General features: G+C 46.2%; 51 protein-coding genes and 1 riboswitch. Of the genes, 21 read left to right on the top strand and 30 right to left on the bottom strand.

Features of this window, described 5'->3' with window-relative positions:
• Positions 1–43 precede the first annotated feature (43 nt).
• The 3 genes from AC4E8A_RS21370 (at position 44) to AC4E8A_RS21380 (ending at position 3,162) form a co-directional block, all read left to right on the top strand.
• Positions 44–688, top strand: coding sequence for an amino acid ABC transporter permease (locus AC4E8A_RS21370; RefSeq protein ID WP_490195798.1), 645 nt, complete (start codon positions 44–46; stop codon positions 686–688).
• Positions 685–1,413, top strand: a complete 729-nt coding sequence (locus AC4E8A_RS21375; RefSeq protein ID WP_490195799.1) for an amino acid ABC transporter ATP-binding protein — start codon at positions 685–687, stop codon at positions 1,411–1,413. Before AC4E8A_RS21370 ends, AC4E8A_RS21375 begins: the two co-directional genes overlap by 4 nt.
• A gap of 708 nt (positions 1,414–2,121) precedes the next feature.
• Positions 2,122–3,162 (top strand): C40 family peptidase, encoded by a 1,041-nt coding sequence (locus tag AC4E8A_RS21380; protein WP_490195800.1) that lies wholly within the window; start codon positions 2,122–2,124, stop codon positions 3,160–3,162.
• A gap of 331 nt (positions 3,163–3,493) precedes the next feature.
• On the opposite strand, the gene AC4E8A_RS21385 is transcribed toward AC4E8A_RS21380, so the two are convergent.
• The 7 genes from AC4E8A_RS21385 to AC4E8A_RS21415 are packed head-to-tail and all read right to left on the bottom strand — an operon-like array spanning position 3,494 to position 11,451.
• Complete coding sequence (locus tag AC4E8A_RS21385) at positions 3,494–5,515, bottom strand: sigma 54-interacting transcriptional regulator (RefSeq protein WP_490195801.1); 2,022 nt, start codon at positions 5,513–5,515, stop codon at positions 3,494–3,496.
• A 6-nt stretch (positions 5,516–5,521) separates the two neighbouring features.
• The gene (locus tag AC4E8A_RS21390) at positions 5,522–7,012 is read right to left on the bottom strand and encodes a sodium:solute symporter family protein (protein WP_490195802.1); all 1,491 of its coding nucleotides are present in this window, start codon (positions 7,010–7,012) and stop codon (positions 5,522–5,524) included.
• Positions 7,012–7,245 carry a hypothetical protein gene (locus AC4E8A_RS21395; RefSeq protein WP_490195803.1) on the bottom strand — a complete coding sequence of 78 codons (234 nt, stop codon included), beginning with the start codon at positions 7,243–7,245 and terminating at the stop codon, positions 7,012–7,014. The genes AC4E8A_RS21390 and AC4E8A_RS21395 overlap by 1 nt, the downstream gene beginning before the upstream one ends.
• Before the next feature lie 53 nt (positions 7,246–7,298).
• On the bottom strand, positions 7,299–7,910 hold the full coding sequence (leuD, locus tag AC4E8A_RS21400) for a 3-isopropylmalate dehydratase small subunit (RefSeq protein ID WP_490195804.1): 612 nt from the start codon (positions 7,908–7,910) through the stop codon (positions 7,299–7,301).
• Complete coding sequence (gene leuC / locus AC4E8A_RS21405; protein WP_490195805.1) at positions 7,888–9,324, bottom strand: 3-isopropylmalate dehydratase large subunit; 1,437 nt, start codon at positions 9,322–9,324, stop codon at positions 7,888–7,890. Before leuC ends, leuD begins: the two co-directional genes overlap by 23 nt.
• A gap of 14 nt (positions 9,325–9,338) precedes the next feature.
• Positions 9,339–10,244 (bottom strand): hydroxymethylglutaryl-CoA lyase, encoded by a 906-nt coding sequence (locus AC4E8A_RS21410; protein ID WP_490195806.1) that lies wholly within the window; start codon positions 10,242–10,244, stop codon positions 9,339–9,341.
• A gap of 4 nt (positions 10,245–10,248) precedes the next feature.
• Complete coding sequence (locus AC4E8A_RS21415) at positions 10,249–11,451, bottom strand: CaiB/BaiF CoA transferase family protein (protein ID WP_490195807.1); 1,203 nt, start codon at positions 11,449–11,451, stop codon at positions 10,249–10,251.
• Positions 11,452–11,843: 392 nt separating this feature from the next.
• Between AC4E8A_RS21415 and AC4E8A_RS21420 the strand changes: the two genes are divergently transcribed.
• Both AC4E8A_RS21420 and AC4E8A_RS21425 read left to right on the top strand, forming a co-directional pair.
• Positions 11,844–12,440 carry a flavin reductase family protein gene (locus AC4E8A_RS21420; RefSeq protein ID WP_490195808.1) on the top strand — a complete coding sequence of 199 codons (597 nt, stop codon included), beginning with the start codon at positions 11,844–11,846 and terminating at the stop codon, positions 12,438–12,440.
• Positions 12,441–12,689: 249 nt separating this feature from the next.
• Entirely contained in the window at positions 12,690–14,099 is a 1,410-nt protein-coding gene (locus AC4E8A_RS21425) for a glycoside hydrolase family 18 protein (RefSeq protein WP_490195809.1), read from the top strand.
• A gap of 65 nt (positions 14,100–14,164) precedes the next feature.
• Here the strand turns inward: AC4E8A_RS21425 and AC4E8A_RS21430 are convergent, their stop codons facing one another.
• The 14 genes from AC4E8A_RS21430 to AC4E8A_RS21495 all read right to left on the bottom strand — a co-directional run bounded on the left by AC4E8A_RS21430 (position 14,165) and on the right by AC4E8A_RS21495 (position 31,307).
• Complete coding sequence (locus AC4E8A_RS21430; RefSeq protein ID WP_490195193.1) at positions 14,165–15,310, bottom strand: IS4 family transposase; 1,146 nt, start codon at positions 15,308–15,310, stop codon at positions 14,165–14,167.
• A 172-nt stretch (positions 15,311–15,482) separates the two neighbouring features.
• On the bottom strand, positions 15,483–16,436 hold the full coding sequence (locus tag AC4E8A_RS21435) for a GNAT family N-acetyltransferase (RefSeq protein ID WP_490195810.1): 954 nt from the start codon (positions 16,434–16,436) through the stop codon (positions 15,483–15,485).
• A 1,133-nt stretch (positions 16,437–17,569) separates the two neighbouring features.
• Positions 17,570–18,457, bottom strand: coding sequence for a MurR/RpiR family transcriptional regulator (locus AC4E8A_RS21440; protein WP_490195811.1), 888 nt, complete (start codon positions 18,455–18,457; stop codon positions 17,570–17,572).
• 29 nt (positions 18,458–18,486) lie between these two features.
• Positions 18,487–19,434, bottom strand: a complete 948-nt coding sequence (locus AC4E8A_RS21445) for a GNAT family N-acetyltransferase (protein WP_490195812.1) — start codon at positions 19,432–19,434, stop codon at positions 18,487–18,489.
• 4 nt (positions 19,435–19,438) lie between these two features.
• A complete protein-coding gene (gene murQ, locus AC4E8A_RS21450) occupies positions 19,439–20,353 on the bottom strand; it encodes an N-acetylmuramic acid 6-phosphate etherase (protein ID WP_490195814.1) in 915 nt (304 codons plus the stop codon).
• Positions 20,354–20,365: 12 nt separating this feature from the next.
• Complete coding sequence (locus AC4E8A_RS21455; protein WP_490195816.1) at positions 20,366–21,514, bottom strand: exo-beta-N-acetylmuramidase NamZ family protein; 1,149 nt, start codon at positions 21,512–21,514, stop codon at positions 20,366–20,368.
• Positions 21,515–21,543: 29 nt separating this feature from the next.
• Positions 21,544–22,518: a carbohydrate ABC transporter permease gene (locus AC4E8A_RS21460; RefSeq protein WP_490195817.1), complete on the bottom strand. Its 975-nt coding sequence runs from the start codon at positions 22,516–22,518 to the stop codon at positions 21,544–21,546.
• Positions 22,519–22,530: 12 nt separating this feature from the next.
• The gene (locus AC4E8A_RS21465) at positions 22,531–23,457 is read right to left on the bottom strand and encodes a carbohydrate ABC transporter permease (RefSeq protein WP_490195818.1); all 927 of its coding nucleotides are present in this window, start codon (positions 23,455–23,457) and stop codon (positions 22,531–22,533) included.
• A 74-nt stretch (positions 23,458–23,531) separates the two neighbouring features.
• Entirely contained in the window at positions 23,532–24,872 is a 1,341-nt protein-coding gene (locus AC4E8A_RS21470; RefSeq protein WP_490195819.1) for an extracellular solute-binding protein, read from the bottom strand.
• Between the two features lie 471 nt (positions 24,873–25,343).
• Positions 25,344–26,510, bottom strand: coding sequence for an anhydro-N-acetylmuramic acid kinase (locus tag AC4E8A_RS21475; RefSeq protein ID WP_490195820.1), 1,167 nt, complete (start codon positions 26,508–26,510; stop codon positions 25,344–25,346).
• Between the two features lie 4 nt (positions 26,511–26,514).
• The gene (nagZ, locus tag AC4E8A_RS21480) at positions 26,515–28,131 is read right to left on the bottom strand and encodes a beta-N-acetylhexosaminidase (protein ID WP_490195821.1); all 1,617 of its coding nucleotides are present in this window, start codon (positions 28,129–28,131) and stop codon (positions 26,515–26,517) included.
• A complete protein-coding gene (locus AC4E8A_RS21485) occupies positions 28,132–28,869 on the bottom strand; it encodes a PIG-L deacetylase family protein (protein ID WP_490195822.1) in 738 nt (245 codons plus the stop codon). It abuts the gene before it with no gap.
• Between the two features lie 213 nt (positions 28,870–29,082).
• The gene (locus AC4E8A_RS21490; protein ID WP_490195823.1) at positions 29,083–30,132 is read right to left on the bottom strand and encodes a serine hydrolase domain-containing protein; all 1,050 of its coding nucleotides are present in this window, start codon (positions 30,130–30,132) and stop codon (positions 29,083–29,085) included.
• A gap of 188 nt (positions 30,133–30,320) precedes the next feature.
• On the bottom strand, positions 30,321–31,307 hold the full coding sequence (locus AC4E8A_RS21495; protein ID WP_490195824.1) for an N-acetylglucosamine kinase: 987 nt from the start codon (positions 31,305–31,307) through the stop codon (positions 30,321–30,323).
• Positions 31,308–31,456: 149 nt separating this feature from the next.
• On the opposite strand from AC4E8A_RS21495, the gene AC4E8A_RS21500 reads away from it, so the two are divergent.
• The 8 genes from AC4E8A_RS21500 (at position 31,457) to AC4E8A_RS21535 (ending at position 38,564) form a co-directional block, all read left to right on the top strand.
• The gene (locus AC4E8A_RS21500) at positions 31,457–33,019 is read left to right on the top strand and encodes a SpoIID/LytB domain-containing protein (protein ID WP_490195825.1); all 1,563 of its coding nucleotides are present in this window, start codon (positions 31,457–31,459) and stop codon (positions 33,017–33,019) included.
• An 83-nt stretch (positions 33,020–33,102) separates the two neighbouring features.
• Positions 33,103–34,518 (top strand): glycolate oxidase subunit GlcD, encoded by a 1,416-nt coding sequence (gene glcD / locus AC4E8A_RS21505; protein ID WP_490195826.1) that lies wholly within the window; start codon positions 33,103–33,105, stop codon positions 34,516–34,518.
• Positions 34,515–35,861 carry a (Fe-S)-binding protein gene (locus AC4E8A_RS21510; RefSeq protein WP_490195827.1) on the top strand — a complete coding sequence of 449 codons (1,347 nt, stop codon included), beginning with the start codon at positions 34,515–34,517 and terminating at the stop codon, positions 35,859–35,861. Before glcD ends, AC4E8A_RS21510 begins: the two co-directional genes overlap by 4 nt.
• A gap of 300 nt (positions 35,862–36,161) precedes the next feature.
• Positions 36,162–36,482, top strand: coding sequence for a hypothetical protein (locus AC4E8A_RS21515; RefSeq protein ID WP_490195828.1), 321 nt, complete (start codon positions 36,162–36,164; stop codon positions 36,480–36,482).
• A 240-nt stretch (positions 36,483–36,722) separates the two neighbouring features.
• The gene (locus tag AC4E8A_RS21520; protein WP_490195829.1) at positions 36,723–37,142 is read left to right on the top strand and encodes an RNA polymerase sigma factor; all 420 of its coding nucleotides are present in this window, start codon (positions 36,723–36,725) and stop codon (positions 37,140–37,142) included.
• The gene (locus AC4E8A_RS21525) at positions 37,136–37,279 is read left to right on the top strand and encodes a sigma factor-like helix-turn-helix DNA-binding protein (protein WP_490195830.1); all 144 of its coding nucleotides are present in this window, start codon (positions 37,136–37,138) and stop codon (positions 37,277–37,279) included. The genes AC4E8A_RS21520 and AC4E8A_RS21525 overlap by 7 nt, the downstream gene beginning before the upstream one ends.
• Positions 37,276–37,575, top strand: a complete 300-nt coding sequence (locus AC4E8A_RS21530; RefSeq protein ID WP_490195831.1) for a hypothetical protein — start codon at positions 37,276–37,278, stop codon at positions 37,573–37,575. Before AC4E8A_RS21525 ends, AC4E8A_RS21530 begins: the two co-directional genes overlap by 4 nt.
• 152 nt (positions 37,576–37,727) lie before the next feature.
• Positions 37,728–38,564: a hypothetical protein gene (locus AC4E8A_RS21535; RefSeq protein ID WP_490195832.1), complete on the top strand. Its 837-nt coding sequence runs from the start codon at positions 37,728–37,730 to the stop codon at positions 38,562–38,564.
• A 684-nt stretch (positions 38,565–39,248) separates the two neighbouring features.
• On the opposite strand, the gene AC4E8A_RS21540 is transcribed toward AC4E8A_RS21535, so the two are convergent.
• Positions 39,249–39,566 carry an FGGY-family carbohydrate kinase gene (locus AC4E8A_RS21540; protein WP_490195833.1) on the bottom strand — a complete coding sequence of 106 codons (318 nt, stop codon included), beginning with the start codon at positions 39,564–39,566 and terminating at the stop codon, positions 39,249–39,251.
• Positions 39,567–39,902: 336 nt separating this feature from the next.
• Complete coding sequence (locus AC4E8A_RS21545; protein ID WP_490195834.1) at positions 39,903–40,379, bottom strand: CoA transferase; 477 nt, start codon at positions 40,377–40,379, stop codon at positions 39,903–39,905.
• A gap of 157 nt (positions 40,380–40,536) precedes the next feature.
• Here AC4E8A_RS21545 and AC4E8A_RS21550 point away from each other — a divergent pair, with 157 nt between their 5' ends.
• The 5 genes from AC4E8A_RS21550 to AC4E8A_RS21570 all read left to right on the top strand — a co-directional run bounded on the left by AC4E8A_RS21550 (position 40,537) and on the right by AC4E8A_RS21570 (position 44,296).
• Positions 40,537–41,250: a hypothetical protein gene (locus tag AC4E8A_RS21550; protein ID WP_490195835.1), complete on the top strand. Its 714-nt coding sequence runs from the start codon at positions 40,537–40,539 to the stop codon at positions 41,248–41,250.
• Between the two features lie 29 nt (positions 41,251–41,279).
• On the top strand, positions 41,280–41,813 hold the full coding sequence (locus AC4E8A_RS21555) for a helix-turn-helix domain-containing protein (protein WP_490195836.1): 534 nt from the start codon (positions 41,280–41,282) through the stop codon (positions 41,811–41,813).
• A 117-nt stretch (positions 41,814–41,930) separates the two neighbouring features.
• Positions 41,931–42,016: riboswitch (cyclic di-GMP riboswitch) on the top strand.
• 101 nt (positions 42,017–42,117) lie between these two features.
• A complete protein-coding gene (locus tag AC4E8A_RS21560) occupies positions 42,118–42,336 on the top strand; it encodes a hypothetical protein (RefSeq protein ID WP_490195837.1) in 219 nt (72 codons plus the stop codon).
• A gap of 78 nt (positions 42,337–42,414) precedes the next feature.
• The gene (locus tag AC4E8A_RS21565; RefSeq protein ID WP_490195838.1) at positions 42,415–43,242 is read left to right on the top strand and encodes a PIN domain-containing protein; all 828 of its coding nucleotides are present in this window, start codon (positions 42,415–42,417) and stop codon (positions 43,240–43,242) included.
• A gap of 10 nt (positions 43,243–43,252) precedes the next feature.
• Complete coding sequence (locus AC4E8A_RS21570; protein WP_490195839.1) at positions 43,253–44,296, top strand: hypothetical protein; 1,044 nt, start codon at positions 43,253–43,255, stop codon at positions 44,294–44,296.
• Between the two features lie 1,390 nt (positions 44,297–45,686).
• On the opposite strand, the gene AC4E8A_RS21575 is transcribed toward AC4E8A_RS21570, so the two are convergent.
• From AC4E8A_RS21575 to AC4E8A_RS21585, 3 genes are read right to left on the bottom strand one after another with little or no spacing between them, the layout of a single operon-like run.
• Positions 45,687–47,549, bottom strand: coding sequence for an ABC transporter ATP-binding protein (locus AC4E8A_RS21575; RefSeq protein ID WP_490195840.1), 1,863 nt, complete (start codon positions 47,547–47,549; stop codon positions 45,687–45,689).
• Complete coding sequence (locus tag AC4E8A_RS21580; RefSeq protein WP_490195841.1) at positions 47,546–49,270, bottom strand: ABC transporter ATP-binding protein; 1,725 nt, start codon at positions 49,268–49,270, stop codon at positions 47,546–47,548. Before AC4E8A_RS21580 ends, AC4E8A_RS21575 begins: the two co-directional genes overlap by 4 nt.
• Positions 49,267–49,737 carry a MarR family winged helix-turn-helix transcriptional regulator gene (locus tag AC4E8A_RS21585; protein WP_490195842.1) on the bottom strand — a complete coding sequence of 157 codons (471 nt, stop codon included), beginning with the start codon at positions 49,735–49,737 and terminating at the stop codon, positions 49,267–49,269. The genes AC4E8A_RS21580 and AC4E8A_RS21585 overlap by 4 nt, the downstream gene beginning before the upstream one ends.
• 875 nt (positions 49,738–50,612) lie before the next feature.
• Here AC4E8A_RS21585 and AC4E8A_RS21590 point away from each other — a divergent pair.
• From AC4E8A_RS21590 to AC4E8A_RS21600, 3 genes are all read left to right on the top strand, one after another.
• On the top strand, positions 50,613–50,831 hold the full coding sequence (locus tag AC4E8A_RS21590) for a DUF1659 domain-containing protein (RefSeq protein WP_490195843.1): 219 nt from the start codon (positions 50,613–50,615) through the stop codon (positions 50,829–50,831).
• Positions 50,832–50,871: 40 nt separating this feature from the next.
• Positions 50,872–51,087 carry a DUF2922 domain-containing protein gene (locus AC4E8A_RS21595; RefSeq protein ID WP_490195844.1) on the top strand — a complete coding sequence of 72 codons (216 nt, stop codon included), beginning with the start codon at positions 50,872–50,874 and terminating at the stop codon, positions 51,085–51,087.
• Between the two features lie 456 nt (positions 51,088–51,543).
• Positions 51,544–51,693, top strand: coding sequence for a hypothetical protein (locus AC4E8A_RS21600; protein ID WP_490195845.1), 150 nt, complete (start codon positions 51,544–51,546; stop codon positions 51,691–51,693).
• Positions 51,694–51,911: 218 nt separating this feature from the next.
• Here AC4E8A_RS21600 and AC4E8A_RS21605 read toward each other — a convergent pair whose 3' ends face one another.
• From AC4E8A_RS21605 to AC4E8A_RS21620, 4 genes are all read right to left on the bottom strand, one after another.
• Positions 51,912–53,108 (bottom strand): M20 family metallopeptidase, encoded by a 1,197-nt coding sequence (locus AC4E8A_RS21605; protein ID WP_490195846.1) that lies wholly within the window; start codon positions 53,106–53,108, stop codon positions 51,912–51,914.
• A gap of 88 nt (positions 53,109–53,196) precedes the next feature.
• The gene (locus AC4E8A_RS21610; protein ID WP_490195847.1) at positions 53,197–54,405 is read right to left on the bottom strand and encodes a metal-dependent hydrolase family protein; all 1,209 of its coding nucleotides are present in this window, start codon (positions 54,403–54,405) and stop codon (positions 53,197–53,199) included.
• Positions 54,406–54,499: 94 nt separating this feature from the next.
• Positions 54,500–55,705: a hypothetical protein gene (locus tag AC4E8A_RS21615; protein ID WP_490195848.1), complete on the bottom strand. Its 1,206-nt coding sequence runs from the start codon at positions 55,703–55,705 to the stop codon at positions 54,500–54,502.
• A gap of 52 nt (positions 55,706–55,757) precedes the next feature.
• Complete coding sequence (locus AC4E8A_RS21620; protein WP_490195849.1) at positions 55,758–57,014, bottom strand: metal-dependent hydrolase family protein; 1,257 nt, start codon at positions 57,012–57,014, stop codon at positions 55,758–55,760.
• Positions 57,015–57,671 lie beyond the last annotated feature (657 nt).

Here is a 57,671-nt window from a genome sequence, read left to right on the forward strand (position 1 = left end):
CGCGCTGTCTTTTTAAATTTTACAGCATGAAAGGAGCAAAGCCATGGATGTCATAATTGAAATACTCCCAATGTTATGGGATGGATTACAGGTTACTGTTTATATAACAGCTATTGGTCTACTGTTAGGATTCATCCTCGGTTTGATCATAGCGCTTTTCCGCTTGTCTCCGATTGCACCTTTAAAATGGATTGCGATTTGGTTCATTAACTTTGTCCGGGGCACTCCATTCCTTGTTCAATTATTCTTCATTTATTTTGGTTTGAACTCTCTGGATTTTATTTCATTGGATCCCATTCCTGCCGGTATCATTGGAATCACTATCAATGCTGGTGCCTATATCGCCGAAATTATTCGAGCAGGGATTCAATCCATTGATAAGGGACAGACAGAGGCAGCCCGGACATTAGGGCTTTCAAGCGGGCAGACAATGCGTTATGTCGTTTTGCCCCAAGCTTTAAGAAGAATGATGCCAGCCTTTGTAAACCAGGCAATTATTAGTCTAAAAGATACGTCACTTCTTTCTGTCATCAGCGTTGCAGAGCTGACGCAAAGAGGACAGACGGCCGTATCGGCAACCTTTGAAGCTTTTAAGATTTGGGGAGTCGTTGCAATCATGTATTTTATCCTCATCTATCTTCTTACCAAACTAGGCGACTTCGTAGAAAGGAGATATGAATTGCGATGAGTGTCATACAAGTGAAAAATCTTAAGAAATCATTCGGGGACCTGGAAGTCCTTAAAGATATTAGTACCGAAGTAAAAGAACAAGAAGTGGTCTGCGTAGTCGGGCCATCAGGTTCAGGTAAAAGTACGTTCCTGCGATGCCTGAATAAACTGGAAGAAATTACGGACGGACAGGTCATCGTGAACGGAAACGATATCACCCAACCTAAAATCAACATTAACAAAATCCGTCAGGAAACAGGTATGGTGTTCCAGCACTTCAACCTCTTCCCTCACAAAACGGTACTTCAAAATATTACTCTTGCCCCAATGAAAACAAAGGGTGTCGATAAAGAATCCTCCAAACAAAAAGCTTTAGAGCTCCTGCGAAAGGTCGGCCTTGAAGAAAAAGCAGAAAGCTATCCAGGCGAACTTTCCGGCGGGCAGAAGCAGCGTGTCGCCATCGCGAGAGCACTCGCCATGGAGCCGAAGGTCATGCTGTTTGATGAACCAACTTCTGCACTCGACCCTGAAATGATCGGGGAAGTGCTGGAAGTAATGAAAGACCTTGCACGTGAAGGAATGACGATGGTGGTCGTTACTCATGAAATGGGCTTTGCCCGCGAAGTTGGAGATCGCGTCATATTTATGGATGGAGGGTATATTGTGGAAGAAAATATCCCCAGCGAAATCTTCGGCAATCCTCAAAATGCAAGGACCAAGGCGTTTCTTGGGAAAGTATTATAGGAAGAGGGTTCGCTCCACTAAGAAAGCATCTGCCACTAAGGCTGATGCTTTTTTAGTTAGTTATACAATTGTACCTGCACCTAAAATCCAGCATCAAAGTGAAGACGTTACCCCAATATTTCTTAAATATTAGTTCGCAATTTATTACATAAGGAATGAGCACACCGATTACTACTAACCTTTAACGGCAAAAGGCAATTAATTCCATGAACCTCTAGGAAAGTGCCGCACAGAAGGAGCTATTAAAACTGGAAAAGAATTTATATCTAGTTAAAAGCACCCTGATATCCCGGGGAAAATATCTCCACTTTGAAGATCCTTTTCCACAGGAGATTACTATTACCTCACAAAAAATGTGAAGAAGATAGAATACTGATGAATGCCTCCCTTTACCATCAAAACGCTTGTATCCAGGTTCGACCTTATTCTGAACTCATTTAATCCTTTAGTCCCCACAAATCCGAATCTACACAGCCTCAGAATCAAAAGAACTCTTCAGACTTTACGGCACTGCAGGGTTTCTTTAATTAGAAGGAACAGTTCCTCTGTCTTACAACCGCACGGGACTTAAAACCTATCTTCCGCTCCTAAGCTAAAACTTTATTTCTAAAAGAATAGTAGAATATTACATTAAATACGAACTTTTCCAACAGTAAACGTGATAAAATACTTATAAATTCACTATATTATGACAAAAGGGGAAATCATGTGAAAAAAGTGTTGTTTACTGTCGCCACGACTGCTGTTATCTCCACTGCGTATGGTGTTGCTGCAGAGGCAAGTTCCCATACAGTTGCCAGTGGAGATTCACTATGGTCCATTGCCAGCAAGTACGGTACATCAGTTAATAAACTTAAAGAACTAAATAGTTTAACAACCGATGTCATCTATCCAAAACAGGTATTAAAGGTCACTTCCCAAGGGAACGATACCCCGCCACCGGTTCAGGAGAACATTCCGCTTCCAACCATTGATAAGAAGTACACGGTCGTTTCCGGCGATACACTGATCGGCATTGCCAACAAGCATTCTATTACTCTTGCAGAACTAAGGGCGATGAATAATTTGAGTGGCCATCTGATTTTTCCTGGCCATAAACTCATTGTAGGTCAGGGTACAATACGGGCCCCAGCTTCTGTTTCTCCGTCAAAACCGGCTCCTGACAAACCTGCACAGAGCAACCCGGCTCCTCCAAAAGAGAGCGGGACAGAAAAGACTTATACGATCCAGTCCGGTGATACTCTCTCTGTTATCGCACGTTCATTCGGAGTGTCGGTCTCTCAGTTGAAAGAGTGGAACGGATTGAGAAGCGACATGATTTATGCAGGACAGAAATTGAAAGTGAAAGCAGGCAGTGCGGCTGCCCCTCCTGCAACTGGAAAATCATTTAATGCCGCAAAGCTTATCAGCGAAGCGAAATCCCATATGGGCACGCCATATGCCTGGGGAGGGGCTTCTGCCGGAGGGTTCGACTGCAGCGGCTTCATCCACTACGTTTATAACAAAGCAGGCCTGCAGATGAGCAGACTGTCAAGCGGCGGATACTACAACCGCTCGTATTATGTGAACCAGCCTGAAGTCGGTGATCTGGTCTTCTTCGAAAATACATATAAAAAGGGAATCTCTCATCTTGGAATCTACCTAGGCGGAAATCAATTCATCCATGCCGGTGATGATGGCGTAGCCATTTCAAGCCTTGATAACTCCTATTGGAAATCTCATTTTGATGGATTTAAGAGGTTCTATTAACAAGAAACCACTGTTGACTTGGAGTCAACAGTGGTTTCTTGTTAATAGCAACGGTTGTCACATAATTTCAGTGTCAACGGGTATCCTAGACCCTTCCAGTAAACTTTGTTGTGGATTTTATATAAATCCCGACAACACTATCATCTTTTACCAGAAAGGTCTTGAAAAGAAGGAAAAGAGCGCTCTTCCATTCAAATAGAAAAAGCCTGGTACCCAAGGAAAAATCCATCCCTGGGAACTTTTTCCGAAAGTAACATGAAGACCGTCTTATTGTAAAAACTTGTTTTAATGAACGGGAAGTAACACCAGCCTGAGATGTGTCGCCGGACCTCTAAATCTTCTGCAACTTCCGCCAAAGTGTCGACCGGCTGATGCCAAGTTTTTCTGCAGCCTTTTCTTTGCTTCCGCCGACTTCATTTAAGACGGATAGAATGGTTTCCCGTTCAAGCTGTTCCTTCCTGCTTTCTAATGGAGCTGCCGCTATGCCCACTTGATAGTTCTGGCTGACTCTCCACTGTTCAATTATTTCTTCTACCATCGAGACATCCTTCGCATGTGAATAAATGACGGTCATCCGCTCCACCAAATTTTCGAGTTCCCGGATATTCCCTTTCCAAGGCAGATCCCTCAATCTTGCCAGAACGGAAGGATGCTCTTCCATTATCTCGGCGAAGGCGGGAATGCTCTTCGTAATAAAGTGCTTCACCAGCAGCGGGATATCAGCGCATCGTTCCCTTAATGGAGGCAGGATCAAATCCAAGATGTTCAACCGATAATATAAATCTTCACGAAACGCTCGTGAATCGACCATGTTGCGAAGGTCCCGATTTGTGGCACTGATGATCCTGACATCCACCGGGATGACTGATTCCCCGCCGACCCTCATAATTTCTTTTTCTTGCAGCACCCGCAGCAGCCTCGCTTGCAGGCTCTCGCTGATTTCACCGATTTCATCTAAAAAGATCGTTCCTCTGTGGGCAAGTTCAAACAGCCCCCTTTTACCACCCTTTTTTGCACCTGTGAACGCCCCATCGGCATATCCGAACAATTCACTCTCAAGCAGCTGTTCAGGGAGTGCGCTGCAGTTGATCGCCACGAAAGGCTGACTCTTTCTCTGACTTTCGTTATGGATACTCTGGGCAAATAACTCTTTCCCTGTCCCGGTTTCCCCCTGAATTAAAATTGAAGAATCCGTGTTTGCATAAATTTTTGCTTTTTTGATGACGGATCGAACGACTTCAGATTGATGAATAATATCGCTGAAGCGGTACCTGGCAACAAGCCCCTTCTTCGTCAGTTCCTTTCGTATTTTCGATTCAGCGTCACTCACCTTGGACATTTCCTGCAGGAAAAAGACCGAACCTATGATACGATCCTCTACTTTGATTGGAGTGATATTGGCAATGAGTTCCTTTTCCGCAAGGATCAGGTTTTCAACAGAGTATCCACTCTTCAAAACAGGTTCTGTTTCCACTCCCGGAAGAAATTCAGAGATATTTCGCTGCAGAACTTCATTCCCACTCAATTCCAACAGGGCAAAAGCCTGTTGATTTGCAAGTGTCACTTTCCCATCATGATCAGTGGAAAGGACGGCCTGATTGGTACTCGCAATCGCTGCCTGGATCCATTTCAATTTTGCCTGATCCTGCTCTCTTGATTTCACGATTTCCATGGCCTGCTGAATCTGCTCCTTAAGCGTATTCGCTGAATATAAGTAAACAGCGTGCGCCCCGGCTTTCAAAGCTTCCTTATACACGACGGAGGTACCAATAATGGTTTTCACACCTTTACAAACCCACTGCTGCACCTTCTCCGCCGCTTCCCCGGTAGACAGATATCTATCATAATGAATGGTCAAATTAAATAAATGATCATACGGCTGGAACTCTTCAAAAATATTGCCGTATCTCATGATGACGACTTCATTCGATTTTTCTGCCGCCTTATGTAAAGCTACAAGAAAATCTGTGTCTGAGACGTTCACAATCACCAGAGGTGTTTGTTTTAGTTCACCGATAAACTCAGCATGCCCTTTTGGCGATACGATGACAGCCACTTCTTCATCGGCATCCAGTTCTTTGGCCAATGCCTCAGATCCGCCCAATTCAACTTCAACGATCTCTACCGGGATGGAGGTATTCAGTTCCTTCACAACCTTTTGTACCTTCTCCGTTAGATGATAATAGCTGATAAAAACAATCTTCTGCATCACGGTCAACACCCCGTTTCCATTCTCCTTTCCTAATTCGATATATGCCGGTAAATCTCCTCTTTGGGACAGGAGGCCGGATTCTTGTTCTGCATCTCCCTTCCAAAAGAAAAAACCAGCCAAATCGGCCGGCTTTCTCGTCAAGGAAAATTAAAACCCGATAACCTGCTTCGTCTCTGCCTTCTCTTTCACATCGACAGTCAGGACAAAGCTCCCGACTACACAGACCAGCAAGTTAGCAAGAAGTCCCCAGATCCCACTCAATACCCCAAGGAAGTTCATGCCTGTAAAGGTCATTGTTGCGGCAATTATTGTGCCTACAACCATGCCGGCAAATACTGCATTCTTATGAAGCCGATCCCAGTAAAGCCCCAGAATGATCGCCGGTGCGACTTGGACCAGAACTTCAAACTTCAACACAAAGATTTCATACAATGTCGCCGGCGGAAACCAAGCAATCAACAGCAACACTGCAATCGCTGCAATTCCGACCAGTTTCCCTACAAGGATTTGTTTCTTCTCTGGAGCATCAGGGTTGATATAACGGCCATACAAATCCTTTGAAATAATCGATGAAAATGTCAACAGTACGGAATCTGCAGTCGAGATAATCGCCGCGATGATCCCTCCGAACAAAATGACCATTGCCCAATAGAAGAAGGCATTTTTCGCTGCCAGCGCATTAGCCATCATACCGACCAACTGCTCTGACTGACCCACTTCAAGACCAGGAAACGCATTGATCCCGATGATACCAATGACAAACACAAAGCCGGCTGTGATGAACGGCATCCATACCATTCTTGTCAAAGATTTCTTCAGGACTTTTTCGCTGCTCGCGGAAAATATCCTTTGAATGGCGTGAGGATAAATAGCGCCGCCAATCGCAACAATGATTAACAAGCTAAACCATTTGGCAATCCCGGCAGATTCCGGAACGCCAAGCTTTTCAGGTGAATACGCTTCCATATAACTCGTCGCTGAAGGCAGTCCGCCAAAATAAATGATGGAACCAATCAATAAAATAAACACACCTGCAAGCAGGGCAATCCCCTGCATGGTATCCGTATAAGCCACAGAGCGCATGCCTCCGAGCCAGCCATAAATCAACATGATCACAACAAAGAAAACAACGGCTAATTGATAAGGGACCGTCCCGCCTGTAAGGCCGCTGACCCCCTGCCCGATTGCAACAAGCTGTTCAAGCAAATAGTTGCCAAGCCCATACAGCATCAACAAGGAGCCGAAAATTGTAACTGCCTTAGAATTAAACCGCTTATCCAGCCAGTCTGACGGTGTGATGAATGAATATCTCTTGCTAATCGTATATAGCCTTGGGGCGAATAATAAATATCCGACTACAATCAAAATGAAGAAGGTGATCGACTGCAGCCAGCCAAACCCCATCCGGTAGGCATTAGGTGCATAACCGACAATCGTATTCCCGCTGTATTGTGTAGCGAAGAAGGTAAAAAACAATACAAACAGACTCAATTTCCCGCCGCCCAAATAATACTCTTTGTTCGACTGGTGGATCCCCCTATTTTTCAAATACGTAAAAAACCCGATACCAAGCATGATCAGACCATACACAATCATGATAAATACGCCGGACCACCCGCCAAATGCCAACTCTGTCATTACAGATCCCCCTCCGCTTCGTCCTCATCTATCTGCCACTCATGTTTTAATACATAGGTCAAGTAAGCCGACATGGCCAATGAAGCAATCATGACAATCCAGCCCCAGTAAGGAGCCCCTAAAATGATATAGCTGGATCCCACCGGAAGATACCAGGGGACACATAATAATAAAATGCCGATAATGACAGCCCAGACCTTTTTACTTTTGATTGGTTCCTTCCTCTGTTTCACAGTTACTCCCCCTTATTTGAAAAGTCGTTTTATTCTGACTTTTTACATTATAATTATCCCCTTATCGGACTTGCATAGAAAGGGCGTTTTTTCTCAAAATCCCGAATGTCTTCCTCATACTCAAGAACCATTGAGATATCATCCAACCCCTGAAGAAGTTTTTTCCTGATCAAAGGATCAACTGAAAATGCACTCGTCCTTCCTTCGTTGTCAATCAGTTCCTGTTTCTCCAGATCAACCGTCAATTCAAATCCCTTGTGCTCATTACTCCTCTGCATCAGCATCTCGACTTCTGCTTCCGGAAGTTCTACTAAAAGAATACCATTTTTAGAACTGTTGATTTTAAAAATATTCGCAAAGGAAGGAGCGATGATGACACTGAATCCATAATCCTGTAATGCCCAAACTGCATTCTCCCTCGAAGACCCGCAGCCAAAATTCCTCCCTGTCACCAGAATCGAAGCCCCTGCTTTCCCAGGGTCATTCAAAGGGAAATCTTCAACCGGCTCCCCTTCTGAATCATAACGCCAGCTGTACATAAGGAACCGGCCAAATCCATCCCGCTCAAGCCTTTTTAAAAACTGCTGCGGGATGATGATGTCTGTATCAATATCCGATCGATTGATCGAGATGACCTTGCCTTTATGTGTTTGAAATGGTTCCATCGACCTTCACCTCATTTCGGTATTCCCAATCCCGTATATCTGTAAAATGGCCCTTTATCGCAGCCGCCGCAGCCATCACCGGACTCACCAGATGTGTCCTCCCCCCGGCTCCCTGCCGGCCTTCAAAGTTCCGGTTTGACGTCGAGGCTGCCCTCTCACCTCTTTGCAAGATATCCGGATTCATCCCGACACACATGCTGCAGCCGGGTTCTCTCCATTCAAACCCTGCTTCTTCAAAAATTTGATCCAGTCCTTCTTGCTCTGCCTGTTTTTTCACATGGTAGGAACCAGGAACAACCAGGGCCCGGACATCAGGATGGACAGTATACCCTTCTGCCACCTTTGCTGCGGCTCTCAAGTCTTCTATTCTTGAATTGGTACAAGATCCGATGAATACCCGGTCAATGGATACATCCTGCAGCCTGTCACCTGGAGACAAGTCCATGTATCCCAGCACCCGCCGGAAGTTTTCCTTTTCATCCGGGCGATAACTGGCTTCCTCCGGGACTGCTCCTTCGACATCCACAACCTGACCCGGATTGGTCCCCCAGGTGATTTGCGGCCGGATTGATTCGGCCTTGATTTCGATGACCTGGTCATACTTCGCATCTTCATCCGATCTCAGTGCTTTCCAAGCCTCCACTGCGTTCTCCCAATCTTGATCCTTAGGAACGTATTTTTTCCCTTTCAGGTAGGCGAAGGTTTTATCATCCGGCTCAACCAGCCCGGTTTTCGCACCGGCTTCGATAGCCATATTGCATAGGGTCATCCGCTGCTCCATCGACATCTTCTCAATCGCCGATCCGGTGAATTCAATAATGTGATCGACTCCGCCGTTTGTGCCGATTCTCCCGATGATATATAAGATCACATCCTTACTCGTGACGCCCTCCATCAAGTCTCCTTCAATCCGAATCTGCATTTGCCTCGGTTTTGACTGAAGCAGCGTCTGGGTCGCAAGGACATGGGTGATTTCACTTGAGCCGATTCCGAAGGCCAGCGCTCCAAAGGCTCCGTGCGTCGAGGTGTGGCTGTCGCCGCAGACAATGGTTTTCCCCGGAGTTGTCAACCCTGTGTCCGGTGCAATGACGTGGACAATACCGTTGTCGGGATGATCAAGCCCAAAGAATTCAATTCCCTGCTTCTCGCAATTATCGCGCAGGAATTCGATCTGTTTCCTTGCCAGCTCATCTATAATCGGCAGGCTGCGGTCGGACGTCGGCACATTATGATCAGCTGTCGCAAAAGTGAGATCTGGCCGCCTGACCTTCCTGCCCATTTCATCCAGCCTTGAAAAAGCTTGTGGGGAGGTCACTTCATGAATGAGATGAAGATCAATATACAATAGCGGCTGATCCAGATTCGTTTCTATTACATGCTGATCCCATATCTTTTCGAAAATCGTTTTTTCCATTTCCTTTCACCTCCTTAAGCGGAATGCAAATCCGTGATCAATCCAGACTTGATCACCTGTCCAGGCACCTCATGCCCGACTTCCCTCTGTAAAAACTTCGATGCTTCTATGAGTGCAGGCAGATCTGCCCGGACTTCATGGCCGCTGAACTTGAGCATGTGGACCAGGTCCTCCGTACAAATATTCCCTGACGCTCCAGGTGCAAATGGACAGCCGCCCAGTCCCCCGACTGAAGCATCATAGCGGAAGACCCCTGCCCGGATGCCTTCGACCACGTTGGCCAACCCCATCCCTCTCGTATTGTGGAAGTGCAGTATAATCGGAACGTCTGGGTAACCATCCAGCACTTTTGAGCAGAGACTGTACACTTGGTTCGGTACCGCCATTCCGGTCGTGTCGGCCAGTGTGATGCCAGCAGCCCCCATATCAAGGTAGCGTTCGACCAATTCCAACACTCGTTGGGAATCAATGGTTCCTTCAAACGGACAGCCAAATGTGGTCGCGAGCGTCCCGTTTACCGGAATCTGATTGGTGTCTGCCAAACGGATAATCTCTTTAAACCCCTGGAAAGACTCCTCCACCGTTTTCCGGACATTTTTCTGATTATGAGTTTCACTTACTGATGCGACAAGGTTAAGTTCATCCGCTCCGGCAGCAACGGCCCTTTCCGCTCCCTTCAGGTTCGGAACCAGAGCAGTATAGGTGACGCCTTCTTTTCTATGAATCTTGTGAAAAACTTCTTCTGCATCCTTCAAATTGGGGATCGCCTTTGGTGACACAAAAGAAGAAACTTCGATCTTATCCACTCCCGCTTCACTCAGCTGGTTGATCAGTGCAATTTTCTTTTCAGTCGGAAAAAACGCGGTCTCCATCTGCAGGCCGTCTCTTGGTCCAACCTCCTGAATCAGTATTCTTTGCATTTTTTTAAATAGCTCCCTTCTCTTTTAAAGATTGAATTTTTCCAGAATCATAGTGCAGCCACTCCTGCAGCACATTTTCGGTATGTTCACCTAACTCAGGCCCGAGCCATCCGGTATCTCCCGGTGTTTTGCTCATCTTCGGAATGATCCCCGGAATTTTGATATCCTCTTCATCATTTAATGGGAAGGTTTGGATCATCTGCCTTGCCTCATAGTGGGGATCCTTGACGATGTCTTCCATACTGTAAATACCACCTGCCGGAACCTTGGCTTCATCCAGAATGTGCAGGGCTTCATCAAACGGCAGGGTCTGTGTCCATTCTCCTATGGCCTTATCCAGAAGGTCGGCCTGTGCCGCCCTCCCTGAGTTCGTGGCAAACTGCGGATCATTGGCCAGATCCTCACGCCCGATTGCGGTCATCAATCGCTTATAGATGCTGTCGCCATTTCCGCCGATGACGATGTATTTGCCGTCTTTACAAGGATATGTATTGGACGGAGCCACTCCCGGCAGTGATGACCCGGTACGTTCCCGCGTCACGCCGAACTTGTCGTACTCCAGCAGGCTTCCTTCCATCAAGCTGAACACCGCTTCGTATAAAGCGACATCAATCACCTGGCCTTCACCAGTTCCTTTGGCATCACGATGATAGAGGGCCATGAGCGTTCCAATCACAGAGTACAAAGCAGCAAGCGAGTCCCCAATGCTGATACCCACTCGTGTAGGAGCGCGGTCAGGATATCCTGTGATATAGCGAAGGCCGCCTATCGATTCGCCAATGCTCCCAAATCCCGGCTTTTCTTTGTATGGCCCGTCCTGTCCGTAACCCGACACCCGTACCAGAATCAGACCAGGATTGATTTCACTTAACTGCTCGTAACCCAGACCCCATTTCTCAAGGGTGCCCGGTTTGAAATTCTCCACGACCACATCACACTCTCTAACGAGCTCGCGAATGATTTCCTGCCCACCCTCACTTCTCAAATTGACAGTGATGGATTTCTTATTGCGTGATTGGACCCTCCACCATAACGAACTTCCTTTATAGATATGGCGCCAGTCCCTAAGGGGGTCTCCCTTCCCAGGAGGTTCCACCTTTATGACCTCTGCTCCGAATTCTGCTAATAGCCTGGTGGTAAACGGTCCGGCAATCAGCTGGCCCATTTCCAGCACCTTTAAACCTGCTAAGGGTTTTACATTCTCCATAGTCTCATCTCCTTACTGATTTTCCCTTTGTTAAGCAGAGATGCAAGAATTGTGCCAACTTTCAAAAACTTTAATTAAAAAGGTTCACAAAATTTTGGTTCCTATATTTCGTTTCAACAATGAAACATTCGTATTGAAATTGAAACACTTGGTGGAATGGCAGGGGCGGGGAAGAGGCGGCAGGTACTTTGTTCCACTTTCTAATCAAATATGGATTCTATTGAAGGGTTGTGTGCTGATTCTATTAAAAATCTGCCTATCGGGAATGCATCACAGCGGGGAGTTCAAATAATTAGGTTTGACAATCTAACACTCTCGAGTATTAGAATAATAGTGTAATAGGCTGGCTATAACGGTTAAGCCAAAGATGAAATCTGGAAGGAGTTATGATCTTGGAATTCAGTCCATCAGAACTTGAAGTGAAGCAAGTCTACAAATTATTAAGCGGTTCGGTTGTCCCCCGCCCGATCGCATGGGTCTCGACTATTTCAGAAAAAGGCGAATTGAACTTAGCGCCATTCAGCTTCTTTACTGTTGCCTCAAGAAATCCTCCAATGCTTTGTATATCAGTGGGGCCCGGAGTCGGAGAACGGGAAGGAACCGAAAAGGATACACTCGTCAACATCCGCTCGCAAAAGGAATTCGTCATCAATGTCGTCCCGTCATCCCTTGGAAATCACATGCAGAAAAGTGCAGAAAACCTGCCAAGCTCCATCAATGAATTTGAAGAAGCCGGACTCATCCCCATCGACAGTACAATGGTCCTACCTAAAAGAGTCAAGGAAGCTCCAATTCATATGGAATGCCAGCTGGAACAGATCATCAAGCTCGGAAGCGACCATTTAATCATCGGCAGAATGGTCAAATACCATATCGATGAAGAGTACTACTTAGGAAATCACAAAATCAATCTGGAGAAACTGCAGCCACTCGGGAGATTAGCAGGAAACTACAGTGAGAATAAAGAATTTTTCCATCTGCCAAAATAAGGTGTGAGTGACCAAATCTTTTAAACGAAAAGGCATCAGCCTCAATAGCTGCTGCCTTTTATTTTTTCGGACATAGATGCTTTCCTGATGCCGCATGTTCAGTCTTTACCTCGCCATTAATTTTCTCTCGTCTACATAAATAAAAAAGCATGGAATCAGGTTTTGTATATTGGAGATTTCCCCTTGCCCCTGCACCCCCGCCCAGTCCTTTACGTATAGTGCATTAATGAAGAAATCGGGGGGATATATGTGATTATCCATGTTGTCAGCAGCGGCGAAACACTTTGGCAGATTGCCAACCGCTATAAAGTGAATATGAATTCCATTGTCGACGTCAATGAACTGCCGAATCCCGACCAGCTCATCATCGGGCAGGCTTTGGTTATACCAGCACCCGGCACCTCGCATACCATCAAATCCGGCGAGACTTTATGGGCCCTCGCTCAGAGATATGGCGTCTCGGTTCAAGCAATTATCCAGGCAAACCCATTCATTGATCCAAACCTTCTTTATCCCGGCATGCCCATCATCATCCCATCTATCACACATACCATCCAACCAGGTGAAGCATTGTGGCAAATAGCCCAGCGTTATGGAACCACCGTCCAGAACATTGCCGCCGAAAACCAAATCCAAAATCTCAACCTGATCTATCCAGGGCTGCAGCTCATCATTCCCAGGACTAAGCCACTCATCGAGGTCAATGCCTATACGTACCAAACACCCTCTAATGCCAGTCAAACCATTGAGGAATTGCATCCGCTCCTCACCTATATCAGCCCGTTCGCCTACATGATCACAGAGAATGGGAAACTCAGCCCGATCAAGGATGAACAAACAGTCAATACCGCCTTGAATAATAATGTGACACCTATGATGTCCCTCACCAACTTCACGACAACAGAAGCTGGTTCGAACCTTGCCCACACCATTCTGGCAACTGTGGAGTATCGTGAAAACCTGTTGAATGATGCCCTTGGCATAATGGAAACCAAAGGCTATAAAGGAATTAACATTGATTTTGAAAATGTACTGCCGGAGGACCGCGAGCTGTATAACCAATTCCTGCAGCAAGCCATCGATTTTTTCCACCCTAAAGGGTATTTTGTATCGACGGCTCTTGCTCCAAAAACCAGTGCCACACAGGCAGGACTGCTCTATACCGCCCATGATTACGAAGCACATGGCAGGATCGCTGATTTCGTCGTCCTCATGACATATGAGTGGGGATACCGAATGGGGCCGCCGCAAGCCATTTCACCAATCAACCAGATGAGACGGGTCATTGAATACGCCCTCTCCGTCATGCCGCCGAAAAAAATATTCCTGGGCTTTCAAATTTACGCCCGTGATTGGAAGATTCCACATGTCCAAGGCCAGGAAGCGGAAACCTTCAGTCCGCAGGAAGCCGTCCAAAGAGCAGCAAAATACGGGGCAGCCATCCAATATGATACCGCCACCCAATCACCCCACTTCCGCTATACAGACGAGCAGGGACAGCAGCATGAAGTGTGGTTCGAGGACGCCCGCAGTGCACAAGCCAAATTCGATCTGATCAAACAATACAACCTGCGAGGAGTCAGCTACTGGGCACTCGGTTACCCGTACCCGCAAAACTGGGCGCTGCTAGGTGATAATTTCACCATCCAGAAGAGATAAAGTTAATGATAATGCAAACACTTTAGCCCTTTAAAGCAGTCGGGGACAGCACGGGTGTTGATTAGCTATATTTTTCCAGATGATTGAAACAGACTTCCCCTTCTTCCCAACCGTGATTTGATTGCGCAACTTACCTCTACAGGTAGGGTGCGTGCCAGGTAACGGCGAGTAAATTCAATGAAAGTGTAATCATACAAGATGGCCCACTCTTCTTTTGTATCATTATAAATACTGCGTAATATAAAATAACTGATAAGAGTGCCAAATACTTGGCTATAAACAGCGTTGGGGGAAAATCCAAACAGGTTGGAAAGGTCCAGATTTCCTTTTACCCAACGGAAAAATAACTCGATTTGCCAACGAAGCTTATAGATATAAGCAATGTCTTCTGGAGACATCATCATAAGGTTCGTCGCCACTCTTATTTGGTTCCCCTCGTTGTCCGTGAATGTAACTAGTCTGAAGCGATCCTCTGTCTTTCGGGAACCTTTTCCAATAAAGGCTGTCATGTCTTTTTTAATACGGCCTTCAGTTTCAAGTGATACACTGTGTTCCTTCTCTTCCGAGAGGGAGAAGAACTTAGCCACTCTAATGACAAAGTACTGTTCACGGTCATGTAAACACTGAAAGTCACTTGTTCTTGCATATCCTCTGTCAGCGGTGATGATGGAGAGTGGCTCTGGATCTTCATAGAGTTTGGGTGCCACCATGACATCGTGATGCCGTCCAGTTGTCTGGACTACTTGAGTAGGCTGACCTTCCTCCACATCGTATTTTGTATGAAGACGAATAGCGTGGCGGGTACGGGTGTAACCCGCCCAACACATGTCTGGGTGTTGGAAAGTGATCGTGGTGGAGTCAACGGCAAATAGCTTATAGGGTTTAAATAGGGCGCGACGGACTCTTCGTCCTAAGCGCTTAACGATACGGGAGAATAATTCTTGTAGAATTTGATAAGGAACTCTTTGGGCTTTTTTGGCGAGGGTAGAATGATCAACGGAAGGTAAACTTTCTTCCTTTGGCAATTTGGTCTCGGCATCTCGAAATCCTTCCCATTTTTTCGCAGAAGAAATAACAAAAAAATGTATCAAATCGTGGGCAGATAACTTCCTAGCTTTGTCTTCATAGCCCCATTTCTCACAAAGATTTGCCACTTCTTCATCCGTAATAATGGTTTGAAGGATTTCAGAAAGTTTGTTAAAGTTAGTCAATGAAACCACTCCCTTTTTGTGTTGTTAGCGGTAACAATCATTTTAAAAGAGAGTGGTTTTTTTTGTCTAATGAAACCGTTTATTTTACATATTATGGTTAATCAACACCCGTGGTCGGGGACAGTCCCCGACTGCTTTAAAGGGCTAAAGTGCATTTATAACTCACTTCCACTTACAATTCCTTTTCATAAGAAACATACTTCTTCCAAACTTCGAACCCGAGCTTCCCATAGAAGTCGATGAGTCCTGTCCAGTCAATGACAATGGAACGGATCCCTCGCTTCCTCAAGAAAGCAACAGCCGCCTTCACCACCATATGGCCATAACCGTTTTTCCGTTCTGAAGCAGCAACTCCAAGCGGTCCGATTCCGCCCAATTCTCCTTCCACCAGCGGAGACCAATACGTGTTCTGGGCGATGATCGGCGATTCCCAACCATTAATTCGGCAAAACCCTATGATTCTCTCATCTTTTTTCACCAGGACAAATTCCCTTCCAGTCCCGCCCTTCTCAAAATACTGAATGGCTTCATATTCCCAGCGTCCCGGGAATGATTCCTTCAGAAAAGCAAGCAGCTCCTTCTGGTCTTCTTCAGCAGCAAGAGAAGCAGACACATCCCCGGGAACCGTAAAATCACCATTGGAATGCTCATCATACCAGCAAATCAGATCAAACTCCTCCCACTTAGAGGAATATCCCTTCCGCTCAAACCACTCAGCGGCATCCTTGTATTCCACCGGAAGCCCGGGAAAATAATGCCATGTATCCCTTCCCAGAAGGACCCGGTTCACACCTGCGCCCGCCAGTTCTTTTTCTGCATGAGTGAGCAGCCTGCTTCCACACCCCTGATTTCTATACTTCGGGTCAACCAGCAGCACCTGTATCCAGCCAGTTTCTGTTCCAATCCCTACATCAAGTGGATCCTGCCACCTTTTCGCGACAATGTAGCCAACAACCGCCCCTTCGTCATTCAGCAAAATACGAGATGCCCGCCAGTCCGTATTCACATCAAGAAAAGAATTCTGGTCAAACAATTCTTCTCTCATTGGGAATTCGTTCCCCAGCATCCTGTTCCAAAGATTCACCATCTCGCCCAATCGATCACGAGTTACAAACTCCAATTTCATTCTCTCACCCCATAAATTTATACCCTACAAAAATTGGTCCAATCCCACAAAGAATCAACCATATTCCAAGCCGCCCTCACAAAAATTGGTCCAATCCCGCAAAGAATCGACCAAATCCCAAGCCGCCCTCATAAAATTTGGTCCAATCCCGCAAAGAATCGACCAAATCCCAACCCGCCTCCGCAAAAAACGGTCCAATCCCGCAATGAATCAACCAAATCCCAACCCGCCTTCGCAAAATTTGGTCCAATCCTGCAAAGAATCGACCAAATCCCAAGCCGCCTCCGCAAAATTTGGTCCTATCTCGCAAAGAATCGACCAAATCCCAACCCGCCCTCAAAATTTGGTGCAATCCCGCAATGAATCAACCAAACCCCAACCCGCGCCCTCAAAATTTGGTCCACTCCCGCAAAGAATCGACCAAATCCCAACCCGCCCTCACAAAATTTGGTCCAATCTCGCAATGAATCAACCAAATCCCAACCCGCCTTCGCAAAAATTGGTCCTATCCCGCAATGAATCAACCAAATCCCATGCCGCCTCCGCAAAATTTGGTCCAATCCCGCAAAGAATCGACCAAATCCCAAGCCGCCTTCACAAAAATTGGTCCAATCCCGCAATGAATCAACCAAATCCCAACCCGCCTTCGCAAAATTTGGTCCAATCCTGCAAAGAATCGACCAAATCCCAACCCGCCTTCACAAAATTTGGTCCAATCCCGCAATGAATCGACCAAATCCCAACCCGCGCCCTCAAAATTTGGTCTAATCCCGCAAAGAATCGACCAAATTCCAACCCGCCCTCACAAAATTTGGTCCAATCCCGCAAAGAATCAACCAAATCCCAAGCCGCCCTCACAAAAAATGGTCCTATCCCGCAAAGAATCGACCAAATCCCAACCCGCCTTCGCAAAAATTGGTCCTATCCCGCAAAGAATCGACCAAATCCCAACCCGCCCTCACAAAATTTGGTCCTATCCCGCAGAGAATCAACCAAATCCCAAGCAGCCCTCACTAAATTTGGTCCTATCCCGCAAAGAATCAACCATTTTCCAACCAGCAATCAGGATAAAAAAAAGACCGACCCCCGCTGCAGGCAGTGTGAGTCAGTCCTTTGTGTATGAACAGCAGCCATTACATCCCCGTGTCCTTCTTCTGCTTCGGTTTCCTATCCCTCAGGAAATCCACCGCTTCCCTGGTTTCATCAATCGAGGTGATTGTTTCATCATACTGCATGGAGGCCACACACATGAACAAAATATCGATGACTTGCAGCTGGGCGATTCTTGAGGTCGTCGCCCCGCTGCGGAAGGTCGGTTCCTTGGTGGCCGAGGTATAAAGACGGATATCTGCCTGTTCAGACACCGGTGTCGTCCCATACTTCGTTAAGCTGATCGTCGTCACCTTCCGCTTGTTGGCCAGCTCCAGTAATCTGGCTATCTCAAGTGTTTCCCCCGAAAACGAAATCCCGACCAGCACATCCCGTTCATCCGCATTGGCCAAAAGGGTGGCAACCATGTGGATGTCCGTAAAAGCGGTCGCCTGCTTGCTGATCCGGATGAACTTTTGCTGGGCATCCATGGCGATGATGCTGGATGCCCCGACACCGATAAAGTGAATATTCCTTGCATTCCGTATCGCTTCAATCGCTTTCGCCAGCTCTTCTGTATTCAGAAGCTCAGCTGTTTCCCGGATTGTTTCAATGCTATTGTTGGTCATCTTGTCGATAATATAGACCGGTGATTCGTTCGGTTCAATATCGCGCAAGCCCTGGTGCGTCGTTTTCTGCAGATCGCCGGCAATCCGGAGCTTCAAATCCTGGAATCCCTTCAAATCCAGTGACTTGCACAGCCTGATCACTGCTGCACCGCTTGTGGAGCTTTTCCTTCCAAGCTCCTGTGCTGTCAACGAAATGATTTCATGCGGATTTTCCAGAATGTAAGCCGCAATCTTCCTTTCAGAAGGCGGCAGTAATGGCAGCATCTCGGACAGCATGACAAGTCCCCCTGTCATAAATACCATATCATCAACTCTTTCTATCTAAATAAAAATTAGATCTCTTTTTTCATTACGTGGAACTTCCGTGTCACCTGAAAGTCCGTTTTTTGATACAAAAATCCAGCGGAACTCTTTTCGCTTGTCCAAAGGAACCAGGCATTATGAATGCCCTCTCCTTTCATCAAAGACAGGCAGTGGTTCAGGATGATTTTCCCTAAGCCTTTCCCCTGCTGTTCGGGATCGACCCCGAAAGGACCGAACCGTTCAGGGATCCCTTCGTATCCACCATATATACAAAATCCCACAAGCTTTTCATTTTGTCTAGCAATGATAATCCTGTGAAGAGGGAGCCCCTGCAGGATGCCTTCCCTGATCGCTCTTCCCCAATCCGGGTTGAACGTGTCATTGGCGAATTGGATCACCTCATACAAATCGCTGTCCCGTGCCTGCAAAAAGGTATATCCTTCCGCTTCCCTCCTCTGTTTCAACTCAAGGACATCTTCGGAAACCCCGAAGTCCCCAAGATGGCGGTCCATCGCTGCTGGTGAATACAGTTTCGTAAAACCGTTCGATTGGAGAAATTGGTAAGCCTCCGGATATGATTCTTCATCAATGCCAGGCAGGATGTAATTAGGGGCATAGGATGCAAAAAATAATGCTGAACGCCCATGTTCCTTCATAAAGTCAACAGCCGCTTGAAGAAGGGTCGATCCGACACCTGAGCGCCGATAAGAGGGATCGACGAAGAAGAATGGCACCCAGCCATTTTCCGGTTCCAGGTCGGTTCCATGCATCGGCAGGATTCTTCTTACACTGTATACACATCCAACAAGCTTAATTCCATCAAACGCCAGCCTCAGCCCCTCGGGATCGAAATTGGCATCAAGCAAAACCAGGTTCCGGAACCTTGCAGAGTTGAATGGATCTTTAGGAAGGCTCCGGTTCCATAAATTCACAATCTCCTTTTCATCTCCTGACTGGTAATGGCGATAGGTAATCACACGATTAACTCCCTTCATTGAGACTACTGTCTATTGCTTTCCTTACATATCCGTCCGCTTGTGCAAGCAGACGCTTCGCTACTTCAAGAGATACCCCCGCTTTTATCATGACTATCGCCGGTTTAACCTCGAAATCAGTCGCGGCCAATACACTGCCTGCTGCCTCATAGGGGACTCCTGTCACAGTACAAAGGATGCTCTTTGCCCGTTCCTTCAATTTTTGATTGCTCACTTTCAAATCCACCATCAGATTTTCATAGACCTTCCCGACCTTGATCATGGAAGCTGTAGTGATCATATTCAAAATCATCTTCTGTGCCGTAGCCGCTTTCATCCTGGTCGATCCCGTAATCACTTCCGGGCCGGTGACGACCTCCAGGCGAATGTCTGCATACTGGCTGATGATAGAGTTTTCATTGTTGGATAAACTTACGGTACAGGCACCGGCTTCCCTCGCATAGTCAAGGGCACCGGCGACGAATGGCGTCCGGCCGCTGGCTGCTATGCCAATGACGACATCGAGCTCCGTCAGGTTTCTCTTTTTTAAAGACTCTGCACCAAGCCCTGTATCATCCTCGGCACCTTCCACCGCTTTTTCAATGGCTTTATTTCCGCCGGCAATGATGCCTTGAACAAGCTCAGGCGGAGTGCTGTAGGTCGGCGGGCATTCAACGGCATCCAATATCCCGATTCTTCCGCTCGTGCCTGCCCCCACATAGAACAGCCTGCCTCCATTCCTGATTGATTGGCAGACGGCATCGACTACCTTTTCCACCTCAGGCAGCACCTTCTGAACGGCATCGGCTACTTTCCTGTCTTCATTATTAATAATTGTCAATATATCGATCGTACTCTGATTATCTATACTTGCAGAACGTTCATTTCTCTTTTCTGTTGTCAACATGGATAAATTGTTCATTACATTACCGCCCTATTTGTATAAGAGATATGGAGCTCTTTGATTTCGGAATCTCTCCACCTGATCCTTGCATGCTTCAAAATAATCATCTGCCTTTCCTTCAAGTATCAATTCTCTAAGTGTTTCATTTCCCGCTAACAAGTCAAAAAAGTAGCGATTATTTTTCACATGCCGAATGAATTCAAAGTCTTCGGGAAAAAGTCCCGCTATCAATTCAAGCAGTTTCACCCCGGCCTGGAAGGAGTTGAGTTCCTTCCTGTCTGAGACATGCAATTGGACTCCTTCACAAGGTTGGTCTTTATATTTCTGCAAAGCCGGCGTGAACGAAACCGGTCGGGCAATGACGCCTTCCAGGTTCAATGCATTGAAGGCACGCGCAAGTTCACTTCCATCGATGAAAGGGGCACCGGCATACTCAAATGGCTTGGTGGTCCCCCTGCCTTCCGAGATATTCGTACCCTCCAAGAGACAGGTTCCCGGATACAAAACAGTCATATCGATCGTGGTCGTATTGGGAGACGGAGGGACCCAAAGAAGGTTTGTATCTTCAAAATAAAACCTTCTTTCCCAGCCTTCCATGGGAATGACCGTCAAATCACACATGACCCCAAACTCATGTTTAAACAGCCGGGCCAGTTCCCCGACCGTCATCCCATGGCGGTTGGGAATCGGATAAAGCCCGACGAACGAGCGGAAGCCCTCTTCTGCCAGGTTTCCTTCGATCCCGATTCCGCCAATCGGGTTCGGCCGGTCCAATACGACAAATTCCTTATTGTATTCACCGCAAGCTTCCATCATATAGGCCATCGTGTAAATGTACGTATAATACCTCGAACCGATATCTTGAAGATCGAATACAATGACATCCACTTCTTCCAGGCTCTTTTTGCTTGGCTTCTTGGATGAACCGTACAGACTGTAGACGGGACGTTTCGTCTTTGGATCGGTGAATGTTTCGATCATCTCGCCTTCCCGGGCACTGCCCCGTATTCCATGCTCAGGGGCGTATAAAGCCGTCAGTTGTATATCCGGATGCTCATGAAAGAGATCAATGGCCGGCATCAGCTTCTGGTTGACTCCTGTCATATTGGTGACAAGTCCAATCCGTTTTCCTTTGAATCTCCCTGTTTCCTCGAGGAATACATCCAATCCCAGCTTCAATTGCTTTCCCCCCTTTTTTCAAAACCTGTTTATTCTTTAACTCCGCCTAATGTCAGGCCTTTCACGAAGTGCTTCTGGAACATGATGAACACGATGATCATCGGAACCGCCGCTATTGCAGCACCGCTCATCAGTAATTTAAAGTTGGCCAGATTGGCATCCTGCAGGGTCTTCAAGCCGACAGGAAGTGTGTACAGGTCCGCGTTATTCAAGGCAATGATCGGCCATAGGAAAGAGTTCCAGACATTCATGAAAGTAAAGATCCCCAAAGCGGCAAGACCTGGTCTCGCCAAAGGAAGGACAATCTTCCAATAGGTCTTCCACTCGCTGGCTCCGTCAATTTTGGCTGCATCGATTAGTTCATCCGGCACGGAGAACATGAACTGCCTCATCAGGAATACCCCGAATACCATTGACAATTCTGGAAAAATCAGCGCCCAGTGAGTATCCATGATCCCCAGTTCCCTGACCATGATGAACATCGGCACCAGTGTGACCTGGCCGGGTATCATCATCGTCGAAATGATGAGCCAGAAGATGGCATTCCGTCCCGGAAACCGTTTCTTGGCGAGCACATACCCTGCCATGGAGTCGAAGAGCAGGATACCCACGGTCACCAGCACGGAGAGATAAAGACTGTTGAAGAACCATTTGCCGACATTATTTTTTGTGAAAAGGGTCTTGAATCCTGAAAACGAATTCTCGATGATATAACTCATCTGTTCTCTGTGGTATTCCTCTTGCTCTAAATTGCCAGCCGACTCCGCACTTCTTGCTTTTCCCCAGTGCTCAAAGTACTCCGGAATCCCCATCGGATACATCTTCGGAGGGTTGGAGTCAACATAGGATACTTGCCGTTCCATTTCTTCATCCTGATAGCTGCTCAGCTGCAAGGATGTACTGAAAATCCAATAGAGCGGCAGCAACGAAACGATCGAGAAGGCAATTAGAAGAATATAAATGATGGTTTTGTTCAGCTTTTGAATGGCTAAGTGATTATTCACACTACTGCCTCCCTATTCGTCATGCCGCAGCACACGGAATTGTATGATTGAAAATAGTAAGATGATGAAGAACAACACAACGGATTGAGCTGCTGCCAATCCAAATTCAAAATCCCGGAAACCTGTTTTATAAATCAGGTGGACCAGCGTTTCTGTCGCATTCCCCGGTCCCCCTCCGGTCATCATGATGATCTGGGTGAAAACCTGGAATGAACCGATGGTGCTCAACAGGACCAAATAAAGGGTCGCCGGTTTTAAAAGCGGGATGGTGATCTTGATCCATTTCTGGAAAGCACTCGCCCCGTCAATGGTCGCTGCCTCGTACAATGAGTCGGAAATTGAACTCATGGATGCGAGATAGAGAATGATCCCCACTCCGAATGGAATCAGGCACTGCATGATGATGATTGCCCATAAGGCGCTGTTTGATTGGCCCAGCCAATTGATTGGATCCATCCCGAACCAGCCGAGGACATAATTGAACAGACCGAAGTCATAGTTATACATCCATCTCCATACCATGGCGATAATGACCATGGACGCGACAGTCGGCAGATAAAAAGCGGCCCGGAAAAAGCTTTGCGCAACCCGGCCCAGCGAAAAGGTCAAGGTCGCGATGACCAATGCACTGATGACATTGAACGGGACCGTCACAGCCGTGTAGATCAACGTGTTCAGCAACGCTTTTCGAAAAGCTTCACTTTGGAATACTTGCGTATAGTTGCTCAATCCGACCCATTCACTCCCGAATACTCCATATTTTTGGAATGACAGGACGAATGCCCAGATTACAGGGATGACGATGAATATGAAGAAAAGAACCAGTTTGGGAAATAAAAATAGATAAGCGGCATAATTTTTCTTTACACTCTTTAAAGTGCCATTGGTTTTCGGTGCGGTTTTGATTTTAGTAGAGGATGTTTCATGTACTGGTTGCATCGAGTCCCCCCCTTTTCGTTTATGTAGGGCGGCAGATTCCGAACCGGAACCCGCCGCATCAGTTATTGCTTGGACTACTCCAGCAGTCCTTGTGATTCGACTTCTGCCTGGGCATCCTTCATTGCCTGTTCGGCTTTTTTCTCTCCATTGAAGACCAGCTGCAGCTGACTCTGGATGATTTCGTCTATTTTCTTCCATTCGTCATGGCGCGGAAGCATCTGCACTTGAGTTGACATGTCCTGTGCCCTTGCCATTTCTGGATTGTCTGCAAACGGCTCCTTGTCTGCCGAACTGATACGTGCAGGGAAGATACCGTATGATTTGGACATTGTGTACTGCTCATCTGTAGAAGAAATGTACTTCATGAACTCAGCGACCATTTCCTTCTTGCCTTCATTTTCTTGATGGAACATGGTCCAGCCGCCGATTCCACCGATTGTGACAGGTTCACCAGTGGAGCCTGTCGGATAGTTGGCCACCATGAAGTTAGTCGGATAAGCTGATTGTGTAGATGTGATCGCCCAAGTAGCCCATGGCTCCATGGCAACCGTTCTTTGTTCTTCGTTGGCCCAGGCCTGGAAAGTACCTCCAACATCTGCTCCACCCATGGAAACAGGTGCCGTTTCTTTTTCCAGCTTCATGTCGGCAAGCCTTTGAATCGCTTTAACCGCTTCCGGCTCATCAAATGTGAAGTCGGAAAGATCTTCACTCAACGGACGTCCACCATCGGCATAGAAGAACGGCCATGCTTCATAATAACCAGGCAGGATATACGTAGAGAATCCGTAAACATCGTCTTTTCCGTCATTATCGCGGTCGAATGTCAGCTTCTCGGCCGCGTCAGCGAATTCATCCCAAGTCCACTCGCCATTTTCAGGAGGCGTCACACCGCGCTCTTCAAACAGGTCCAGGTTGAGAAGCATGCTGTGGACCGTCATGGAATTCGGGATGCCATAAAGACTGTCTTTAAACGTATACGCATCGAGTGCATTAGGATAAAAGTCCTTCAATTCTTCTTCAGTGAAAAAGTCATCCAGACTCTCGATGACACCTTGCTCAATCTGCTCCATGCTTACCGCACTTCCGCTGATATCAACAGGGGCAATATCCGGCCATGCCTTACCGGCAATCGAAACGGAAAGCTTATCTGGAAGCTCTGCCCAAGGGACCTGAACCAATTCTATTTCAACACCTTCGTGTTCTTTTTCAAATTCAGCAATCTTGTCTTCAATCCAGAAATACTTGTTTTCATCTTCGTCCCCTTCTTCCACCCATCTTGGGCCATCCCAGATCGTAATTTTCCCCGTCCAGTCTTCCCCATCCTTGGTTGCGGCTTCGTTGTCACTGCACGCGGCTAATAAACTGAAAATAAGAACGGTAATCAGCATCAATAAAAGTGACTTCTTCTTCATCATCCATTTCCCCCTTGTTTTTAAAGGCTCTTTCCTTATACATTTTTGCTTATAAGCATTATTAATTGATCTCCGCTGCAGCTGTGCGACTCCGCGGGGCAGGCCGTGAGCCTCCTCATCTTCGCTTGCCTATAAAGCGGAAGCGGCCGTTCAGCGACGTACAGATTGGAGGGCTCTCGTATGAGATAAAGGAAACACGACGACCTGGATTTAGTCGATGTTGACTTATCGCAAGAAGAGAGACCGACATCTGCTAGTCGCTGGCCGCTGAAGCTGGACTCCGGGGTCTCACCTGACCCGCTAATCCCGCAGGAGATCGCACAGCTTCCGCTCCAATCAACCCGCTTACAGAAATCCGTCTGCAAGCAAAACAACAAAAATCTTTCAAGTAGCAGCCTTTTTAAATGACTTGAGCAAGATATGAGACTTCCATCAATCGCTTCTCCGGTTATCAACCCCTTCCAGTGTCTCAAACTACCAGGCGATTTTGCCCATGACGACCTGACGGCTGGCGCCAGTTGCGGCGGGCAGGTTATTGACCTTCTGGTAATAGCACAGATACCCGAGGAGAGCGAACACCATCGATTCCTTCGCATCCACCGGCATCCCGTAAGGATCAGTTGTCGTGCAGATGATGCCTTCAGACAAGTGGAAATCCAGGCGTGACATCAGCGTGCCGTTCCAGGCCCCTCCTCCGCTTACCAGGACTTCGTTGATCCTGCTTGCTTTCCCCGCTTTATTGATCTCCGCTGCAATCGTGACAGCTGTCAATTCCGTGATGGTTGCGACTTTATCATAAGGACCGACCCCTAACTTATCTGCTTCCTCCCATAATGTGTGTGCGTACTCACGGCCGAACATTTCCCTCCCTGTACTTTTAGGAGCTTCCGCTGAAAAATAGTCATGCTGCAAAAGCTGCCGGAGCCACTCAGCGTTCACTTCCCCTTTGGCAGCAAGTCTTCCATCATGGTCATAGCCGTTTTCTCCATTCGTCGCCAAAGATACGAATTCGTCCATCATCATATTTCCCGGTCCGGTATCGTAAGCAAGGACTTCCTGCGGCTCGCAGCCTGCCGGCAAGACAGTGATATTGGCAATGCCTCCGATATTGACGAGTACACGCCCGATCTCTTGTTCTTTAAATAAATCGTAATCAGCAAACGGGACAAGCGGTGCCCCCTGCCCGCCTGCCGCCATATCCCTCGGCCGGAAATCTCCCGCCACTGGGATTCCCGTCTTTTCAGCGATGACACTGATATCCCCTATTTGCAACGTGGAGGTGATCATCCTGCCTTCAATTCTCTGCGGGACCGGCTGATGGAAGATGGTCTGCCCATGCGAGCCGATCAACAGAATTTCGTCCCTTTTGACATCCGCTTCATCGATGACTTGCAGGGCTGCCTCCGCGAACATTTCCCCGAGCAGGACATTCATCATCGAGATATCCTCCACTGTCACCTCGTTCGGATCACATAGTGTTAAAAGACGCGTCTTCAAGCTCTTGCTGAATGGGAGCTGAATGCTGTGCACCAGGTCCACTTTCTCCCCTGAAGGCGAACCGGATATTTTCACCAGTGCGGCATCAATGCCGTCAAGGGAAGTCCCTGACATCAAACCGACCACATAGCTTTCATTGTTCATCGAATCACCTTTCCTTCACTAGCTTTGGAAGTGTGACCGGCAATTTCCCTTTCACCGAAACCCTGCCGAAAATGGCAGCGGCTACTGTCGTAAGTGCAGGATAAGTGAATTCGTAGGCGGCAATAGATGCTTTTACTTCAGGGAAATAAGCCAAATCATATGGACTTCTGGTAGCCACGACAACAACATTTTCATTCACCTGGAGCAGCTTATGAATCAAGTCGGCTTGTTTTTCATCCTGGGAAGCACTTAGCGTTCCCGCGATGATGGTGTTGAAATTTCCGGCAATCTGGAGCAAGTCTTCCTGTTCCTGTTCTGTCGGCGGATTGGATAATGGCTTCACCACTGCCTCCGGTTGAAATTCCTGAACGGCTTCGCCAAGCTTGAAGGTAGAATATTTTTTATCCTCTACTTGCATCACCGAGCTATTATCAATGGATACAACCAGGACGCTGTGGTCATTGGAAACCGGTACAGGAAGATACCCTTCCTTATTCCCGGCGAGCGTCACTCCCTGTCTATACACTTCCTTCGCTTCAAACTCATGCTTTTTTGAACCGACGAGCTGAGGCACGTTTACAGATGGTAGGTCCGTATTGATATCCGACCAATCCAGATACTTCTTTTTCAATTTCATGACCCTCCCATACGCCTGATCGATGGTGTCCATCGAAATATATCCGTCTTTCACTGCTTCCTCCACAGCGTTCAACGTTTCCAAATGGCGAGTGTGCAAATGAGAAACCATGACAAGGTCGATTCCTGCTTTTATGGCCTCGACACCTCCCTGTGCAGTGCCTACTGTCTCGGAAATCGCGTTCATCTCCATGCAGTCCGTTGTCACGACCCCATCGAATCCAAGCGTTTCCCTTAAAAGGCCGGTGATGACTTTTTCAGAGAGTGTAGCCGGAACGTTTTCCGCAGGTTCAATCGCCGGAAAATAAACATGGGCCGACATGATGGTATCCGCCCCCTGATCGATACAGGTCTTGAACGGCACCAATTCCACTTCATTCAAGCGGTCGATGTCATGAGAGATGACGGGAAGGTCCAAATGTGAATCCACTGCCGTATCTCCGTGGCCCGGAAAATGCTTCAAGGTCGTAATGATGCCTGCATCCTGCATCCCTTTCATGGATTCCATCGCAAATCTTGTTACACTATCCACATCTTCACCGAAGGAACGGACACCGATGACCGGATTATCTGGATTGTTATTGACATCGACAACAGGAGCCAGGTTCCAATTGATGCCCAAGGCCTTTAATTCACGTGCAGATGCCGCCCCGATCATATAGGCATTGGCCGGGTTCCCCGTTGCGCCCATCAGCATGGCACCTGGAAAGACTGTCGTTCCCTGCCCAAGCCTTCTGACGACTCCGTTTTCCTGGTCAATGCAGATGAGAAGCGGCTGTTCATGGCCCGCCTTCTTCGCCTCAAGCTGCAGCTCTGTCGTCAGCTTCAGCACCTCTTCAGGAGAGCCGATATTTCGGCCGAATAAAATGATGCCCCCAACATGATGCTCCCTGATCAATTTTTTGATTTCCGGAGAGGCTGTAGTACCCTGGAAGCCGAATACCATCAACTGGCCTATCTTTTCTCGTAATTGGTTATTTTCCATTCATCTGCCTCCTTGGCTTTCGATTGGAAACCCGGGGATTTCCCCGCCTTTTCGGACATTGGCGCCTGTCTGGTATTTCAAGGTTTGTGCATAAACTGTCCTCGCCAGGCATCCCCTCATCGTTCCCAGCGCCTGATAATAGTCGTAATAGCGGAAATCAGAAGAGTTCATGATGAACCAGTACTGTGACAGCGCTTTCAAATACGTTTCGAATTCTTCCGTGACATCCACATATACATCCGGGATGTACTCCTCCATGTCCTCCCAATTTTCACTGTGGAATACCTTGGTCAGGGAGTGCGGTTCCAATCCATCAAGGTCGAAGCCCGGCAAAGCTGCTTTGTACCAGGCTGCCTGGACAATCTCCGGGCAGAGCGCATGATCGGGATGCATGCTTTTTTTCCAATGGGTGATGACAATATCCGGTTTCAAGCGGCGAAACAGTTTGGCCACGGTTGTGATGGTCCCGTCATTCAGTTCCAGCTCTGCATCCTTGTAATCAAGGGTGATGCTCCGGCCTCCGAGAATCTCTGCTGCTTTCTCCGCTTCCCCGATCTTCTGTTTCCGATATTCTTCCACTGTCATTCCTGTCGGAGCCCCCTTCTCCCCGGCTGTCAGATGCAGGAAAGTGACCTGATGGCCGTTCCTCGCATACTTATGGGCAATCGCGCCTGCCTGAATTTCGGCATCCCCGCAATGGGCACCGACAATCATGAGATGCGGTTTTCGTTTCGACATATAAAAACCCCCTGTCATTTAATAAAGCTGTTTTCGCATATTGTTGCTTCCGGAAAAATCCCAAAATCCGGATTCCCCCCCCTGCATACTAAGGTTTTCGCTCTGAACGAAGGAGAAGCCCTTTTCTCTCTTGCTAAACAGGGGGTTTTCCGGTTCCTACTCCACTATCTTTCGGAATTATTATCAATAGCAACAAAGGTTACGAAAAAGCCTTTAATAAAAATATTTACGGATGATGTTATGTAATCTCGGACGAAGCCTGATGATTGGATCGTTTCTGCCGAAGTGCACCCGATTGGTCAGCAGGATCACCCGGAGCCCTGCTGCCGGATCAAACCACAGGCTGGTACCCGTGAAACCGGTATGGCCGTAAGATAGAGGTGAAAATAAGTCCCCGCAGGTGGATGCCCCAGGTCCCTTAAGAATCCAGCCCAGCCCGCGGTATTCGTCATCATGCTGTGTGTAGTTCTGCCTTGAGAGCCGGAAGGATGCCGGGGAAAGGATCTGCTTTCCTTTGAACGATCCCTCATTCTCGACCATCTCCGCAAAATGAGAGACATCCTTGAGCGTGGAAAATAAACCTGCATGACCGCTGATGCCGCCCATCATCTCTGTATTATCATCGTGGACAATTCCATGCTTGTAATCCTTCAAAGATTCACTATACTCAGTGGCGGCATAACGGTCCCTTTCAAAGGAAGGGACGAACCCTGTGTCTTTCATCCCAAGCGGCATGAACAACTCTCTGTCTATGAAACCAGGAAACTCTTCCTTTGCGGCCTGCTCGATGATCCGATACAGCAGGATGAAACCGAGGTCACTGTAGATGACCTTTGTTCCTGGCGGATGAAGCAGTTCTTCCTGAAAGATGCTTTCCAATACTTCTTCTGTTGAATTCAATTCCAAAAAATAGTTTCTGTGGGCTCGTAATCCTGATGTGTGGGTCAATAGATGGCGGATGGTCACATCTTCCTTCCCCTTCACCTTGAAGGATGGAAAGAAATTTGCCACCGGATCATCCAGCCTGATCTCTCCATACTCGATAAGTTTCAAGATGGCTGGGAGGGTGGCGATGACTTTTGTTAGAGAAGCTAAGTCGAAGACAGTATCCAGTGCCATCGGCTTCCTCTCAGGAAACATTTCCCGATAGCCGATTGCCTCCTGGAGTACTGTTTGATCATGATGAGAAACCTGAATGACTGCTCCCGGGATGTGCAAGGAATCAATCTCCTTCTGGAGAAAAGCCATTATTTCTTGTTTCATATTGTCCCTCCTCGAAAGATTTGGGCCCATTTTTTCATTTGGCCGGGCTAGACATATGTTCAGTCAGGTTGAAATAAAATTTTAGTGTGATGCCTATTTATTTAAAGTAGATGGTTAAATTTATGTTCATTATATTTGAAATAGTAGCAATTGTAAAATAATTTTTTAATTATTATTAATATTTTATGTTAATTCATTTCAAAGCCTGCTTGATTAAGAGTTTCCTTGAAATGATCAACAAAATCTGAATCTGCTTGAATCCCTTTCTTTTTACAAGCTGCTAAAACAGCTCCAGCAACCGGCGGGAGCTCGGGAATGACAAGCTTCGCACACACCTTTCTTTCTCCCAGGGAACGGTGGATGGACGGGGTGAATAAGTCATGGCGGTTGAACACACCGCCTGCCAGTACAACCGGAACAACTTGATCGGCCACAAACAATTTCTCTTTCACGGCAGCGATACAGACAGCCTGCTCTTCTGCCGCCCTATTGACGATTGCCAGCGCGGCCTCATCCCCCAGGTCGGCTGCCTCTGTCACCAAACGGCTGACCCCGGCAATCCTTTCTCTCGCCTGCTCCTGATAAATGCTGGATATGAGATCAGGCACTGTCCCAACCTGGAAATGCTTTAGGACCAAAGGTGTCAGCTCCGTAGGATTTCCGGTTCCATCATGTGCCCGGAAGACCGCTGCAAGCCCTTCTCTGCCAAGAGAATATCCGCTGCCTTCATCACTGATTAAATACCCCCAGCCCCCGGCGCGTCCCCTGTTTCCCTCATCGTTTTCCGCAAACGTGATCGACCCGGTCCCGGCAATCTGGACAATCCCGGGTTCTCCCCATGTACCGGAATACAAAGCGATAACTGCATCAGTATCGACCAAGATCTCGACTGCACCCCCAGCAACCCCCTGAATATATGCAGCTATCTCCTGCCTCCTCTCGATTTGTTCAACACCGGACAATCCGGCAAACACGATAGAGACCTGTTCAAACATTTCAGGTTCCTGATTCCTCAGGGCGTCAAGAAGTTCTCTCAGCCGTTCCAGCGTCTTTAGCTTGCCGACACTATTCATATTGGTGGCTCCGGTCACCGCATGAGCGAAAATCTGTCCGGTTTGATCTGCTATCACCCCAAGGGTCTTCGTTCCTCCCCCATCGATTCCTATGAAATACATGGCACTCTCTCCTTTTATCTCTTGTACCTACTATACTCCTCCTTCTGAAATAAAATTTCAATATTTTCACCAAAAAATAAAAGGAATTTTTAAAATGAGGTTGAATAGGTTGAAATGTACCCATAAAAAAAACAATAAGGAGGAAGAGGATGGTACGAAGAACAGGAAAGGTTCTGATGGCGGTCTTGTTTGTAAGCGCTTTATTCTTAGCTGGGATGCCCAATGCCCTGGCGGAGACAACAGGAGATGATCCAGGCATAAGAGTCGGCGTCATTCCGGAAACTGAATCGATCACAGTAGGAAGCGAAGGGGATTTCACCATCAAGGATAAACATTCCGGTGAGGTCATTGCTGAAGGCATAAATAGTGAAGCCCTCGTCGAGTTGAACTCGAGCTCTGAAGTCAATACTCATTACCGTCTCCAAACTTCTTGGACGACGAGCGAACTTTTCGTCGATGACTGGGTGGACAGAGCAGAGCTCGCAGGGTATCCGACATATGTGGAGCCATATAATGGCGGCTACCGCCTTTATATCGGTGAATTCGCTTCAGATGCTTCCTGGGGCGACCGCAATAATTTCAGGAACAGAATGATCAGCGAAGGATTTGCAGGTTCTGATTCCTTCTGGAAGGTTGTTACCTTTACGGATGGAGAATCGCAAATCGCTGTCACCTATCAGGGACAGGAGACCATCTTAACGAATGCTGTCATCGTAGAATCTTCCACTGAATTGGTCACCCTTAACGGCAAGAACTACCGCGGACTAGGGGAAGTCGGCTTCAACAGCAAAGGAACATTGGCCGGCATCAATGATCTTCCTCTTGAACAATACTTGTATGGCGTCGTTCCTCATGAACTGCCGCCTAATCCGTATGGAGAAATCGAGGCACAGAAATCCCAAGCAGTGGCTGCACGTACATATGCCCTCTCGAACCTTGGGAAGCGGAGCAGCGATGGATACGATTTACTGCCGACTACCTCCGATCAGGTATACGGCGGATATGAAAGTGAACACCCTGTCTCCACTCAGGCAGTCCAGGAAACAACAGGTCTGGCTGCCACATATGAAGGAAAACTGATCACTGCGGTGTACAGCTCAACAACCGGCGGGTTCACAGCCAATAATGAAGACGTCTGGGATACAGAGCCTGTCCCTTACCTCCGCGGAGTCCCGGATGCACAGCGCGGGAAAGCCCTGCAAAAGGTGCCTGATATCTCTGTTTTCAAAAACAACAGCAACTCCAAATCACTCCGCGGAGCAAAAAACGGCGCCTTTGAATCCAATTGGTCCAAATACCACCGCTGGAACTTCGAATGGACTCCAGAGGAAATCAGCGATGTATTAAGCAGCTACTACAGTACTGAAGTAGGAGAAGTCCATGAAATCAATGTCCTGGACCGCTCCGATTCCGGACGGGTGCTGGAAATCGAATTTGTAACAGAAAATGGCACCTTCTATGAAAAGAAAGACCGCATCCGCTGGGCGCTTAAATATATCAATGCCAGCGGAGGACAAAGCGTACTGCTGAGCACCTTGTTCCATATAGAACCCATCAAGAAAACCGGCGGCTTCAAGGTCTATGGCGGCGGCTGGGGCCATGGTGTCGGACTTTCCCAGACAGGCGCAATGGGTATGGCTGTCAAGGGCTTCACAGCAGAAGAAATCCTGAAGCACTACTACCAGGGAATCGATTTAGAAAAAAGATATTAATAGTCACCCAGGTGAATAAGGGGGCTTCCGGGCTCTCTTTTTACCTGGTACATATACACATCACACGAAGGAGGCATCACTCTATGCTGCCTATTGAAATAAAAGACAAACTGATCGAGATTGTTGGAAAGGAGAATTACCAGGATTCCAACGCAAGCAAACTGGTCTATTCTTTCGATGCCACCCCGCAGTTCCAATCCATGCCAGATGCCATCGTCTCCCCCGGCAATACCAGTGAAATTTCCCAAATAGCAAAACTGTGCAACCATCACGGAATTCCCATTGTCCCGCGAGGTTCCGGGACGAACTTAAGTGCAGGCACCACTCCGTTGGAAGGCGGGATTGTCCTATTATTCAAACGTTTGATTAACATCCTTGAAATCGATGAAGAGAACCTCACGATTACGACACAGCCCGGCGTCAATACCCAGCACCTGATAGAGACCGTTCAAGAAAAGGGGTTATTTTACCCGCCCGACCCGAGCTCCATGAAGATTTCCCAGATCGGCGGCAACATCAATGAAAACTCCGGGGGTTTAAGAGGACTCAAGTATGGCGTGACACGGGACTATGTATTGGGACTGGAAGTCGTCCTTCCCAACGGTGATATCATCCGGACAGGCGGAAAGCTCGCCAAGGATGTGGCCGGGTACGACCTGACAAGGCTGTTTGTCGGTTCGGAAGGAACCCTCGGGATCATCACCGAAGCAACACTGAAACTACTGCCGATGCCGGAAACCAAGAAAACCATCCTTGCCCTTTATGAAGATTTGGATGCCGCTGCCGAAACAGTTTCGGCCATCATTGCCAACCGGATCATCCCGGCCACACTGGAATTCCTGGATCAGCCGACACTGCAGGTCGTGGAGGATTTTTCAAATATCGGCCTCCCTACCCATGTACAGGCTGTCCTCTTGATTGAACAGGACGGCGATCCTCAGACCGTCGAGCGGGATATCGAGAAAATCGCGGAAATTTGCAGGGAAAATCATGCGGTCGAGGTATCGGTTGCAGGGTCCGAAGCAGAAGCCGAAGCACTTCGGACAGCAAGGCGCTCCGCTCTTTCGGCACTTGCGAGACTGAAGCCGACAACCATTCTGGAGGATGCGACCGTCCCCCGTTCCGAAGTTGCCAATATGGTCAAAGCCATCAACCGGATAGCCAAAAAATATGGCATCTCGATCTGTACCTTTGGCCATGCCGGGGACGGAAACCTGCACCCGACCTGTATGACGGATGCAAGAGATGAAGAAGAAATGAAACGGGTCGAGAATGCACTGGAAGAAATATTCGAGCATGCGGTCGCAATGGGAGGAACGATCACAGGAGAACACGGAGTCGGTGCCATGAAGGCTCCCTACCTGCACCTGAAGCTTGGGGAAGCGGGCATTGAAGCCATGCGCGGCATTAAACAAGCCTTCGATCCTAACAATATCATGAATCCTGGTAAAATTTTCGCCAAATCCGACCGCAAGAGAATCGTGGTGAGCCAAAGATGAAGCAAGCAGAGAAAACCCGGATTCAGCAAGAGTTCAAAGACAAAATGGATTACGATGAATTATTGAATTGCATGCGCTGCGGCTTCTGTCTGCCAAGCTGCCCGACCTATATTGAATCAGGATACGATGAAACCCACTCCCCCCGCGGCAGGATTGCCCTGATGAAAGCGGTCGTCGACGGAGACATCGAACCCGACGAAGAGGTCAAACGTTCACTGGATATGTGTCTTGGCTGCAGAGCCTGCGAACCGGTCTGTCCATCCGGGGTCAATTATGGGCACTTACTCGAACAGGCACGGGATATCATCTATCAGAATAAAAAACTGCCCCTGCATGTCAAAGCTGTCCGGAACCTGATGTTCAAGGAAGTCTTTCCTTATCAAAACCGGATGATCGGCCTCACCGGGCTCCTGGGCTTCTATCAGCGTTCCGGGCTACAGTCGCTGGCCAGAAAGATGAGAGTGATGAAGTTATTCCCGGAGCATCTGCAACTGATGGAACGGATCCTCCCGGAAGTCCCTGCCAAGAAAAGCATGAAAAACAGGCCGGTATATCTGAAGCCCGCTGCACTGAAGAAGAAGAAAGTCGCCTTCTTCTCAGGCTGCCTGATGGATACCATGTTCCTGCCGACCAACGATGCCACAACCAAGCTCCTGCAATTGGCTGGGTGTGAAATCGTCATCCCGAAAAAGCAGACATGCTGCGGCGCTCTCCATGCCCACAGCGGCGAAAAAAAGGACGCCAAGGAACTTGCCAAGAAAAACATCGAGGCTTTCGAGGAAGAAGAGGTCGATTACATCATCACCAATGCCGGCGGATGCGGAGCCCTTTTGACAGAATACAACCACCTTCTGGGTGATGAACCTCATTGGAAAGACCGCGCCATCAAGTTCTCAGCAAAAATAAAAGACCTTTCCAGCATACTCATAGAATTGGCGTTTCATAAACAGAACTTGAAGCTCGATGACCAAATCATCACCTACCAGGACTCGTGCCACCTGAAAAATGTCCAGAAGACATTCTTACAGCCGCGGATGCTGCTGGAATCCATAGAAGGCGCCGACTACAAGGAAATGAAAGATGCCGGGCGCTGCTGCGGCTCGGCCGGAATCTATAATATCGTCGAACCCGAGATGTCGATGAAAATCCTTGATTACAAGATGGGGCAAGTGAAAGTCACGAAAGCCAAGACGATTGTGACCGCGAACCCCGGATGCCTGCTGCAGATGAAGCTGGGAATTGAGAAAGAAGGATTGTCCGGGGAAGTGCGTGCCGTTCATATTGCGGATTTGCTGGTGGAGGCTTGGAACGGTGGGAACAACCCCGTTTCGAAGCTGCTTTAGTACATTAACGCATCCGGGGACAGTCCCCTGTTACGCTAAAGTAACAGGGGACTGTCCCCGGAAAAAAATTTTACTAGCTGGTGGAGTAGCCAGTATACTTCCTTCGTCTGATCAAAAATCCGAGACGAGTGCCCGTTCCTTGTACCAATTGGGCTTCACCTCCCTTCCCTTTCCTCTCAATCACCTTCACTACTATTTAGTCTCATCCCACCAGCACAAAATTCATATATTTAGAGACAAGACAACATCCGCATTATGCTATAATGGAGGAAAATACTAGAAATAAGAGGAGGGTTTACTTTGTCCACATCCAGAATTTTAAAGTGGGTTACAGGTGCACTGGAAGCAGTTTTAGGAATTCCTATCCTTGGTGGAGCTATCATTATTAGTTTCTTATGGACGCCTTTGATCCTAATGCTGGTCCTGCATATTGTTACGTTAGTTCTGACGGCAAAAGAGGAAGGATCCAAGACCGGCAGCATTTTGGGAATTGTCACCTCCTGCATTGGCTGGATCCCTTTCGTGGGAATGATCATGCATATCCTCACGGCTGTTATCCTGATGATTGATGCGTCGAAAACAGATACAGCTTCAAAAACGAATCCACAGGTGGTCAAGTGAATTTAATCTGGGCAGAGGGGACGTTCCCTTTCTCTCCAAAAAAGTATCAGCCCGAAATAGCTGATACTTTTTTGTTTGGAGAACCCTTTGTATTAAGCCTCTCCACGCGGGATACGAACTGTCCTCAAGTCCAACGCCTTCGTACTGAACTGAATTGTTTCCATAATCGAAAAAACATTGAGACAGAAGACATACTTTGAACGTCTAAGATTCAAAAAAAAGAAAATAAGGGGTTTTGTGATGGAGGGGAACGTAAAAAAAGAGTTTGCCGATAGCGAACACGGAGAAATAGGGATGGAATACTTTGAAGGACTTATCCTCACAAATGAGAAAGCAATTGTTCAATTTGCATACACCTACGTTAAAGATTGGTCAGTTGCTGAGGATATTTCTCAAGAAGTGTTTATTAAAGTTTACAAAAACATCTCATCCTTTAACCAACGCTCTACGCTAAAAACCTGGCTGTTCAGCATCACGGCCAATGAGTGTAAAGATTACCTGCGGAAAACAAAGAGAAGAATGAAATGGTGGAATCACATTCTTCAAAGCAACACAAAACAAGATGTCGATACACCTGAAACCATCGTTCTTCAAGATGAAGAGAAAGTTTCCATCGGTAAGCCTTGCTTGGTCTTCCGGTCAAGTATCGGGAAGTGTTGATTCTGTATTACTATGAAGATCTTTCTTCAGAAGAAATAAGTCAGTTATTAGGCGTAAATTCGTCAACAGTCAGGTCAAGACTTGACCGGGGACGCAAGCATCTCAAAAATTTGAAAGAAGGAGGCCGGTGGTCATGAAGAACATTGAAGAACAACAGGAAATTAAGCAATCGTTAGATGAAGATGTTTTTTCCCAATATCATTTTAAATCACAAAAAGATAGAATAATTAAAAAGCCACTGCATTTTCAGACATCCCCAAAAGAAAAAATCACTACTTATATGGCTTATCTGGAGTTACAGTCCTGCTGTTTTCAATCGTTGCCTTATCATATTTCTTTTCAACCGACACATCCTATGACCCCGCTTCTCCTGACAAACACGATGAACAAACGGAAACCGAAAACCCTGTTGTCAATCATAATGAGTACTTAGCAGAACCAGACCTTCCATTGTCTCCCCACAAGCCGGTTAATTCAATTCCAGATGAAGAAAAGGGGGAACCCGCCCAAGTACAAAAAACCGAAGAAGAGTGGAAGGCATATTTCCAAAATTTATACCAAGAGCAGCAGACAGACATTAAAAGAATGAAATTGATATACGAATACGTTGATTCTGGCAGCAAAGCTATATTAGAAATTACTTCTAAATTTGAGGGCAATCATTTCATAGAAAGAGAAAATCAAAAGGATTTTGAAAATGAAGTAATGACAATGGATCATTCCTATATCGCAACTGATGAAGAGTATATTTTCCTTGATCATCTAAGAAAAATTTATGACCGACAATCAATACCAGAAACTGAAGTAGAACAGAACATTGAAGAAAATTGGGTAACATTTGAGTTAGTTAAAACAAATCCACAAGTCTTCTTATTCGAAAGAAGTCTCATTAAAATTGAATATGATTCCGGAGTTGTGCTCGAAAGAAAAGAATACAATGGGGAAGAATTCGTCTCCTACTTTAAGCTTATAGAATTAAAATTGAATGATGAACTACCCGATTTACTAATTGAAAAATCCATTCCTGAAGACTATGCGGATTTGCAAGTGGTCAAGTCTCAGCAGGAACAACCACAGCTCCACGAAGATCTATTCATTCAAGCGAAAGATAATGTAATGAAAAATAATGAAAAAATTCAAGATGTGAATTACACCGGTGAAGACGGCAGCCTGCACTTTATCCTTTATATGACGGTGGGAACGACCCCCACAGAAGGCAAGGAGGCAGGTCAAGAACTTTTCGAGCAATTCACAGAAATCACAAAGTCATACGAACCGCTTCAAGAAAGAAATACGACCATCTGGGCTGAAGGACAGTTTACATTTTCAATAAGAGTTGAAATCCCCGAAACCGCTTTTCTATTCGGAGAATTTAAAGACCCCCAAATTCATTGGGAACAGAAATCATATGGCGGATATTGATGGTATGCATCTTGTATTCTTGAATCTGCAAACGGGGATTTCACTCGGGTAGCAGCGAATAGACACTCTCTCAATCTTAACCCTTAGTGATCCACTGATTCTCAATTTTAGCTGCCAGGGCATCTATTGCATTCTTAATAGGTGCCCTTTTTGTGTTTAAGCCTGCCTTTTATGAATCTGATCCTGCCCAATATTGGAGCTGTCTTTATGGTTGTCGATGAGATAAAGTCTATCCAGTACCATAAACGAACTATCTATAATAGTGGGGAGATATGTGGTTTGGAACTTGATAAATTGCACCAATTTTTTTGAGAGCAGCCTGTTTTTTGGTCTATTCCTCGTTGGATTGCACCATTTTTTATGGGAGCGCCCGGATATTTGGTCTATTCCTCGATAGATTGCACCATTTTTTATGGGAGCGCCCGGATATTTGGTCTATTCCTCGATGGACCGCACCAATTTGTATGGGAGCGCCATGATATTTGGTCTATTCCTCGATGGATTACACTAAATCTTATTAGAGTGCCCGGTTTTTTGGTCTATTTCTTGTTAGGGAGTACACCAAATCTCACATCGTCAGGTGGCGCTTACCTATGCCTGCAGCAGACTTCCTTTCCTAATCAACTCTGAAACCCGACAAAAAAGAGGAGCAGCTGCCCCTCTGTCTTCCAATCACCCAAGATGCTATTCCCGGAAAGATTTAAGCCCTTCATTAAGGGACTTGGTATGTTGGTATACTTGTTTATAAAGAGTGTACAAGTCTTTATATTTCTTAACGTTTTCTTCGATAGGAGTATAAGTTTCTACGATTTTTGTAAAAGCTTGTGAACATTCTCTCAGTGTAGGATACCAGTCGGCTCCGACAGCAGCAAGCATAGCCGCCCCAAGTCCTGGACCTTGTTCACTTGCAAGCTTATGGACGTCTGCATTGAATATGTCTGCCTGGATTTGCAGCCATTCAGCGTTCTTGGCCCCACCGCCGATAGAAATAATGGAATTCATTGGGACAGGTCCCAACATCTCTCATATAAGATCGTATGCTTTAACTCAGGGATGGAAAGCCAAGTCCCGCTCCCCCAAACCACTACTAACTATAACAATTTCCGATGCTCCAGAGTATCTCCAGGACCTCTGCTAGCGAGGATATAAACCCACTTTCATCCTCATAATTCCTTTTAAATGAAAAAACAATCCTTACTTTATTACTTTCAGAAAAATCCTGTACTTATACTCTGGATAATTGTTCGTTATAAAAAAGATATGTTTTAATACTTACTCAGGGACAAGAATACTGTCACTCCTTCCCCAATTATATAATATTATCATTCCTTAATTCTTCTAATTCTGTATCAGTGAAATTAAGCATTCCTTTATAGATTTCATTATTATGCTGACCTTTTTATGACCAGATGACTTAACTTCTCCTGGTGTTTTTGAAAACTTAGCAAATACATTGGGCACATGTATTTCGCCTAGGTCTTCGTCTTCTAGATTAACTAATGATTGCCGGTATTTGAAATGCGGATCCTCAAATATTTGTTGCATATTATACATAGGGCCTTTAACTGCACCACAGCTATTAAATGGTTCTACTACTTCATTAAGCTCTCTTTCACGAATCCATTCGCCAATTATTTCATCGAGCTCCTGGGAGTGCTTCAGTCGGTTCTCATTATTCGTAAATCGGTCATCATGAATTAATTCTTCTCTGCCGATAGCTATAAACCTGCCACTAATCAAACGTTTGATTAATAAACCAAGAGATAGAACAATAGCGAAGTCTTCTTTGTTACAACACAAAACCCTTCCTTTCATGGCCCCCAAAACTTAAGTTTGACTTATGCAACAACCTTAACTTATTTACCCACTTCTTAGTACTTCCTGTGCAATTTTATAAAAATATTTCCTTTACTAGTGACATATTTTATTTGTTGGATTATAATGGTAATAATAAAAATAAGAGGTGATGTATATGTACTTATTCATTCTTAAAGGATTAATTGGGATTGGGCTGATTTTCTCAATGCTGTTTTTGTTTATCGTGTTTAGAGAAAAGCTGCTCTCTTCAAAATGGATGAAGAAAAGACGATTAAAGCAACTCATTAAGTACAAGAAAATTGATAAAATCCATTTCTTTGAAGAAGAACCGGCACCGGGATTTGAATTCCCTTTGTCGCTTAAGGAAGTTGAGGGATTTGTAGAAAAAGTTCAAAAAAATCGTCCAACTGCTGTGCAAGGAATAGCCTCTATCGGATTGAAAAATCGTCCGGAATCCCTTCGTTTAAGTATTTTTGGTGCCTATCATCGATATGAAACTCATCGTTCACCAGAAGGTTCCACTATTGATTTGTACCCTATGAAAACAGAAGGAGATTCTTACCGGCTATATCTTTATTCTGACGAAATCGATGAAGGGATGCCCATTGAAAATGATATGCATGACAGGCCTTATATTCTTTTTACGAAGGAACAAGCAAGACAAGAGTTGCTCCATACTTTGGGACATGAGCTCGGGCACAGTTTAATCTTCAATCTTGAAAAAAGACTGCACGATGATGGAATTGAAGACCTCTGTGATACCTGGGGAGTACAGTTTGGAGGTAATCCGATTACCTATGAGGAGTTAAAAAGTTGCAGTGTTTATAAAAGGGGAAGGGAAATAGGAACATTCGAGGAAGTGCTATAACCCAGAATCGATATGAGGAGGAATTTAGAATGTCAGCATCCTTTGTTATTTACATGAAGTTGCAGGAAAAAATGGAGGGCTATAAAAAATGGCCGGTAATGCTTTTTAACCTTCAGGCAAACAACTTTAATCAACTTACTTCCCTTGCCGAAGTGAAGGATTGGTTAAAGGAGAATAATAAAGTCTACTATCTTTCTGCTTTACAAGAGACCTCCTTCCAAACAATCCTTGCATCCCAGATCCTTACCATTATTGGGCCTGTTGGTATAGAGGATCGACAGTCCCTTCCCATTCACGACGTCTATACTTTAAAAGAAGCGGCAGCACGTTGGGGATTAAGTGACGGCAGTACCATTCGCAAAGCCATTGAAAGGAAAAAATTCCTCCTTCATGAAGTAAGAAAATCTGAATCGACCTGGCTCATTACTTCAGACGCAATGACAAGGGTATATGGGCCAGAAGACGAAGAATCTCTCCCTCGCCTTATTGTCAATCAGATTTATTATGATAAAGAAACAGGCATATTTCAGACCAGACGCACCTTACAAAAAAAGACAATATAATACAATGAAAATACAAATCAAAAATTTTTTTGTGAAAAATTATCTAAAATGAAAGGATTTATTTTCCACTTTATAGTACGATACTAATAGGTATTTACATCCAGTAACCAGTATTCATAAAAAAACAGGCAAACTTATCGAAAGGTAAGGACGCAAAACCACGAGTCTAAAATCATGAGGATTATGATAGTCGGGTTGCATCAATTTTACGAATTGTTAGTTGAAGCTGCCCTTCCATAAAAGAGGGCAGTTTTTTCATTACAAAAGGTAAGCACATTAAAATATGTAAGAGAGGAGGATACATATGGGCTTGATCTCACTATTATTCATTATTAGTATCGGATTGATTGCCTTTTCTTTCATTGCTGAAAGGGTCTTATCTTCGGCAAAGGCGTCCACCAATAATGTTTTTCCGCATATCGATAGCTGGACAGCCAGAATCGGTAAGCTGCGAGATAACCACCGTCAATTTTCGGATTTAAGTAGAATGTCCAAGAAAACGTACAGAGATGAATATAAGTAAGAATCATTTCTGAAATAATTGCAGAAAAACAGAAAACATTTTATCACTCACTAAAACAGAGAGCAAGGAGGAAAGGGTTTGCTATTATTCATTCTATATTTATATTTGTCTAAAAGCGGCGATGCGAGTGAGATTGCACTTATAATCTTGAGCTGCCTATTAGCATTGGGATTGTTCAATTCCGTAAGAATATCCCCTCATGTTGTCATTAACGGCAGATTAGCCACGCTTCTTAATTTTATTTTGCCAGGACTTGGCCAGGTGTATATGAAACAGGTGAAGCTTGGAAGCCTCTTGGCAGTCCTATTTATGGTTGGATTTGCATTTCATCAAAAATTCATTTACATATTCGGAACGGAGAACCCCATCCATCTCTACCTTACATTGGGACTGGCTCTTGCCCTCCAATATATATTGCTTCCTTCTGCTAAAGAAAAAGCAGCAGCCAAAAGGAATCATCAACTGGGAATGATGAAATACACAAGACTTAAACCTGTTATTGAGCGTGGCACCATTTTATGCTTGGATACAAACATATTACTTCATGAGCAGATGTTCCTCATTGCCCTGCACAGGGATAGTGATGCTCACATTTTTGTCAGCAAACAGGTATACCGCGAATTGGACGGCTTGAAAAAAAATAAGAAGCCTGATGTACGCAATCGAGCCCAATTGGCTTTTGACCTAATAGAATTGTTCCAAGGGGATAAGCGGCTGACAATGCTTGATGTCCCTCCACATACCTATTTACGCAAAAAGAACTTAGCCAGTTCTCCTGACGAGATGATTATTGGTACCTATCTCTTTGAACAAAATCGCGTAAGTAATCCCCTTGTCTTTTTATCAAACGATAAAGGAGCAAGAATATTGGCAGTCAACGCCCAGTTTAATACTGTCACAATCTAGGAGGTGTCCAATGAACAAAACAATGCCTGATGCCGGAATCATGAAGAATCAATTGGAAGAGATTAAGCTCAAAAACCCGCAGAATGTATATATCTGCAAAGTTGTCCTTGACCGGCTGCATACCGAAACCTCTTCCAGCAATCTATCTGTAAGGAAACAGGCACAGCAGGCAATAGAATATATACATTCCGCAAAGCTGACGATCATTCCTGACCCTGCAGAGGAAACCCTAATTATGTTAGGCTTGGATAATCATCATGAAGATGATTTGCTTGTCGGTGCATATTTTGAAACATGGATAGAAGAAAACGGAAATATCCGTCTATACGTGTCAAATGAAAGAATCGCAGTTAAAGCCAGGCACTCAGAGGAAGAGTTTAAGAGATTTCAAAATGGTGATTTCTCCAATCTTGAAAATGCCAGGAAGAAGTATCAATCGAATAGATTAAGAAAGAAAAGAGCTATATCAAGCGGGAGTACGGATCTTGCCAAAACGGAAGAAGTAAAACAGAGACTTGCTTCCCAAAAAGAAAAACCATTCTCGAGGGTTAACATAAAAGACACAATCAAGCGCGTATTCATCAGTGTGGCTGCTTTAACTGGCCTACTCCTGTTCTTTGGCTTGACGTCCCCATCAGAACAAGAAGCATCCGCAACTCCTAAAGCATCCTATGAAATTAATCAACTTGCATTTGATAATATCGAAGTTTCGTTAAAAGAAGTATCTGAACGTGGGGAAATCACATTCATAACATATGAAATGATCAACCGTAATAAAGACCCCATTGTGTTTGGCTACTATAACGAGGAAAATCCCATCGATGGAAAAAAAGAAAAGAAGTCACTTATTAAAGCAGGAGGTCCCTCTTATAAAATTCGCTTTAAGGATAATATAGTCGACTACGAATATGGTCAAAAAACGCTTGAACCGAATCAAATCACCAAGGTCCGCCTCACCATTGAAGGGCCGCTGGAAAATTTCCTTGGGTATGATACTTATATTCAGAACGAGACAACTGGGGAAGTAAGGGAATGGAGCTACAACATTCCCTAACAATCAATGGCGTAAATCACAAGATAGATTGAGCCGACTTTTTAGAGGATAGCGTTGCTGCTATCCTCTTTATAGTTCCTGCTAATGCTCAATTTCCACTTGTATAATCATGGTTTTTAATCCGTATTCTCTGGCACAGCCTATTCCGGCAGTCAGGCTATTTTTCCGTATCATCCTGCCATCCTCTAAAAAGGAATATCAAGTTGACTGATCTCCCCGGCATGCTTTAAGAAGAGTAAGTAATGTCCTCTATCATTGAATTTAATATTTCCGTCCCATTAACCAGAGGATTATTTTCGAAAGCCCTTATTACCTCCCTCCTTATTAACAAGGACAGGAGTATCCGGATAATTTCGCAATAGACCACCCTAAGGAGAATCCAGTACCCTGAAAATGCTATCCATCCACAATCAAGTCATAACCTGCCTGATTAGAGATCTCGGGAAAAGAAACATCGCGCCTCCACTTCCCCTGTAACTCCAGTGCCACTAGTTATTCTGCGGTATAGCCTTTCTTGCATTATTAAAAATAAAACCCCACGAAAAAAACTGGAACGAGAAAAAGTCACCCAGATCTTCACTCTTTGCTCAGCTTCAAGAACTTCAGGACTTACCAGCAAATAGTCATAAATGATTGCAATAAGAGAGTCCTATACGGAAGCAAAAACTGTGCTTTCATTCCTGAATAAGGAGTCTAATTACGTTCGCCCCTCCACGGTTTCTACTCGCCAATGGAATTCCGACTGCCTCTTTATATCACCCTAAGTCCCATAAACGTCTGAATATTTCCCCTTCTGCTTATCCATTTACACGCTCACCCATGGCGGCTGAAGATCCTGATCCAGCCAGCATAATCTGCATTAAAACAACCGGTACTTGATTAATCTGCCACTGCCCAAATACCAGATTAGCAATGACAGACAGCTAATCATTTTTGGGTGCGTTGTACCCGCCCCAACCTCTAATATCCAGGCACGGAGACAAGTATCCTAATTCAAAACACCGGCTTGTAAAAAACAAAAAAACTACCTGCCACTAAATGGTGTCAGGTAGTTTTTCTGTTTACTAAGATATGAACCGGCGGTAAAGCACACGAGACCAAACACGGGGAAGACGCTAAAAGAAAGGTCCTTTTCCCTGCAGTGCAAAGTCTCAAATCCCCGACACCATCCGCTTGATGTTCTTGGTATGTCTGCAGCTTACAGGGTGAAATGAGGATCTTGACAAGAAGCCGGTGCTGTCAAGACTGCAGCCAGCGCACTTCTATCCAGGCAACCATAAAAATCAACCCCTGCTAATGCTGACGCTAAAAACATAGGCATAATATCGTTGATCCGGTTCAGGATGCTGTAAGCTGGCGGGCGGGACACGGAACCTGTCCCTCTCTGTCTTTACCCAGCCGCACCTCGGGAAAATTGGCTGTTGTATAGATCCGCATAAAAACCGTTCTTTGTGAGCAGTTCAGCATGTGATCCTTGTTCGATGACAGACCCCTGGTCCATGACGAGAATCAGATCTGCGTCTTTGATGGTCGACAGACGATGGGCGATGACGAAGCTTGTCCGCTCTTCCATTAATCGGTTCATGGCCTGTTGGATCAGCAGCTCTGTCCGGGTATCGACACTTGAAGTGGCTTCATCCAGGATCATGATGGGAGGGTCGGCCAGGATCGCCCGTGCGATGGTCAAAAGCTGTTTCTGCCCTTGTGAGATATTGGAGGCTTCTTCGTTTAGAACGGTTTCATAGCCGTCGGGCAGCGTACGGATGAAATGATCGGCATAGGCCATTTCGGATGCCCGCATGATGTCTTCCTCTGTTGCCCCCGGTTTCCCATAGGCAATATTTTCTTTGATCGTTCCCTTAAAGAGCCATGTATCCTGCAGCACCATTCCAAAGCTTTTTCTCAGCTCGTTTCGGGGCACGGACCTCGTGTCGATACCGTCTATCTTGATTTTTCCGTCATTCAGCTCATAAAATCTCATCAAAAGATTGATCAGAGTCGTCTTTCCGGCCCCCGTCGGCCCTACTATGGCAACGGTCTGTCCGGGCTGAACATCGATGTTCATGTCGTTGATCAACAGGTGTTCCCCATACCCAAAGTCGACATGCTCAAAGGCAACGGCGCCATTAGGGCGTGATAAATGTTCGACCGTCTTTTCTTTCGTTTCTTCTTCTTCATCCAGCAGTTCAAATACCCGCTCGGCTGCTGCCACGGTCGATTGGATGACATTTGCGATGTTAGCCGTTTGAGTGATGGGCTGGGTGAACTGACGGGTATAGGTGATAAAGGCTTGGATATCCCCGATGGAAATTGCCCGATTCGTGACGAGAATCCCGCCGACAACACTGATCAGCACATAGCTGATGTTTCCTATGAACATCATGATCGGCATGATAATTCCTGAGATATACTGCGCTTTGCTTCCCGCTTCATACAGTTCATCATTCACTTCATCGAATTGGACGCCTGCCTTTTTTTCGTGTCCATAGGCTTTTACGACTTGATGGCCGGTGTACATTTCTTCAATATGTCCATTCAAATGACCGAGAGTCCGTTGTTGATCAGCAAAATGCTTTTGAGATCGCTTCAAAATCGGTCGAATCGCAAACATGGAAACCGGTAAGCTGACAATCGAAATGAGCGTCAATAAAGGACTGATCGATAGCATCATAATGATAATCCCCACAATGGTGACGATCGACGTGATGAACTGAGTCAAACTTTGTTGAAGCGTACTGCTGATTGTATCGATATCATTGGTCATCCGGCTCAGGGTTTCCCCATTCGGACGACTGTCATAATAGTTAAGGGGAAGCTTCTCAATCTTTTGATTCACATCTTCCCTCAAGTCATACGCCGTCAGCTGGGCAACGCTTGACATGATATATTGCTGGATAAAGTTGAACACGCTGCTCAACACATATAACCCGGCCAGCATCAACAGGATTTGCCCGATTTTTTCAAAGTCAATCCCGGCACCGGGTACTCCTTGGAACTTGCTATACGCTCCTTCAAATAATTCCGTGATCGCCGTACCCATGATTTTCGGACCGACGATGGCAAAGACCGTACTTAGGATGGCGGCGAACAAAACAGCCACCAATCGGATTCGGCGAGGCTTTAAGTAGCCAATTAAACGCTTCAAGGTGGCTTTGAAATTCTTGGGCTTCTGCCCCATCATCATCATGTTTCCGCCGCCTGGCCCAAATCCTCCTTGACCACCGCCTCTTTGAGGTTTCCGTTGTTTACTCATGCCGTTTCCTCCTCTGAAAGCTGTGATGCGACAATTTCCTGATACACCACATTGGTTTCAAGCAGCTCTTGGTGTGTCCCAATTCCAGCCACCTTTCCTTTATCCAACACGATAATTCTGTCGGCAGAGATGACCGTGCTGACTCGCTGGGCAACGATGAGCACCGTAGCTTTTCCCGTCTCATTTTTTAGTGCGGCACGAAGCTCTGCGTCCGTTTTGTAATCAAGTGCTGAGAAGCTATCGTCAAACAGGTAAATATCCGGTTTACGAACCAAGGCCCTTGCAATGGACAATCGCTGTTTCTGCCCTCCTGAAAGATTGGAGCCGCCTTGTTCTATTTCTGCCTGGAATCCCCCGTCCATTCTGTTGATGAATTCTTCTGCCTGGGCAGTCCGGGCAGCCGCTTCTACCTCTTCGTCACTTGCCTCTTCTTTTCCGAAACGGATATTCTCGGCAATCGGTCCAGTAAAGAGAGTCGCTTTCTGCGGAACAAGTCCAAGTTTGGACCTGATTTCATCCTGGGAAGCCTCTCTTATATCCACGCCATTGACACGGATGGTTCCGCTCGACACTTCATAAAATCGGGGAATCAGATTGATGAGCGTGGTTTTCCCAGAGCCTGTTCCCCCAATGATGGCTGTGGTTTCACCCGGATTCGCGGTGAAACTGAGGTCAGATAAAGCAGGCTCTTCCGCACCAGGATAATGAAAGGTGACAGATTCAAATTCCAACGTCCCTTGCTGAACATCCGCCTTTTTCGAACCTGTATCTTCAAAAGCAGGCTTCATTTCGAGGACCTTGTTGATTCGTTTAGCCGATACATCGGCACGGGGCACCATAACAAACATCATGGACGCCATCACTAATGCAAACATGATCTGCATGACATATTGAATGAACGCCATTAAATCCCCGATTTGCATGCCGCCGTTATCGATCCTGATGCCGCCGAACCAAATGACGGCAACGACGGTCATGTTCATGACGAGCATCATGACCGGCATCATAAAGGCCATGATTTTGTTCACTTTGATCGAAACATCTGTCAGTTCCTGGTTCGTATGCTTAAGGCGCTCCTTCTCTTCCGGTTCACGGTTGAAGGCGCGGATGACCCGAATGCCGGTCAGGTTTTCCCGCAGCACAAGATTCAATTGATCCAGCTTTTTCTGGACGGCTTTGAACAACGGAATGCCTTTATACAGAATCAGAAGGATGGCTCCAACCAATACCGGCATGGTGAGGATAATGACCAAGGATAATTTCGCATCCATCAAAACAGCCATAATGATCCCGCCAACTAACATAATCGGTGCACTGATAATCATCCGAAGCATCATGATCACGACTTGTTGAACTTGAGTGATGTCGTTGGTGGTTCTCGTAATCAGAGAAGCCGTTCCCACTTCATTGAATTCCTGCAGTGAGAATCTCTCAACATGATAAAAGAGCTTCCGGCGGACATCGCGTCCCAGACCCATCGCTGCTTTGGAAGAATAATAACTGGCAATGATCGAAGCCGCTGCACCAAATGCCGACACCACCAGCATGAAGCCGCCAATCTTCCAGATATAAGGGATATCCCCAACGACGACTCCCTTGTCAATAATGTCAGACATCAGGGTCGGTAAATAGAGAGTTGACATGGATTGGATGAAGATCAACGCAACGATCCCCACCACCATCCATTTATAGGCAGATAAATGTTTCAAGAGCTTGATCATTTAGAATCCTCCCTCCTCTCCGCACACTCATCAAAGAAGTCGGCAATCTGCTTATGAACCTGTAAGAGTCCTGCAAACTGCTCTTCAGTCAAAGTCTCTACAGCCCTTCCCGTAAGCTGATGAATGCTGCCTTCCTGCTGCTGAATTCCTCTTAACATCGACTCCCCTTGGCTGCTGAGGGAAAGAAGTATTTCCCTGCGGTTGTCTTCCACTTGCTGCCGGCGGAGGAATCCTGCCTGTACAAGCCCATCGACGGCTTGGCTCAACGTGCTTTTCGGAAGGAATGTCTTCTCCCCTATCGCCTTTTGAGTCATCTCTTTCACAGGGGCAATGGTCACTAAAATCGTATATTGTGTAACAGATAATCCATTGTCTGCAGCTGTTTTCTGGACGAACCGCATCATGGTGTTATTCACTCTTGAAAAAGAACGCAATAATTGCAATGCAGGAGTAAGCTGAATTTCCATCAATATGCCCTCACTTCTTAATTGTTTATAAATGAACAGTTCACAATGGAACCATTCCAGTCTATTCCTTGTTTGAAAGATAGTCAAGAAAACAGCCGCACCCTATTCACCAGTGGTGGATACAGTCCGCTTCTATCCTTAAAAAACAAAAGAACAACTGTAAAACGACAGGAGAACAACACTAAACTGGAGCGAGTACGGAGAGTGTACAACAAGAAGAATGTAAGAGAAGATTAAGAGAGGGAGTGGGACGGAGGGACAGGTCCTCCGTCCCAAGAGTCAGGATCAGAAAAAACCATGTCGTGATGACTAATGGGTTCAGTTCTGAAGTACAAACTTCTGATTTGCAATGATTGAGTTATTTGCAGCCGAGGGATCAATGTTTATTGAATTGCACTCCAGGGGGTGCGGTGAACTTCATCGGCTTTGCTTTTGGGGTTTCACCTGTCACGCTAGTCCCGCAGGAGATCACACACCTTCCGTTCCAATCTGATTCATTGTCGATTTTAAAATAGTAATCTCCTCTCATTCCCTTAATTTTGGTGAATTAAGGTGATTGCATTTTGTATTAATATTGAAAAGTCTTAGCGAAAAAAACACCGTAACTTTAAGGAAAAAGGAGTGATCAAATCGATGCGATCTGGCACTCCTTTGATGTAAGAATTTTCAGTGTTGCACTTAAAAACCGAACCCGATACATGATGACATGTATTTTGGCAGGAACAGACGATAAACCATCAACCCATCTCCGCAGTATATATTGCATTACGCTCTAACTGTAAAAATTTTGTCCCTCTGTCCTACAAAAAAACAACATTCAAGGTGTCCTTTTCCACCCCTCCTCTCTATATAGAAGGCGAAAGGAGGTGAGGCAAATGGCAACGTCGGATTTAAAAAGTATCAAACTCAGAATGGTTTTTGATAACGGCATGGACGAAAACGGCAAGCCGAAGTACTCCAACAAGACTTACGCCAACATCAACTACTCTTCGACACCAGACGACATCCACCAGGCTGCCCAGGCTCTAGCCGGACTCAGCAGTAAACCGCTTGTGAACATCGAGAAGAATGACAGTTACGACATTAACGAATAAGCAGGAGTCCGAAAAACGTAAAGAAAGGTGGTGAACAGAAATGGCTAAAGCACTTGAACTGCAATTCCTTACCCAGTTTGGAAAAACGGCCCGGATTTCAATTGATGAACCGGTTGAACCTGTAGATACAGAACAAGTGAAACAGGTAATGGACACATTGATCGCAACAAATGTCATCCAAAGCAACAGCGGCGCTCTTGTAGCTGTTGAGGGAGCACGTGTGATCGAGCGAAATGTCACGGAATACGAAGTGTAATGAATGAAAAGGTGCCCCTCGGCTTTGCTGAAGGGCACCTTGTTTTTTAAAAAGGCTGTTTTCGCATATATTGTTGCTTTCGGAAAAATCCCAAGTGCCGGATTTTTCCCCTGTATTCATAGGGTTTTACTCTCGAAAAAGAACGGGCAGCTCTTTTCTTCCCTGCTCACCGCGGTTTTAACGACGATTTACCAGGATATTAGTTGAAATTTATATTGAATAGCAACAAAGTTTACGAAAAGAGCCTTTAAAAAAGAAGGAGATGAGCCAGTTGGAACAAGGAATTTCGTTCATCTCGGAGGCAGGGTTTTGATTGTCGTAACAATGTATCTGCTTTATCGAATTGAAACGAAGCTTGAAGCATCATTGGCTCTATCAAACTGCTGCCCCAGGAGATGAAGAATCGATATAGAGAGCACTTATGTGATGATTTTGGGTCAATAAGTGCTTTTTTGTTTGATTCAACATCCCCTTGCCTTTGATTCCAGTTATAGCAGCTGTTTGGAAGGCTATGAAAGGATGAAAGTGATCAGCATACTGACAGGAGTGGAAGTGAAAACCTCTTTTTTTCAGCGGATCAACAATGACGAGCAGGCTCTTTATTGAGGTAACGCGCTGAATTTGAGCGGTTACGCACCGAAATCTGGGAGTTATGCGTCTGATGAAAGTTATGCACCAAAAACAGTTACTTTTGCGTCTAACATCACTGATATGCGTCAAAGCAGCTTTAGAATCCTTGTCACTGTTTGGTGAAAGGAGAAATTGTTCTTCACAAAAGAAACCGGCCTGGAAAAAGAGTATCCCGGCCGGCCTTTACTGACATCTTATTGCTCCACAAGAACCTGAGAATGGTTTTCCGCATATTCGATCACAGCTTTGCCCATTGTTTTGGCTGCTACCAACATGGCTTTTTCACTGATTTTAAACTTAGGATGGTGGTGCGGATATGTTTCTTTCCAATCCGGGTCGCCTGCTCCCGTAAAGAAGAATGTTCCTTTTACGTGCTGCAAATAATAGGAGAAATCTTCGCCGCCCATTTGCGGAGCTGGTTCATATACATTTGTCACCCCTGGAACGGATCCAGCAATCTCAGCTGCGAACTCGGTTTCTTCCGGATGATTGACACAGGCAGGATACCCTTTGACAAACTGGTATGTATAATCCGCATCAGCAGAAAGGCACGCCCCTTTTACGACACGCTCGATTTCTCTTTCCACTAACTCACGTACCTCTTCTTTGAACGTCCTTACTGTTCCTGTCAGCTCCACGGTATCAGCAATGACGTTAAACGCATTTTTTGCAACAAAATTGCCGACGGATACAACGGCCGATTCAAGCGGATCAACACGGCGAGCAACAATCTGCTGCAGGCTCGTCACGACCTGGGATGCGACCACAACAGAGTCTTTGGTCAGATGAGGCTGAGCCCCGTGTCCGCCTTTTCCTTGAATCGTGATATGAAACCGATCGGCTGCAGCCATGACTGGGCCGGAACGGAAACCTACTTCCCCAACATGGGCATTGGCCCATAAGTGAGTACCGAAGATTACATCTACCCCTTCAAGACAGCCGTCTTCGATCATGGCAATCGCACCACCGGGCTGGTATTCTTCTGCGTGTTGATGGATGAATACAATCGTCCCTTGAAGATCGTCCTTCATTTTGTTAAGCGCTTTTGCCAGGACCAGCAGTTCCGCAGTATGGCCGTCGTGTCCGCATGCATGCATCACACCATTCACTTTGGACTTATGGGGAAGATCGGTTTCTTCCTGGATCGGCAAGGCATCAAAGTCAGCACGTAACGCGATCGTCGGTCCCGGCTTTCCACCTTTAAGCTTGGCCACAACACCGCGTCCTCCTACGCCGGTTCGAACCTCATGCCCCAGCTGAGTATGGTAATCCGCAATAAATTTAGGCGTTTCCACTTCTTCAAAGGAAAGTTCAGGATGCATATGAAGGTGGCGGAAAACCTCCACCATTTCATCGTATAATTGATCGAGCTGCTGATATAATTTTTCCATTACATAACACCATCCTCTTTTATTTTTGGAGGGACAGAGGGACAGGTCCGTTGTCCCCGGGACGCGGAACCTGTCCCCTTGTCCCGCTTCAGATGACTACAGCTTTTTTCTTTACCTCTTTGGAAAAATAGCATTCGCCCTCTTTGAACACTTTGACGACCTTACGCAACGCTGAAATGTTTTCTAATGGATTCCCCTGGACGAGCAGCAGGTCAGCCGCCTTTCCTACTTCCACTGTGCCTGTCTTGTCATCAATCTTCATCGCTTCTGAAGCGATTTTCGTCGCAGAATGCAGGACGTCTTCAGGCTTCATTCCGTTCTTCACCATCAGCTCCAGCTCGGTCACAAAGTCACCGTGCCTGTTAAACGGCGTCCCGGCGTCTGTACCGGCCGCAATTTTCACTCCTTTTTGATAAGCTTGGTAAAAGCTCTTTTGGTGGTCTTCCATGACACTCTCTGCTTTTTGCACCGCATGTTTCGGAATCCCGGCTTCGAGTCCGTACTCCACAATATTAAATGGTGCGGCAAGTGTCGGAACGAGGAACGTTCCCCGCTCCAGCATCATGTCGATCGCCTCATCATCCAGGTAAATCCCATGTTCCACCGTTGTGATGCCGGCACGGATTGCATTTTTGATCCCTTGCATGCCCTGTGCGTGTGCTGCCGTTGTTTTTCCTGCATTGGTTGCTTCTGTACAGGCGCACCGCAGCTCATCTTCACCAAGCTGCGGGGAGTTTGGATCGACACCCGGTGTCATAACGCCGCCGGTTGCCATCAGTTTAAGAAGGTCTGCCCCTTTCTTCAACTGGGTACGGGCTGCTTTCCGAACCTCATCGACACCATCCGCTTCTATCGCCATTGTATGTCCATGGCCGCCTGTCATGACGATCGGTTCCCCGGAAGCAACGATCCTGGGTCCTTTGACGACCCCTTTCTCGATTGCATTCCGGAGCGCAATATCGACATTGTCTTTGGACCCGACGTTACGAACCGTCACAACACCGCTTTCGATTTGCTTTTGAGCATTGCGATAGGCTTTATACGCATCGTCCGCTTCGGTATTTCCGAGGCTGTCAACAAAAGGATCTGCATTTCCGTCCATTGTGAGATGGACGTGGCAGTCGATCAAACCGGGCACACAGGTTAAGCCTTCTCCATCGAAAACCTGGTCTGCATCGGCCTCTTTTGCCAGATCACCGATTGCAAGGATCGTTTTTTCATCAAATAGAATCGTCGTTTTGGTTAATGCAGCATTTTCTCCATCAAATAGTTGGATGTTGGTTATTTTCGTTTTCATATTCTCCTCCATTAGATTAAGAGTTTTAGATAGTAGTGGGACATGGGGACAGGTTCATTGTCCCTGGGACACGGGACCTGTCCCCTTGTCCCACCTATGACAGGGTCCCCATCAGGACGCTTGCAATGACAATGGAAGCGATCGTAACGGTCGTGAATCCACCGACAAGCATCGGGGAGAGGATTTCATTGAAAATATACTCCTGCTCTTCTTTGGTTTCCCCGACACTCCGGCTGACTTCCTCGCATACAAGGTAATCGCCGGGGAATCCGTACATCGCTGTTAATGCGACTGGAATCCCCTTAGTAACATCCCATTTTACTAGTTTTGCTCCAAGGAACCCTCCAAGGATGATGCCTGCGGAACCGATCACCAGAATAGTAACGACAGCCGGCAGGTTCTGTAAAAACAATCCGAATGTTACTTGATTCATAGAAGGAATGATCACAAAGATGACACCGACCATCCCTACACCGAAGGAATTGGCCCGCTCCATCATTTTGTCACGATAGAAACCGCTCAACGTTCCAGCCAAACCAATGACAAGCGCCCAGATGCTGTAGTGAATTCCGGTAAGGTTTCCGGCTACAACCGCAAGCGATCCACCCAAAAACAATTGAAACAGCAGAATAGAAGAAGTTGCGTAACGATCAGGAATCCAGCTTTTCTTCACAGGCTCTTCTTCCACCTCTTCTGCTTTGCCAATCGATTGGTGTTGAACAGCAGCTTCACTCGCTGCAGCCACATACAGCTTACTTCCCATTTGCGCTTTCACTTTTACTGCATAGCGACGCAGGAAGAACGTCGTCAACGGAAGTCCGATCAAGCTTTGAAGAGAAAGGACAAGGACAGGGATCGTGATAAGAGCTGTTAAACCTAAGGCCTGTAATTTTTCAGATGTAACAACAAAGGCGATGATCCCCCCGGTAAGCGGTCCCGTTCCTGCCGCCGCGGTATTGTAGCCAAAGATCGGGGACACCGTCAGCAGGATGGTGCCTGCCGCAATAACGATTCCGAGCAAAGCGATGATGACCGACTTGTACTGCTGCCTGATGATTTTCATAGGGATCAGTGTACCCATATGGACGATCAATGGAGCGATCAACACAGCCCCGACCGTTGAAAAGGTGGAGTTCGCAACAAGGTCTTTCGGAATGACACCGACCCACATTAAGACAAGATAGCCCAGCAGCACAACTAGCAGCATCGGCACCCTCGCCCTGGTCTTAATGGAGATGACTTCCCCTACCGCAATCAAAGCTAGGATGAGCATCGTGGCTACAACCGGTTCATTTAACAATTAAATCCCCTCCATTAAATTTAGTTGGTTCGTCATTCCTTCTGGGTACATTTTAGACTAGTTCTACTTCTTTCGTTACGGACACACTGTTCTTGTATCGTTTGCCGCCTACATATACCTGTTTAATGTTGTTTGTGTTTAACAGAACGGCGATATCTTCCGCCGGGTTGCCTTCGACCACAATCAAATCGGCAAGCTTCCCTGTTTCAATCTTCCCAATTTCCCCGCCGAGGCCTATTGCTTCTGCAGAAATCTTGGTTCCTGAAACGATTGCCTCCATCGGCGTCAGCCCAACATCATTAACAAGCAGCTCAAGTTCTAATGCATTTCCGCCATGGTCAACAGGATCACAGCCAGCAAAATCAGTACCGGCGGCAATCTTTACTCCGGCGGCATAAGCTTTTTTCATATTTTGGATGTGAAGGTCATAATACGTTTTGGCTTTCTGCAGCCCAAATTCGGGAACACCGTGCTGCGCACCTTCATCAACGATTCTTTTCACGATGGCTAACGTTGGGACAAGGTAAGCCTCATTTTGAAGCATCATTTCGATTCCTTCATCATCAATGAGGATTCCATGTTCAATCGTTTTCACTCCTGCTTTCAGGGCGTTTTTGATTCCCTGGGTGCTCTGTGCGTGTGAAGCAACGTAAGATCCCACAGCTTCAGCTTCGTAAACGATCGCTGCGATTTCTTCAACGGTCAACTGAGGTGAACGCGGGTCATCTTTTTCGGAAAGGACTCCTCCGGAAGAACAGATCTTGATGAAATCCGCTCCGGCACGGAACTGTTCACGTGCTGCTTTGCGGCAATCATCCACCCCATCACACGTGCGGTTGGTATTGAATTCCGGCGGGAGCATATGTATGTCTCCGTGACCGCCAGTCTGCCCTAGGATCTTGTAGGAAGTCTTGACTCTGGGACCTTCATAGACACCGTCGTTGATCAAATTTCTTATGTGAAGCGCGATGGGACTTCCCACATCACGGACTGCGGTTACGCCCGCATCAATTAGCTTTGGCAAATCTTTCAAAGCTCGTCCCATCTGAACTTCTGTCGGTTCAAAGGCTGCCAGCATCAGGTTCAGGTCCTTCACTCCGACAAGGTGGACATGGGCATCGATCAATCCCGGCATGATCACCTTACCGTTCAATTCGACTACTTCAGCATCCTCAGGAACAGCAATTGCATCTGCAGGGCCAACGGCAGCAATCTTTTCCCCGTCAATTAACACCCCTGCATCTTCTATAACTCCTCCGCCATTCCCATCAATCAACAAACCGCCTTTTAAGAAAATCTGTTTCGCCATCCAATCCCTTCTTTCTGAATTATTTAAATTGTTTGTAATCTTATCCTATTCCGATAGTGCCGGTCAATGGTTTTTTGTTAAAAAATGATTGAAATTAAAAATTATATTATGAAAGCGTTTTCTTGCAGAGAAAGGGACAGAGGGACAGGTACATTGTCCCGGCAAGATGAAAAAATCCAAGAAAACTGTCGAAACAGTCCTTTCGATTCATGTAGGTTTTACCTATGCAAATGCGGGTGGAGGGAAAGGTTTAGCCCTGTAAAAAAAACCTTAAACAGTATAAATACTCTACATTCAATACATAGGCTGCTAACATTTTTACTATTTTAAAATAGTAATATCGAGGTTGAAATGTTTATGGACATGGCGTATGAAGACATAGAAGAGGTATGGAAGCAGGTAGAAAAACGGAGACAAATTTTATAGCGGGACGAAGGGACAGGTCCCTTGTCCCGCTTTGCGATGACAAATCTCTTTTGCATGAGAGAAAGTTGGTACCAATGGATGGATGAATAGGTTTCCAGCCCTGGTAGTAGATAAAGACTTCAGCTGTGAATAGTTAGGGTGGGTCGAGGAACCTGTCCCTATGTCCCAAAGAGGTAGAAGAAATTTCAAAAGAAAATCAAACGAGACTTCAATACTTTTCGGTTCCATAAA

The sequence above is a fragment of the Bacillus sp. SRL337 genome, from assembly GCF_984799155.1.

Excerpts from the sequence above, each read along its gene's own strand:
- AC4E8A_RS21370 (WP_490195798.1), top strand. The coding sequence starts at position 44 with ATGGATGTCATAATTGAAATACTCCCAATGTTATGGGATGGATTACAG.
- AC4E8A_RS21375 (WP_490195799.1), top strand. The coding sequence starts at position 685 with ATGAGTGTCATACAAGTGAAAAATCTTAAGAAATCATTCGGGGACCTG.
- AC4E8A_RS21390 (WP_490195802.1), bottom strand. The coding sequence starts at position 7,012 with ATGACAGAGTTGGCATTTGGCGGGTGGTCCGGCGTATTTATCATGATT.
- leuD (WP_490195804.1), bottom strand. The coding sequence starts at position 7,910 with ATGGAACCATTTCAAACACATAAAGGCAAGGTCATCTCGATCAATCGA.
- leuC (WP_490195805.1), bottom strand. The coding sequence starts at position 9,324 with ATGGAAAAAACGATTTTCGAAAAGATATGGGATCAGCATGTAATAGAA.
- AC4E8A_RS21410 (WP_490195806.1), bottom strand. The coding sequence starts at position 10,244 with ATGCAAAGAATACTGATTCAGGAGGTTGGACCAAGAGACGGCCTGCAG.
- AC4E8A_RS21415 (WP_490195807.1), bottom strand. The coding sequence starts at position 11,451 with ATGGAGAATGTAAAACCCTTAGCAGGTTTAAAGGTGCTGGAAATGGGC.
- AC4E8A_RS21435 (WP_490195810.1), bottom strand. The coding sequence starts at position 16,436 with ATGAAATTGGAGTTTGTAACTCGTGATCGATTGGGCGAGATGGTGAAT.
- AC4E8A_RS21440 (WP_490195811.1), bottom strand. The coding sequence starts at position 18,457 with ATGGTATTTATGACAGGGGGACTTGTCATGCTGTCCGAGATGCTGCCA.
- murQ (WP_490195814.1), bottom strand. The coding sequence starts at position 20,353 with ATGAACAATTTATCCATGTTGACAACAGAAAAGAGAAATGAACGTTCT.
- AC4E8A_RS21465 (WP_490195818.1), bottom strand. The coding sequence starts at position 23,457 with ATGCAACCAGTACATGAAACATCCTCTACTAAAATCAAAACCGCACCG.
- AC4E8A_RS21470 (WP_490195819.1), bottom strand. The coding sequence starts at position 24,872 with ATGATGAAGAAGAAGTCACTTTTATTGATGCTGATTACCGTTCTTATT.
- AC4E8A_RS21475 (WP_490195820.1), bottom strand. The coding sequence starts at position 26,510 with ATGAACAATGAAAGCTATGTGGTCGGTTTGATGTCAGGGACTTCCCTT.
- nagZ (WP_490195821.1), bottom strand. The coding sequence starts at position 28,131 with ATGGAAAATAACCAATTACGAGAAAAGATAGGCCAGTTGATGGTATTC.
- AC4E8A_RS21485 (WP_490195822.1), bottom strand. The coding sequence starts at position 28,869 with ATGTCGAAACGAAAACCGCATCTCATGATTGTCGGTGCCCATTGCGGG.
- AC4E8A_RS21490 (WP_490195823.1), bottom strand. The coding sequence starts at position 30,132 with ATGAAACAAGAAATAATGGCTTTTCTCCAGAAGGAGATTGATTCCTTG.
- AC4E8A_RS21495 (WP_490195824.1), bottom strand. The coding sequence starts at position 31,307 with ATGTATTTCATAGGAATCGATGGGGGAGGAACGAAGACCCTTGGGGTG.
- AC4E8A_RS21500 (WP_490195825.1), top strand. The coding sequence starts at position 31,457 with ATGGTACGAAGAACAGGAAAGGTTCTGATGGCGGTCTTGTTTGTAAGC.
- glcD (WP_490195826.1), top strand. The coding sequence starts at position 33,103 with ATGCTGCCTATTGAAATAAAAGACAAACTGATCGAGATTGTTGGAAAG.
- AC4E8A_RS21510 (WP_490195827.1), top strand. The coding sequence starts at position 34,515 with ATGAAGCAAGCAGAGAAAACCCGGATTCAGCAAGAGTTCAAAGACAAA.
- AC4E8A_RS21520 (WP_490195829.1), top strand. The coding sequence starts at position 36,723 with ATGGAGGGGAACGTAAAAAAAGAGTTTGCCGATAGCGAACACGGAGAA.
- AC4E8A_RS21530 (WP_490195831.1), top strand. The coding sequence starts at position 37,276 with ATGAAGAACATTGAAGAACAACAGGAAATTAAGCAATCGTTAGATGAA.
- AC4E8A_RS21535 (WP_490195832.1), top strand. The coding sequence starts at position 37,728 with ATGAAATTGATATACGAATACGTTGATTCTGGCAGCAAAGCTATATTA.
- AC4E8A_RS21540 (WP_490195833.1), bottom strand. The coding sequence starts at position 39,566 with ATGAATTCCATTATTTCTATCGGCGGTGGGGCCAAGAACGCTGAATGG.
- AC4E8A_RS21545 (WP_490195834.1), bottom strand. The coding sequence starts at position 40,379 with ATGAAAGGAAGGGTTTTGTGTTGTAACAAAGAAGACTTCGCTATTGTT.
- AC4E8A_RS21550 (WP_490195835.1), top strand. The coding sequence starts at position 40,537 with ATGTACTTATTCATTCTTAAAGGATTAATTGGGATTGGGCTGATTTTC.
- AC4E8A_RS21555 (WP_490195836.1), top strand. The coding sequence starts at position 41,280 with ATGTCAGCATCCTTTGTTATTTACATGAAGTTGCAGGAAAAAATGGAG.
- AC4E8A_RS21560 (WP_490195837.1), top strand. The coding sequence starts at position 42,118 with ATGGGCTTGATCTCACTATTATTCATTATTAGTATCGGATTGATTGCC.
- AC4E8A_RS21570 (WP_490195839.1), top strand. The coding sequence starts at position 43,253 with ATGAACAAAACAATGCCTGATGCCGGAATCATGAAGAATCAATTGGAA.
- AC4E8A_RS21575 (WP_490195840.1), bottom strand. The coding sequence starts at position 47,549 with ATGAGTAAACAACGGAAACCTCAAAGAGGCGGTGGTCAAGGAGGATTT.
- AC4E8A_RS21580 (WP_490195841.1), bottom strand. The coding sequence starts at position 49,270 with ATGATCAAGCTCTTGAAACATTTATCTGCCTATAAATGGATGGTGGTG.
- AC4E8A_RS21585 (WP_490195842.1), bottom strand. The coding sequence starts at position 49,737 with ATGGAAATTCAGCTTACTCCTGCATTGCAATTATTGCGTTCTTTTTCA.
- AC4E8A_RS21590 (WP_490195843.1), top strand. The coding sequence starts at position 50,613 with ATGGCAACGTCGGATTTAAAAAGTATCAAACTCAGAATGGTTTTTGAT.
- AC4E8A_RS21595 (WP_490195844.1), top strand. The coding sequence starts at position 50,872 with ATGGCTAAAGCACTTGAACTGCAATTCCTTACCCAGTTTGGAAAAACG.
- AC4E8A_RS21605 (WP_490195846.1), bottom strand. The coding sequence starts at position 53,108 with ATGGAAAAATTATATCAGCAGCTCGATCAATTATACGATGAAATGGTG.
- AC4E8A_RS21610 (WP_490195847.1), bottom strand. The coding sequence starts at position 54,405 with ATGAAAACGAAAATAACCAACATCCAACTATTTGATGGAGAAAATGCT.
- AC4E8A_RS21620 (WP_490195849.1), bottom strand. The coding sequence starts at position 57,014 with ATGGCGAAACAGATTTTCTTAAAAGGCGGTTTGTTGATTGATGGGAAT.